This is a genomic window from Geoalkalibacter subterraneus (assembly GCF_000827125.1).
GTDB lineage: Bacteria > Desulfobacterota > Desulfuromonadia > Desulfuromonadales > Geoalkalibacteraceae > Geoalkalibacter_A > Geoalkalibacter_A subterraneus.
Genome location: NZ_CP010311.1, coordinates 915,900 through 973,570 on the forward strand (window position 1 = coordinate 915,900; position 57,671 = coordinate 973,570).

43 protein-coding genes and 4 pseudogenes (2 of these 47 cut by a window edge) are annotated in these 57,671 nt (G+C 57.8%); 15 read left to right on the top strand and 32 right to left on the bottom strand.

Annotation, left to right across the window (positions count from 1 at the left end):
• A protein-coding gene (locus GSUB_RS04155; RefSeq protein WP_040199330.1) for a GspE/PulE/PilB domain-containing protein crosses the window boundary here: on the bottom strand, positions 1-223 show its 5' portion. 836 nt of this gene lie to the left of the window's left edge; the window shows 223 of its 1,059 coding nt (coding positions 1-223); the start codon lies at positions 221-223; its stop codon lies beyond the left edge, outside the window.
• 53 nt (positions 224-276) lie between these two features.
• Entirely contained in the window at positions 277-1,635 is a 1,359-nt protein-coding gene (locus GSUB_RS04160) for a peptidoglycan DD-metalloendopeptidase family protein (RefSeq protein WP_052464521.1), read from the bottom strand.
• Positions 1,636-1,838: 203 nt separating this feature from the next.
• Here GSUB_RS04160 and GSUB_RS04165 point away from each other — a divergent pair, with 203 nt between their 5' ends.
• The gene (locus tag GSUB_RS04165; protein ID WP_040199331.1) at positions 1,839-2,975 is read left to right on the top strand and encodes a M20/M25/M40 family metallo-hydrolase; all 1,137 of its coding nucleotides are present in this window, start codon (positions 1,839-1,841) and stop codon (positions 2,973-2,975) included.
• The gene (locus GSUB_RS18485) at positions 2,972-4,147 is read left to right on the top strand and encodes an aminotransferase (protein ID WP_084212186.1); all 1,176 of its coding nucleotides are present in this window, start codon (positions 2,972-2,974) and stop codon (positions 4,145-4,147) included. Before GSUB_RS04165 ends, GSUB_RS18485 begins: the two co-directional genes overlap by 4 nt.
• 63 nt (positions 4,148-4,210) lie before the next feature.
• Here GSUB_RS18485 and hrpB read toward each other — a convergent pair.
• Both hrpB and GSUB_RS04175 read right to left on the bottom strand, forming a co-directional pair.
• Positions 4,211-6,700, bottom strand: a pseudogene (gene hrpB / locus GSUB_RS04170) (ATP-dependent helicase HrpB); the annotation flags it as partial.
• Positions 6,701-6,709: 9 nt separating this feature from the next.
• Positions 6,710-9,661 (bottom strand): insulinase family protein, encoded by a 2,952-nt coding sequence (locus tag GSUB_RS04175; protein WP_040199332.1) that lies wholly within the window; start codon positions 9,659-9,661, stop codon positions 6,710-6,712.
• 178 nt (positions 9,662-9,839) lie between these two features.
• On the opposite strand from GSUB_RS04175, the gene can reads away from it, so the two are divergent.
• A complete protein-coding gene (gene can, locus GSUB_RS04180) occupies positions 9,840-10,487 on the top strand; it encodes a carbonate dehydratase (protein ID WP_040199333.1) in 648 nt (215 codons plus the stop codon).
• Here can and GSUB_RS04185 read toward each other — a convergent pair.
• From GSUB_RS04185 to wrbA, 4 genes are read right to left on the bottom strand one after another with little or no spacing between them, the layout of a single operon-like run.
• Complete coding sequence (locus GSUB_RS04185) at positions 10,454-11,464, bottom strand: FAD binding domain-containing protein (protein ID WP_052464523.1); 1,011 nt, start codon at positions 11,462-11,464, stop codon at positions 10,454-10,456. The genes can and GSUB_RS04185 overlap by 34 nt on opposite strands.
• A 1-nt stretch (position 11,465) precedes the next feature.
• Positions 11,466-13,793: a xanthine dehydrogenase family protein molybdopterin-binding subunit gene (locus tag GSUB_RS04190; RefSeq protein WP_040199334.1), complete on the bottom strand. Its 2,328-nt coding sequence runs from the start codon at positions 13,791-13,793 to the stop codon at positions 11,466-11,468.
• A 41-nt stretch (positions 13,794-13,834) separates the two neighbouring features.
• A complete protein-coding gene (locus tag GSUB_RS04195) occupies positions 13,835-14,461 on the bottom strand; it encodes a (2Fe-2S)-binding protein (protein WP_040199335.1) in 627 nt (208 codons plus the stop codon).
• 24 nt (positions 14,462-14,485) lie between these two features.
• Complete coding sequence (gene wrbA / locus GSUB_RS04200; protein ID WP_040199336.1) at positions 14,486-15,103, bottom strand: NAD(P)H:quinone oxidoreductase; 618 nt, start codon at positions 15,101-15,103, stop codon at positions 14,486-14,488.
• A gap of 202 nt (positions 15,104-15,305) precedes the next feature.
• On the opposite strand from wrbA, the gene GSUB_RS04205 reads away from it, so the two are divergent.
• Positions 15,306-17,204: an ATP-binding cassette domain-containing protein gene (locus tag GSUB_RS04205; RefSeq protein WP_040202070.1), complete on the top strand. Its 1,899-nt coding sequence runs from the start codon at positions 15,306-15,308 to the stop codon at positions 17,202-17,204.
• 92 nt (positions 17,205-17,296) lie between these two features.
• On the opposite strand, the gene GSUB_RS04210 is transcribed toward GSUB_RS04205, so the two are convergent.
• The 4 genes from GSUB_RS04210 to GSUB_RS04225 form a co-directional block, all read right to left on the bottom strand.
• On the bottom strand, positions 17,297-18,253 hold the full coding sequence (locus GSUB_RS04210; protein WP_040199337.1) for an RsmB/NOP family class I SAM-dependent RNA methyltransferase: 957 nt from the start codon (positions 18,251-18,253) through the stop codon (positions 17,297-17,299).
• Positions 18,254-18,365: 112 nt separating this feature from the next.
• Entirely contained in the window at positions 18,366-19,370 is a 1,005-nt protein-coding gene (locus GSUB_RS04215; RefSeq protein WP_052464525.1) for a 4Fe-4S binding protein, read from the bottom strand.
• Positions 19,371-19,513: 143 nt separating this feature from the next.
• Complete coding sequence (locus GSUB_RS04220) at positions 19,514-19,981, bottom strand: acyl-CoA thioesterase (protein WP_235269905.1); 468 nt, start codon at positions 19,979-19,981, stop codon at positions 19,514-19,516.
• 125 nt (positions 19,982-20,106) lie between these two features.
• On the bottom strand, positions 20,107-20,505 hold the full coding sequence (locus GSUB_RS04225) for a hypothetical protein (protein ID WP_040199338.1): 399 nt from the start codon (positions 20,503-20,505) through the stop codon (positions 20,107-20,109).
• Positions 20,506-20,737: 232 nt separating this feature from the next.
• On the opposite strand from GSUB_RS04225, the gene GSUB_RS04230 reads away from it, so the two are divergent.
• Entirely contained in the window at positions 20,738-21,604 is an 867-nt protein-coding gene (locus GSUB_RS04230) for a hypothetical protein (protein WP_040199339.1), read from the top strand.
• On the opposite strand, the gene GSUB_RS04235 is transcribed toward GSUB_RS04230, so the two are convergent.
• The 11 genes and pseudogenes from GSUB_RS04235 to GSUB_RS04280 all read right to left on the bottom strand — a co-directional run bounded on the left by GSUB_RS04235 (position 21,601) and on the right by GSUB_RS04280 (position 35,304).
• Positions 21,601-22,122: a hypothetical protein gene (locus GSUB_RS04235; RefSeq protein WP_040199340.1), complete on the bottom strand. Its 522-nt coding sequence runs from the start codon at positions 22,120-22,122 to the stop codon at positions 21,601-21,603. The two genes, GSUB_RS04230 and GSUB_RS04235, sit on opposite strands and share 4 nt — an antisense overlap.
• A 253-nt stretch (positions 22,123-22,375) precedes the next feature.
• Positions 22,376-23,338, bottom strand: a complete 963-nt coding sequence (locus GSUB_RS04240; RefSeq protein ID WP_052464527.1) for a DNA integrity scanning protein DisA nucleotide-binding domain protein — start codon at positions 23,336-23,338, stop codon at positions 22,376-22,378.
• Positions 23,339-23,383: 45 nt separating this feature from the next.
• Positions 23,384-24,829, bottom strand: a complete 1,446-nt coding sequence (locus GSUB_RS04245) for an efflux transporter outer membrane subunit (RefSeq protein WP_040199342.1) — start codon at positions 24,827-24,829, stop codon at positions 23,384-23,386.
• A 36-nt stretch (positions 24,830-24,865) separates the two neighbouring features.
• Positions 24,866-28,012, bottom strand: coding sequence for an efflux RND transporter permease subunit (locus tag GSUB_RS04250; RefSeq protein ID WP_040199343.1), 3,147 nt, complete (start codon positions 28,010-28,012; stop codon positions 24,866-24,868).
• The gene (locus GSUB_RS04255) at positions 28,002-29,153 is read right to left on the bottom strand and encodes an efflux RND transporter periplasmic adaptor subunit (protein WP_052464529.1); all 1,152 of its coding nucleotides are present in this window, start codon (positions 29,151-29,153) and stop codon (positions 28,002-28,004) included. The genes GSUB_RS04250 and GSUB_RS04255 overlap by 11 nt, the downstream gene beginning before the upstream one ends.
• A 174-nt stretch (positions 29,154-29,327) precedes the next feature.
• A pseudogene (locus GSUB_RS20155) lies at positions 29,328-29,465 on the bottom strand (IS701 family transposase); the annotation flags it as partial.
• Positions 29,466-29,609: 144 nt separating this feature from the next.
• Positions 29,610-30,188 carry a TetR/AcrR family transcriptional regulator gene (locus GSUB_RS04260; RefSeq protein WP_040199345.1) on the bottom strand — a complete coding sequence of 193 codons (579 nt, stop codon included), beginning with the start codon at positions 30,186-30,188 and terminating at the stop codon, positions 29,610-29,612.
• A 169-nt stretch (positions 30,189-30,357) separates the two neighbouring features.
• A complete protein-coding gene (locus tag GSUB_RS04265) occupies positions 30,358-31,854 on the bottom strand; it encodes a DegQ family serine endoprotease (RefSeq protein WP_200890168.1) in 1,497 nt (498 codons plus the stop codon).
• A gap of 16 nt (positions 31,855-31,870) precedes the next feature.
• Positions 31,871-32,335 (bottom strand): response regulator, encoded by a 465-nt coding sequence (locus tag GSUB_RS04270; RefSeq protein ID WP_052464531.1) that lies wholly within the window; start codon positions 32,333-32,335, stop codon positions 31,871-31,873.
• 159 nt (positions 32,336-32,494) lie between these two features.
• Complete coding sequence (locus tag GSUB_RS04275) at positions 32,495-33,850, bottom strand: sigma-54-dependent transcriptional regulator (protein ID WP_040199346.1); 1,356 nt, start codon at positions 33,848-33,850, stop codon at positions 32,495-32,497.
• On the bottom strand, positions 33,847-35,304 hold the full coding sequence (locus GSUB_RS04280; RefSeq protein WP_040199349.1) for a sensor histidine kinase: 1,458 nt from the start codon (positions 35,302-35,304) through the stop codon (positions 33,847-33,849). Before GSUB_RS04280 ends, GSUB_RS04275 begins: the two co-directional genes overlap by 4 nt.
• A 247-nt stretch (positions 35,305-35,551) precedes the next feature.
• On the opposite strand from GSUB_RS04280, the gene GSUB_RS04285 reads away from it, so the two are divergent.
• The 7 genes and pseudogenes from GSUB_RS04285 to GSUB_RS04305 all read left to right on the top strand — a co-directional run bounded on the left by GSUB_RS04285 (position 35,552) and on the right by GSUB_RS04305 (position 41,168).
• Positions 35,552-36,553: a YhdH/YhfP family quinone oxidoreductase gene (locus GSUB_RS04285; protein ID WP_040199350.1), complete on the top strand. Its 1,002-nt coding sequence runs from the start codon at positions 35,552-35,554 to the stop codon at positions 36,551-36,553.
• A gap of 13 nt (positions 36,554-36,566) precedes the next feature.
• Entirely contained in the window at positions 36,567-37,346 is a 780-nt protein-coding gene (locus GSUB_RS04290; protein WP_040199351.1) for an enoyl-CoA hydratase-related protein, read from the top strand.
• A gap of 108 nt (positions 37,347-37,454) precedes the next feature.
• On the top strand, positions 37,455-37,601 hold the full coding sequence (locus tag GSUB_RS19355) for a hypothetical protein (RefSeq protein ID WP_158414038.1): 147 nt from the start codon (positions 37,455-37,457) through the stop codon (positions 37,599-37,601).
• 104 nt (positions 37,602-37,705) lie between these two features.
• Entirely contained in the window at positions 37,706-37,903 is a 198-nt protein-coding gene (locus tag GSUB_RS04295) for a hypothetical protein (protein WP_144401944.1), read from the top strand.
• Between the two features lie 265 nt (positions 37,904-38,168).
• Positions 38,169-40,046, top strand: a complete 1,878-nt coding sequence (locus tag GSUB_RS04300) for an aldehyde ferredoxin oxidoreductase C-terminal domain-containing protein (RefSeq protein ID WP_040199353.1) — start codon at positions 38,169-38,171, stop codon at positions 40,044-40,046.
• Positions 40,047-40,057: 11 nt separating this feature from the next.
• Positions 40,058-40,429, top strand: a pseudogene (locus GSUB_RS20020) (ion transporter); the annotation flags it as partial.
• 352 nt (positions 40,430-40,781) lie between these two features.
• Positions 40,782-41,168 carry a response regulator gene (locus GSUB_RS04305; RefSeq protein WP_040199354.1) on the top strand — a complete coding sequence of 129 codons (387 nt, stop codon included), beginning with the start codon at positions 40,782-40,784 and terminating at the stop codon, positions 41,166-41,168.
• Positions 41,169-41,189: 21 nt separating this feature from the next.
• Here GSUB_RS04305 and GSUB_RS04310 read toward each other — a convergent pair whose 3' ends face one another.
• Positions 41,190-41,774, bottom strand: a complete 585-nt coding sequence (locus tag GSUB_RS04310; protein WP_040199355.1) for a hypothetical protein — start codon at positions 41,772-41,774, stop codon at positions 41,190-41,192.
• A 296-nt stretch (positions 41,775-42,070) separates the two neighbouring features.
• Here GSUB_RS04310 and GSUB_RS04315 point away from each other — a divergent pair.
• The 3 genes and pseudogenes from GSUB_RS04315 to GSUB_RS04325 all read left to right on the top strand — a co-directional run.
• Positions 42,071-42,265: pseudogene (locus GSUB_RS04315) on the top strand (STAS/SEC14 domain-containing protein); the annotation flags it as partial.
• 65 nt (positions 42,266-42,330) lie between these two features.
• The gene (locus GSUB_RS04320) at positions 42,331-42,624 is read left to right on the top strand and encodes a hypothetical protein (RefSeq protein ID WP_040199357.1); all 294 of its coding nucleotides are present in this window, start codon (positions 42,331-42,333) and stop codon (positions 42,622-42,624) included.
• Positions 42,621-43,079, top strand: a complete 459-nt coding sequence (locus tag GSUB_RS04325) for a YaiI/YqxD family protein (protein ID WP_040199358.1) — start codon at positions 42,621-42,623, stop codon at positions 43,077-43,079. Before GSUB_RS04320 ends, GSUB_RS04325 begins: the two co-directional genes overlap by 4 nt.
• A 537-nt stretch (positions 43,080-43,616) precedes the next feature.
• On the opposite strand, the gene GSUB_RS04330 is transcribed toward GSUB_RS04325, so the two are convergent.
• The 8 genes in view from GSUB_RS04330 to GSUB_RS04365 are tightly spaced (at most 5 nt apart) and all read right to left on the bottom strand, a layout consistent with a single transcriptional unit that may run on beyond the window.
• Complete coding sequence (locus GSUB_RS04330; protein WP_040199359.1) at positions 43,617-44,378, bottom strand: hypothetical protein; 762 nt, start codon at positions 44,376-44,378, stop codon at positions 43,617-43,619.
• A complete protein-coding gene (pglZ, locus tag GSUB_RS04335; protein ID WP_040199360.1) occupies positions 44,378-46,477 on the bottom strand; it encodes a BREX-3 system phosphatase PglZ in 2,100 nt (699 codons plus the stop codon). Before pglZ ends, GSUB_RS04330 begins: the two co-directional genes overlap by 1 nt.
• Positions 46,474-49,362, bottom strand: a complete 2,889-nt coding sequence (locus GSUB_RS04340; protein WP_040199361.1) for a DEAD/DEAH box helicase — start codon at positions 49,360-49,362, stop codon at positions 46,474-46,476. The genes pglZ and GSUB_RS04340 overlap by 4 nt, the downstream gene beginning before the upstream one ends.
• A gap of 5 nt (positions 49,363-49,367) precedes the next feature.
• Positions 49,368-50,417 (bottom strand): hypothetical protein, encoded by a 1,050-nt coding sequence (locus GSUB_RS04345; RefSeq protein WP_040199362.1) that lies wholly within the window; start codon positions 50,415-50,417, stop codon positions 49,368-49,370.
• On the bottom strand, positions 50,410-52,332 hold the full coding sequence (locus GSUB_RS04350; RefSeq protein WP_040199363.1) for an AAA family ATPase: 1,923 nt from the start codon (positions 52,330-52,332) through the stop codon (positions 50,410-50,412). The genes GSUB_RS04345 and GSUB_RS04350 overlap by 8 nt, the downstream gene beginning before the upstream one ends.
• A gap of 3 nt (positions 52,333-52,335) precedes the next feature.
• Positions 52,336-55,191: a DNA methyltransferase gene (locus GSUB_RS04355; protein WP_040199364.1), complete on the bottom strand. Its 2,856-nt coding sequence runs from the start codon at positions 55,189-55,191 to the stop codon at positions 52,336-52,338.
• A complete protein-coding gene (locus GSUB_RS04360) occupies positions 55,191-56,969 on the bottom strand; it encodes an RNA/DNA-binding domain-containing protein (RefSeq protein ID WP_040199366.1) in 1,779 nt (592 codons plus the stop codon). Before GSUB_RS04360 ends, GSUB_RS04355 begins: the two co-directional genes overlap by 1 nt.
• A 2-nt stretch (positions 56,970-56,971) precedes the next feature.
• Positions 56,972-57,671: the 3' end of a DUF6079 family protein gene (locus GSUB_RS04365; RefSeq protein WP_040199369.1), read on the bottom strand. Its footprint extends 3,164 nt past the window's final position; only the last 700 of its 3,864 coding nucleotides appear in the window; its start codon lies beyond the right edge, outside the window; it ends in the stop codon at positions 56,972-56,974.

The following is a 57,671-nucleotide window of genomic DNA, read 5'->3' on the forward strand; positions in this document are numbered from 1 at the left end:
CCAGTTCCGCCGGGATATTGAGCAATTCTTCACTTCCGGTGAAGGGAACCCTGAGCTTTTCGCTGAGAACCCGGGCGATGTCTTCTTCTTCGGCCACTCCCATCTCGATCAGGTTGGTGCCGAGCCTGCCTCCGAATATGGTCTGGTATTTCAGCGCTTCGTCCAGTTGCTGAAGGGAAATCAGCCCTTCCTGAACGAGCATTGTGCCGAGTTTGATGGCCATCCGTGTTACGCCTCTGAAAAAAAATGTATTTTGTGCATTCCGCTGAAGATGGATCAGGGGTTCGACTCGATCTGCGCCTGACGGATATTCGCGTCACCATCCAGCTGTGCCAGCAGGGGGGCTGCATGCTGCTTGAATTCAGCCATATTTTGTGAAGAGACGGACGGGGCGGCAGGAGCTTTGATGCGGGCCGGGTTGATCGGTGCGCCGTTTTTACGCATGCGAAAACAGAGATGGGGGCCGGTGGCCAGTCCGGTGCTGCCGACGTAGCCGATCACCTGCCCCTGGCTCAGTCGCTTGCCTTGGGTCATGCCGCGCGCGAATTTGCTCATGTGCAGATAAAGGGAGGTGTAGCCGTTGACGTGGCGGATTTCCATGAAATTGCCGTTGGCCCGAGTGTAGCCAATGCGGATGATGGTGCCGTCTCCCACCGTCTTGATGGGGGTCCCCGTCGGCGCGGCGTAGTCGATGGCGGGGTGAGATTTCCAGGTTTTGGTGATCGGGTGGTAGCGCCGCATCGTGTAGCCGGATGAGATGCGGGTGAAAGACAGGGGAGCCTTGAGAAAAGCCTTGCGCAGGCTGCGCCCTTCAGAGTCATAGTAGGCGGCGGAGCGCTCTCCGTCCTTGAACAGGATGGCGTCGAATGTTTTGCCCTGGTTGATGAACTGTGCCGCAAGGATGCGGCCGTAACCGCTGGGTTCTCCCTCCCGGTAGCGCTTCTCCACCAGCGCCTTGAAGCTGTCGCCCTGGCGGATGTCGAGGATGAAGTCGACATCCCAGGCGAAAATGTCCGCCAGCCTCATGGCAAGCTCGGGGGCTTCTCCGGAATCGGCGATTGCGGAGAACAGGTTGGATTCGATCCGCCCCTGAACAATTTCCGTTTCAACGGTATAAGGGATGGGGATGCGCTCGATCTCAAACCCTTCTTCTCCCTTTTTGACCAGCAGCTGTTCTTCCCGGTCGATCTCATAGAGAAAACTCTCAAAGTCTCCATCTGCCAGGCAGATCTGATAGGGCTGGCCCGCACAGATTCCGGTCAGGGGGAAAACCTTTTGGCTCTGCTGCGACAGGCGGTGAATCTCCTGCGGAGAAAAGTGGTCTTTGAATAAAGCGGTGATGGTATCGCCGGGTGCGATGAAATCCTTGATGACCTCACGCGCGATTTCCGGCTCCGGACGATGATTCTCCAGAGAGGAGATCGCTGGAGGGCTATCGGCGTCGTCGGCAGCCTGTACCTCTACGGGGTCCGGTTGGAAATGGGCTTCCGTCACGCCGGCATCCTGTTGAAGCAGGAAAAAACCGGCGGTAAACGCTGCGGCCAGGCACATGAAAAGCAGAGGCAACCGGTCGCGAAAGCGGCTCCGCCGTTTGCTCCTGTTGGAGCTCTGGGGGGGATTGAAATCAAAATCCATACACTATCCTGAGACAATTGAAATGTGCCGGGAAAAGCCAGCCCTTGCCGATGCTATCAGCCTTGCGTGGGAATTGTCCAGAGTCAATCGCTGTGAAGTCGAGAAGAGCAATAGGCCTTTTCATCCTCGAACATCTGCGGTAAAAATGATGAATTCTGCAACCGTTTAAAGTTTCCGGTCTTTTCTGTCGACAAGGATAAACAATGGCCAACCGACAAAGAATCATTGATGAATTTACTCGCCTGGCGTCCATTGCCAGCCCGTCTTTTCATGAAGGGGAGATCGCGCGCTATCTGACCCGCCGCTTCCAGGAACTGGGTGGAGAGGTTTTCACGGATGACGCCGGCACCCGCATCGGGGCCGAAAGCGGCAACCTGATAGTGACCTTTCCCGCGGAGGGGCGCGACAGCGAGCCGCTGATGCTCTCGGTGCACATGGATATGGTCGAGCCGGCCGCAGGGGTAAAACCCGTCTTGAACAACGGGGTTTTCACCAGTGCGGGGCCGACGGTTCTCGGCGCCGACGACAAGGCGGGGATTGTCGAAATTATGGAGGCCATTGAACTGCTGCGCGAGCGCGGCATTCCCCGCGGGCCGTTGGAGGTGGTGGTGACCGTGTGCGAGGAGGCCGGGCTGCTCGGCGCCAAAAATCTCGATTATTCCCGCCTGCGAAGCCGACGTGGGCTGGCGCTGGATACCACCGGGATTGATCTGGCGATTCACCGCGCGCCCTGCGCTGACAAGCTGCGCTTTGAAATCACCGGCCGCGATTCCCATGCGGGGATTGCGCCGGAGCGCGGCGTGTCGGCCATCGAAACGGCGGCGCGTGCTGTCACCGCCATGCGTCTCGGCCGCATCGATGATGAAACCACCGCGAATATCGGCACCATCCGCGGCGGTCAGGCCATCAATATCGTGCCTCGCAACGTGGTGCTCGAAGGGGAGGTGCGCAGCCACGACCCGGCCAAACTCAAGAGCCAGGGTGAGCACATGATCGCCTGTTTCGGGCAGGCGGCGGGCGAGATGAGCCGTGAAATCGACGGGGTCATGGTGCGTCCGGAGATCCGCTGCGAGGTCATCTCCGACTATCCGGTCATGCACGTGCCGCTGGAGAGCGACATGGTAGCGCTGGTGAGGGCTGCGGGGGAAGCGATCGGTCATCCGCTGACGGTGCGTGCGGCGGGCGGTGGCAGCGACGCCAATATCTTCAACAGTCACGGCATCGAGACCTTGATTGTCGGCACCGGCATGACCCATGTGCACACTGAGCAGGAGTCGGTGCGGGTCACGGATATGGAGCGCGTGGCCGAATTCCTGGTGGAGGTGATGAAGCGGGCATGAAATACCGGATCAACCCCCTGGTCGAAGCAGTGAACTTCCCCCCCATCTCCGAGGTCTGGGAGTGGGTTGCGGCCAAGCGCTGTCCCCGGGACATCCCCTTGATCGATCTTTGCCAGGCGGTGCCGTCCCATCCGCCGGATGCGGGGCTCGTCGCTCATCTGAAAAATCTGATGGATGATCCTGCGACCTATCGCTATACCCCGGACGAGGGCCTTGCGGAGGTGCGCGAAGGTTTAAGCGCCTATTACCAGCGCCGCTACGGGGCGCAGATGATACCGGAGTACCTGTGCCTGACGATCGGTGCCAGCCAGGCCTTCTGGCTGACGATGGTGACCCTGTGCCGCCCCGGCGACGAGGTGGTGGTCGTGGTGCCTTATTACTTCGACCACGTGATGGCCCTCGACATGCTCGGCATCCGCAGCGTCTTTGTGCCCTTCGACGATCAGAACGGCGGCATCCCGGACCCCCGCGCCCTGGCCTCGCGCATCAACGAGCGGACCCGGGCGCTGCTGATGGTGACGCCCAGCAATCCCACCGGTGTGGTGATGCCGCCGGAGGTGCTGGAGGAAATTCATGAGCTGGCGCGTAAAAACGACGTCGCTCTCGTCCTGGATGAAACCTACCAGGCGTTTATCCCCGGCGGCGGCCGTCCCCACAACCTGTTCTGCGATCCCGACTGGAGCGATCATTTCATTCACATCGCCTCCTACGGCAAAACCTTCGCCCTGACCGGCATGCGTGCCGGCGTGCTGGCCGCCTCCCCCGATTTTATGCGGCAGGCCCTCAAGGCGCAGGATACCATGGCGGTGTGCGCGCCGCGCCTGACGCAGCAGGCCATTTTGTACGGAGTGACCCGCCTCGACGGCTGGGTCGCGGCAAAAAGGGACGAGATGCAGCGCCGTCACGACCTGTTCGTGGAGGAGTTCACCAAGGGCGGCAATCCCTTCAGGCTGGTTGCCAGCGGTTCCTTTTTCGCCTGGGTACGCCATCCCTTCACCGGGCACAGCGGGCGGCAGGTGGCGCGCCTGCTGCTGGAGGAAGCGGGGGTGCTGACCCTCGGCGGCGAGGTGTTCGGCCCCGCCCTGTCCGGCTACCTGCGCATTGCGCTGGGGAATATCACCGAGGATCGAATTGCCGAGGCGGTGGGGCGGTTGCGTGAGTTTCCGGTTTAAAGGCTGTGATGGGTGGAGTGTGATGGGGGATGGAGGGCAGCGTTTTTTATTGCGGGGGCGGGTGGCGCGAGTGGCAACTGCGCTCCAGGGGTCGTCGGGCCATGGGTGCTTCGGGTAGCGGCCGGACAGTTCTTTTTTGACCTCGGGGTAGATGTTGTTCCAGAAACTGCGCAGATCCTGGGTCACCGCCAGGGGGCGGCGCGCGGGCGAGAGCAGATGAATTGTCACCGGAACGCGCCCCTCAAATACAGCCGGGGTGTCAGCCAGACCGAAAAGTTCCTGCAATTTAACCGCCAGCACCGGTCCCTCGGGTCCGTAATCGACCCGCACGCGCGAACCGCTCGGCACCTCCAGGTGCATCGGCGCCAATGTGTCCAGCCGCTGGCGGGTACGCCAGTCCAGCAGCGCGTGCAGCGCCGGTAGCGGATCGAAGCGGGCCAGGTCGTCCAGGGTGCGGCAACCGGTCAGGTAGGGTCCCAGCCAATTTCCCAGGTCCGCTGTCAGCTTTTCATCTGAGACATCCAGCCATTCACCGGATTCGTCCTGTTCGGCGACAAATCGCAGCCGCGCCAGAAACTGGCGGCTGTCGCGTGACCACCCCAACCCCTCAAGCCCGCGGCGGCGCAATCCCTGCAACAACGCCGGAATCCGCTCTGACTCTTCTGCCCTTACAGGCTTTTGTGCCAGCACCAGCGCGTCAAAAGCCAGGATTTCGCGCGCGGTCACTCGCTGCTCGCGCTCATCCCAGTCCACTTCACGGCGTCGGATCAGGCGCGATTGAAAATCCTGCTCGATCCATTCCCGCTCCAGACGGCTGGCCCGGCGGATCTCCCCTTCGCGCCGGTCGCCGCCGAACACCTCGACCGCCACCAGAAAGGGAAAAGCCCTGACCGCACTGTCTTTGCCCAAGTGCACGCCGCGGCCGTTGGCGAGCAGATAGCGGCGTGATCCGGGTTCACGCTGCGCTGCGATGCGATCGGGAAACGCGGCTGCCAGCAGCCGGCCGACCTGCTCCACCGAAGGCGAGCGATGCGGCTCCGGCTTCTCCCCCAACCGCCGCAGCCAATATTCTGCCGCCTGCACTACCCGGCGGCGGGAGTGTGTATCGTTGTTGCCGTTGCCGCCTCCGTCCAGCCAGGCCAGGTCTTCCAGCAGATCGCTGTCGAGCGTTCCCCGTCCCGATTCGCGGCGAGGCACAGCAACCTGTTCGCTCAGAATCGCCGCCAGGCGGCAGGCCAGACGCGGGTATTGGCGCTTTTGCCCCTGCAGTATCATAGCTGCCAGCCGCGGGTGCGCACCCAATTCCGCCATGGCGCGCCCCTGAGGCGTAATGCGATAGTGGTCATCCAGGGCGCCAAGCTGGGCCAGCAGTTTGCGCGCCGCCGTCAGGGCACCGGCGGGCGGAGGGTCGAGCCAGCTTAGTGCATCGCTGTCATCTATCCCCCACAGGGCCAGGTCCAGCGCCAGATCGCACAGATCCACACGGCGAATCTCCGGAACATTATGCGCCCGCAGGCTCCCCTGGGTCGCGTCCGTCCACAGTCGGTAGCAGATCCCGGGGCCGAGGCGGGCGGCGCGTCCCGCCCGCTGGGTGGCTGAAGCTGCGGAAATGCGCTCCGTTTCAAGCCGCGACGTGGCGCTGGCGGCATCGAAGGCGACACGCCGCGCCAGGCCGGAATCGACCACCACCTGCACCCCCTCGATGGTGAGGCTGGTCTCGGCGATGTTGGTTGCAAGAACCACTTTGCGTCGGGGCTGGGGCAGAATGACACGCTCCTGGGCGGCAAACGGGAGGTTTCCATACAACGGGCAGAGTAGGACAGGTGAGTCTTGGAGACGGGATTCCAGCAGGTTGGCGCAGCGACGGATCTCCGCCGCTCCCGGAAGAAAGACCAGCACGTCGCCTTCGTGGCGGCGCAGAACGGTTTCCACGCAATGCGCTGTTTCCTCCACCACCGGCCTGCCCGGGTCGCGGTCCAGATAGCGGATGTCGAGAGGGTGGCTGCGCCCCGTGGTCGTGAGCAGCGGCGCGTCACCCAGCAGGCGGCTGACCGGTTCGGCATCCAGGGTGGCGGACATCACCAGCAGGCGCAGGTCGTCGCGCAGCCCCTGCTGCACATCACGACACAGGGCCAGGGCGAGGTCCGAATGAAGATTACGCTCGTGGAATTCATCGAAGATCACCAGCCCGACCCCTTCGAGCAGGGGATCGCTCTGCAGCCGCCGCGCCAGAATACCTTCGGTTACCACCTCGATGCGGGTGCGGGGCGACACCCTGCGGTCAAAACGGATGGCATAGCCGATCGTTTCTCCGACCCTTTCGCCCCGTTGCTGCGCCATGAACCGCGCTGCATTGGACGCGGCCAGGCGGCGCGGTTCCAGCATCAGGATGCGCTTTCCGGCAAGCCAGGCTTCTTCGAGTAGAGCGGGCGGCACCCGGGTGGTCTTGCCCGTTCCAGGCGGCGCCTGCAGCACGGCACAACGGCCCAGCGACAGCGCCTCCTTCAGTTGCGGAAGAATCCCCTCGACAGACAGAGGCTCCTCACTCCTCACTCCCAAAGCCTACACCTTGCGGATCTCAAGCCCCTGCGGCCCAAGTTTCTCATTGGCTTTTTTCAGATGTTCTTCGCTGGAGATCACCGACACCACGCTTTGATCGCGACCTTCTACCAGGTAGCGCTGGGCAACGCGTCTGACAGTGCCGCGATCAGTGGCCAGGACTTTTTCGCGCAGTTCGCGCCGCATCTGCGGGGTCAATCCCTGGGTGGCGTTGGCGAACTCACGGTAGCCTTTGCCTCCCGGGGACAGCGGCTTGTCCAGTTCGGCAAAGACAGCGAGAATGGCTTCTTTGACCTCCTGATCGCTGAATTCTCCGGCCGCCGCCCACTGTGCCGCCTGATCATAGACGCTGAGGGTGCGTGCCAGATGGGGATCGCGGTAGGAAAGCATGGAGAGCAGGCCCGCTTCCGGGTTGCACGAGGCCATGCCGCCGTATGCTCCGCCCTTCTCGCGGATTTCACGATGCAGAAATCCAGATCTCAACAGCTTGCCCAACACCATCAACCCGGCGCTGTCGGCGTGGGTATAGGGTACGGTCGGAAAGACCCGCGTCACATAGGAGACCGGCATGCCTGCCGCCCATCCGAGTCGTGCCGTTTGTGCGGTGAAGGGGGGCGGCGGGGTGAGCTCCTGCCCTTTTTCCGGCAGCCGCTCGAGAAAGGATTTCAGGGCGGGGCGCCCCTGGTCGAAAAAACGCTGCTCGGCCACCATTCCGCAGCACATCCCCTCCCGGCGCAGCAGGCGTCGCGCCAGGTCCTTCATCGTTTCGGCGAACGCCTCCAGCTCCGCGCCGCGCAGTTCCGCAGTCTTTTTGGCCAGCGCCACCAGCTCCAGTCCCGACCAGGCCTCGCGCAGGCGTCCAGCCGGCCTGAGCCTAGCGGCCGCGGCGCGGGCGGCGTAGCTGTGTCCTGAAGCGGGGATGGAGTTTTCCAGCGAGGTGCGGATCTGCCCCAGAACCGTGGCGAGGCGGTCAAGGTCGCTGAAGTCTGGAGCGCTGAGCAGGTCGCCCAGCAGGTCGAAGAGCTTGTCCAGGTTGCGGGCCAGCGCCTTGCCTTTGACCTGAATCAGGGTCTTGATTTGTTCCGTATCCTGCGGGTTTTCCAAAACTTCGGGGGCTGCGGAGATGCCGCCGGTGCCCGCTTCGATGCGCTCGGCAATACGCTCATAGCTGTCCCCCGCGGCGCCGATATGCGTCAGCAGGGCGCAGAACAGCGGGACATAGGCCTGCAGTTCATCGGGCAGGCCTCCCGCGTCGAAATGGGCGATCGTATAAACGATGCCGTTGGTGGGCTGATCGAACCAGCGCACCGGAGTGCCCGCTTCTTCGCTGGTGGTATATTGCGCGGCCTTTTCTTCCGCTGGAATGTCGGAGAGATCCAGCGTCGGCAGGCACGAGAGATCCTCCTTCGCCTCTTGTGCCTGCTGCAGGGCGCGGGCGCGCTCGACAATGCGCTGTTCTTCTTCCGGCGACATGGCAGCCCGGATTTTCTCCAGCCGCTCTTTCTCCGCCTGCTGTTCCCGCTCTTTCTGCTCCGGGTCGGGGCAAAGAGTCAGAGTCACGCGATGGGGATTTTTTAGCAGCCACTTTCGGATCAGGCCTTCGAAGAAAGACCCGCGGTCGATTTCCTGGCGCAGCCGCTTCAGGTTCGCAGAAATGCTCAGCGGCGAAACCGGGTCTTCACAGTGCATCCACGGACCCATCATGCGCATGCATAGCACCAGGGGGTAGGGGTAGCTGTCGCCGGTGACTTCGCGATGGCTGAATTCGTAACGGTGGATGGCGCCGTCGATGCGCTCCCGGGAAAAGCCTTCGCGTGCCACCTCCTCGAGGGTCTGCAGCACCAGTTTCTCGATCGCCTCGGCCTGCTCGGGATCGGTTCCCTGCAGTCCTGCGGCGAAAACCGTGGTGCGGTAATCGTCGTGATAGCCGCATCCCGGTGCCAGGTTGGTGCCGAGCCTGGAGTCGAGCAGTGCCTTGTAGAGGGGTGCCGCCGGATTGCCCAGCAGCAGGATCGAGAGGATGTCGAGAGCCATGCGCTCGAAGGTCTCGGAGATATCCGCCGTCAGCCAGCCCAGTTGCACCATGGAACGGCGCGCGGTTTCCTCCCCTGCGTCGATGGGGAAGGTTTCTGTCACCTTTCGCGGCTGATCATAGCGCTGTTCCGGGGGCACTGCCGAATCGACCTGACGGCGGGAGAACTCCTTGAGCGCTTTTCCCTCAATTCGCTCCAGGTGCTTCTCCAGCGGCAGGTTGCCATAACTCAGCATCCAGCTGTTGCTGGGATGATAGTAGGCGGCATGAAAGGCTTTGAGGTCGGCGTGGGTCAGGTCGGGAATCTGCGACGGTTCTCCCCCGGAATTGTGATGATAGGTCACAGTAGGGAAGAGGGCGCGGTTGAGGCGCCGCCCCAGCAGCGACGAGGGGTCGGACATGGCACCCTTCATCTCGTTGTAGACCACCCCTTTGAATTCCAGGGGCGAGGATGGGTCGAGCGGATCGGCGAACTCGAGGCGGTGCCCTTCCTGGCTGAAGTTCATCTCCGTCAACAGCGGAAAAAAAGCCGCATCGAGATAGATATCCATCAGGTTGTAGAAATCCTTCTCGTTCATGCTGGAAAAAGGATACAGTGTCCAGTCGCTGGAGGTCAGCGCGTTCATGAAAGTGTTGAGGCTGCGCTTGAGCATGGAGAAGAACGGATCGCGCACCGGGTAACGGCGCGATCCGCACAACACGGTATGCTCAAGAATATGGGCGATTCCGGTGGAGTCCGCGGGCGTGGTGCGGAAGCCGACCGCGAACAGGTTGTTGCTGTCTTCGTTGGCCAGATGCACCATGCGGGCACCGGTGGCCTCATGGCGCAGCTGCACCATGTCGATATTGATCTCTTTGAGGGGAGTGACGGCGGTGACCTCGAAGCCATGGAGGTGCTGGCCGACGCTGGGAATCTCAGGCATGCAAAAATCCTTTCATGCAAAGCTGAAGATGCATTATGATTTCAAGCCATTCGTTTTATGACCACGAGGAATTGGAGCGGTCCGAATTTATATCATGGGCGCGGTGAAATAAAAAGGTGATCGATTCGCTATACTCTTGACTGCGGCTGAACAGAACAATTCAGAAAATGGAGAACTTATGAAATCCCTGGAAGTTCTTTTCAATAACAACCGCCGCTGGGCGGCAAGCAAGGTCGAGGAAGATCCGGAATTTTTCAAGCGGCTGCAGAATCAGCAGGCTCCCAGATATCTATGGATCGGCTGTGCCGACAGCCGTGTTCCTGCCAACGAGATCTGCGGCCTCGATCCGGGGGAGCTGTTTGTCCACCGCAATGTCGCAAATGTCGTGGTGCACAGCGACGTCAACTGCCTCTCCGTCATCCAGTATGCGGTGGAAGTGCTCAAGGTTGAGCATATCATCGTATGCGGCCATTACGGCTGTGGCGGCGTCAACGCCGCTCTCGGCAGCGGCCAGCATGGATTGATCGACAACTGGCTGCGGCATATCAAAGACGTCTACTACCTGCACCGCAAGAAGCTCGAGAGCATCACCGACGAAAAAGAGCGCATGGACCGCCTGTGCGAAATCAACGTCGCCCAGCAGGTGGCCAACGTCTGCCATACCACCATCGTGCAGAACGCCTGGCATCGCGGTCAAAAGCTGCATGTTCACGGCTGGCTCTACCACTTGGAAGACGGCCTGCTCAACAGCCTCGACCTGTGCATCGACGGCCCGGGTCAGATCCCCATCATCTATCGTATGGACAGTGGTGAAGAGCTGGGGTAATCCATCGCGGTTAATTTCAGCAATTCCTCTTCGATCAATCCCTTGAACAATTCAATTTTGTACCCGTTGTGCTTCAGCGGTTTGGCTTTTGCCATGGCCGCTGCGGCGGCGTTGGCAGCCGTGTCTGCGTTGAGGGGGCGGCCTGTCAGTTCGTCTTCCGCCTCTTGGACCCGCCAGGGAACGGGGGCCGCGCCGCTCAGGGCAATACGGGCCTGGTGGACGCGGTCGCCTTCAAACGTCAGCGCCAGGGCGCAGCCGGCGACGGCGAAATCCCAGGATTGGCGGGCCCGCACCTTGCGGTAGCTGCTGCGCTGCCCCTGCGCAGGAGCGGGGAGCAGGACGGCGGTGAGGATTTCCTGGTCGTCAAGGACTGTTTCCTTGAGAAAATCATCCTCCGGCAGGACATGAAAGTCCTCTACCGCCACGGTACGCTTGCCGCCAGGCCCCTGGATTTCAACCTGGGCGTCGAGGGCGACCAGGGCACAGGCGGTGTCTGAAGGATGGACGATGTAGCAGCCGCTGCCGCCAAGGACGCAATGAAACTGGCTCTGCCCTTTGTAGGCGTAGCAGGTCGGTCCCCCCTTGCGCAGGCAGTCAAATTCTCCGCGGTAATACCAGCAGCGCGGCTTCTGGCACAGGTTGCCGCCCAAAGTGCCCTGCTGACGCAGCTGAGGGCTGGCCACCGCGGCAGCCGCCTGGGAAAGTGCGGGGAACTGCTGCTGGATATCCTCATGCGCAGCCAATTCAGCAATGGGCAGCAGTGCCCCAAGGCGATAGCCGCCGTCGGAGCGGCGGGACAGGGCGCGCAAGTCGTCAAGGGCGGACAGGCTGACCACTTTAGAAGCAGCAAAAATCTGGTCGTGCAGGCAGCCGAGCAGATCGGTGCCCCCGGCGTGAAGGCGCACGCTTTCAGTCTCAAGGTGCTTGAAGGCTTCCTTCAACGTTTGCGGGCGCACATAGGAAAATTGCGGTATCATCTCATCCCTCCTTGCGATTCTCAGTGAGAACCTGCATCAGTTGAGGCGGGTTGATCGGGCTGTGGGTGACCCATTTCCCCGTGGCATGATAGACGGCATTGGCGATAGCTGCAGCAGTGGGGATGGTCACCGGCTCCCCCAACCCCTTGGCTCCGGTGCTGTTGGCCTCGGGGTCGGGCATATCTATGGGCAGCGACGTCATGCGCAGCGGCACATCAAGAGCGGTCGGCAGTTTATAATCATGCCAGTTTTTGTTGAGCACCTTGCCGCTCTGACCGTAGTCGAACTGGCGCACCTCGGTCATGCCGAGTCCGATCCCCATAGTGATGCCGCCGAAGACCTGGTTGTCGTAGGTCAGGCGGTCCATGACCCGGCCGCTGTCGTTGGCGCTGAGAAAACGCAGCACTTTGGCTTCGCCGGTGCGAGTGTTCACCTCAACTTCACAAAACTGGGCAGCGAAGGGATTGACGACCTTCCCGTCAGGATTGGGGCCGCGATAGCCGACGCCGACCACTACGCCGCGTTTTTTCAGGGTGGGGATTGAAGTGATGGCCACTTTCTTCGAGGAGTCGGATTTTGAGACAACGCTCGCTCCCTCGAAGCGTAGATCATCCACCTCGACTTCGAGGTGATCGGCAGCCATCTTCAGCAGTTGGCGTTTGACCTCCACCGCTGCCGCGCGCACCGTCGGCGATTCCGTCGGTACCGTCTTGCTGCCGCCGCTCGGGGTGGCATACTGGGTAGTGCCGGTGTCGGCGTGTTCAATCTGGATCACCTCGGGACGAACGCCGAGTTCTTCCGCCACCACCATCGCCATCACTGTTTTAGTGCCGGTGCCGATGTCGGAGGCGCCCATGTTGAGATTGACGCTGCCGTCGGAAAAAAGTTTAACGATGACGGTCGACGGCGGTCCGCCTCCACCTGCCACCCAGACGCAGGCCCCCATGCCGACGCCACGTTTTATATGACTCTTGCCGTTGTTCTCCTGCGCCTGGCGGCGCGCCTGCTGCCAGCCGAATTTTTCCGCCCCCTGGCGGAGGCACTGTTCAAGGCCGGTGGTGGTGTAGGGGGGCTGCCCTTTGCGGGCCTGGCTGACAGTGGGGATATTCTTCAGCCGCAGCTCTACCGGATCCATGCCGATCTCTTCGGCCAGTTCATCCAGCAGCTGCTCCAGGGCCCATGAACATTGCGGATGGCCCGGCGCACGGAAAGGACGGGCGGGACCGGCGTTGATGTAGATGTCGGTTGTTTCGCAGCGCACGTTGGGGCACAGGTAGAGGTCGCGCACCAGCCAGTCGAGCAGCGAGGTGCCGCCGGCGGGGAAGGCGCCGCCGGTGCCGGTGCCGGTAAACTCCAGGGCGGTGAGGGTGCCGTCCTTTTTGACGCCCCCTTTGAGCTTCATATTGGCGGGGGGACGGTTGCCGACGGCGAGGAAGGTTTCCTCCCGCGTCAGGAAGAGGCGCACCGGGCGTGCCGCCTTTTTGGCCAGCAGGGCGGCGATGATGGAGTATTTCCCGGTTTTGAGCTTGCTGCCGAATCCGCCGCCAAGATAGTGGCCGATGACACGCACCTTGGACAGGGGCAACTTGAGTGTTTCGGCGATCTGCGCCTGTACCGCGTAAACGCCCTGGCTGGATTCCCATACGGTGAGGCTGTCGCCGTCCCAGTTGGCGACACAGCCGTGCAGCTCCAGGGGCGTGTGGAGTTCCGCCTCGGTGCGATATTCGCGCTCCCGTACCACGTCGGCTTCAGAAAAGCCCGTGGCCACGTCGCCGCGGCTGTATTCATCCTTTTTGAGTTGGTTTCCCTGCTCATGTACCCGCGGCGCATCTTTCTCCAGGGCCATGCGCTCATCCACCACGAAGGGCAGTTCTTCGTACTCTACCTTGATGGCGTGCGCAGCATCTCGGGCCTGCTGTGGCGTGTCGGCCGCCACTGCGGCGACCGTATCGCCTTCAAAGCGGCAGACGGGGTCGAACAACCCTGTTTCAATGCCGTCGGCCCAACTCCACTTGAGGTCGGAGGGCGTGGTGCGGTTGCAGACGACAGCCCTGACGCCGGGCATCTTTTCCGCGGTGCTGGTGTCTACCCCCTTGACCCGGGCGTGCGGATAGGGACAGCGCACGACAGCCCCGTGGATCATGCGCGGCAGGGACAGGTCGGACGGGTAGACCGCGGTGCCGCTGACCCGTTCATAGCCGTCGACCCGGGGCAGCGGTTTGCCGACGATGTTGGTCTTTTCCCAGGGCGCTGGTTCGGCGTTCGGTGCCGGCGTCTCCGGTACGGGAATATCCTGAGTATAATAAAGGCCTTGTTGGTCGTCGCTCATGGCTGGCTCCCTTTATCTTGGTTCGGGGTGCTGAACAAGAATCAGGCTTTTCTCTTCTGTGCTGCTGTCTCGACCGCGTCGAAAATATGAACATAGGCGCCGCAGCGACACAGGTTGCCGCTGAGTGCTTCAGCGATCTGCTCTCGCGTCGGGTTGGCGTTGGCGCGCAGAAGCCCTTCCGCAGACATGATCTGTCCCGGGGTGCAGTAGCCGCACTGATAGGCATCGTGATCGAGAAAGGCCTGCTGGGTGGTGCCCAGTTCCTCGCCCTTCATCAGCCCTTCCAGGGTGGTGATGCGCTGATTTTCGGCTTCCACCGCCAGCGTCATGCAGGCATAGCGGGGCCGGTCGTCGATCAGCACCGTGCAGGCGCCGCACTCGCCGCGTTCGCAGCCGACCTTGGTGGCTGTCATCCCCATTCGGTCGCGCAGGACGTAGAGCAGCGTCCAGCGTGGCTCCACCAGCAACCGGTGCTTGCGGCCATTGATGTCCAGGGTGATGCGAACCATGTCGTCCGAGGTGATCTCCTGTGCGCCCGCCGTGGCAGGTGCGTTCACTCTCCCCGAAACAGCCACGGAGGCTGCACCGATTCCAACCGTGGTGAGGAAGCCGCGTCGGTTAATGCCGGTACGATGGGGGCATGAATCCTTTTTGTCCTTATCGCACATGCTGCCCTCCTTCTGTTTTGCGACTCAGCTTTTAAGCTTGGCGGCGATTTCGGCCACCCGAAGTCCCTGCACCTGGGCGATAGCCAGCTCGTTTTCGCTCGGCTGACGCGAGCCGTCGCCATCCGCCAGGGTACTGGCTCCGTAGGGGGTTCCGCCGGTGATTTCATCCATGTTGAGCAGGCGCTGTTCCGTGTAGGGTACGCCGACGATCACCATGCCATGATGCAGGAGCGTGGTGTGGAAACTGGTGATGGTGGTCTCCTGGCCGCCATGCTGAGAGGCGGTGGAGGTGAACACGCTGCCGACCTTGTCCACCAGCGCTCCTTTAAGCCACAGCCCACTGGTCTGATCCAGAAAATTTCGCATCTGGGCACACATATTTCCGAAGCGGGTCGGCGTGCCGAAAATCAGGGCATCCGCCTCTTCCAGTTGATCTAGGGTTGCGGTGGGGATATGGGCGAAAGCTTCCTTTGCCTTGAGGGCGCCGGAACTTTCAAGGACATCCTTCGGGACGAGTTCCGGAACCTGATAGAGGTTGGCTTCGGCGCCCTGATAACCACGCACTCCTTTGGCCACCGCCTCTGCCATCTGGTAAACATGTCCGTACATGCTGTAAAAGATAATGTTGATCTTAACGCTCATAATCATCTCCTTTGGCTCTGCTTTATTTTGTTTCTTTTGGAAAACATAGCGTAGATGTCGTCAATGTCCACCGCCCAACAGAATTCGTCGGATGGGGATCTGCAGGGCAGATTCCTTTTGGATGGATGCATTTCTTGCGGTAAGCTATTGTTTTTCCTTTTACCGGCGGCACCCGCCGCCTGATGACGAAACAGGTTTGTGCATGTCTCTTCTGACCGTAAAAAATATTTCCCTTGCTTTCGGCGGTCCGCTGCTGTTGGACGGTGCCGAGCTGACCATCCGTGACGGCGAGCGACTCTGCCTGCTGGGACGCAACGGCGCCGGCAAAACCACTTTGATGCGCGTTCTCAATGGCGACCTGCCGCCCGACGGCGGCGACATCATGCGCCGCCAGGGTTTGCGCACCGCCCTGGTCACGCAGGATGTCCCTGCGGATCTGGAGGGGACGGTATTTCCCATCATTGCTTCCGGTCTGGGGGAGCAGGCGGCACTGCTGGAAGAATTTCACCAGGTAAGCCGATCGCTGCAGTCCTCCACCGATCCGGCACTCATGGAGCGGCTGGCGCAACTTCAGAAGCGGATCGAGGAAACAGGCGGCTGGCAGATGCAGCAGCTGGTGGAGCAGGTCATCCGCCACCTGAAGCTTGAAGGCGATGCTGCGTTTGCGCATCTGTCGGGCGGGGTTAAGCGCCGCGTCATGCTGGGGCGTGCGCTGGTCAGCGATCCGGATCTGCTGCTGCTCGACGAGCCCACCAACCATCTCGACCTGGAGACCATCGCCTGGCTGGAGGATTTCCTGGTACGGCGCGACAAAGCGCTGATGTTCGTGACCCATGACCGTTCATTCCTGCGCCGCGTGGCGACCCGCATCGTTGAACTCGATCGCGGGCGCCTTTCCAGCTGGCAGTGCGATTACGACACTTACGTGCAGCGCCGGGAGGAGCAGCTGGAGGCGGAGGAGAAGCAGGCGGCCGAATTCGACAAGAAGCTGGTCCAGGAAGAGAAATGGATCCGCCAGGGGATCAAGGCGCGGCGCACCCGCAACATGGGGCGCGTGCGGGCGTTGCGGCAGATGCGCGAGGAGCGCCGCGCGCGCCGCGAACGTTCCGGCACCGCCGATCTGGCGGTACAGCAGGGTGAACGCAGCGGCCGGCGGGTGATCGAGGCCGAGCACATCTCCTACGCCTGGACGGGGCAGCCGATTATCCGCGATTTTTCCACGACAATCCTGCGGGGCGACAAAATAGGCATCATCGGTCCCAACGGTTCAGGCAAAACCACCCTGCTGCAGTTGCTGCTCGGGCGGCTCAAGCCCGACGAAGGGAGAGTCAAGCTCGGCACCAACCTGGAAATCGCCTACTTCGATCAGCACCGCGGCCAGCTTGATGAAGACAGGAGCGTGCAGGACAATATCGCCGAAGGCAACGACTGGGTGGAGATCAACGGCCAGCGCAAGCACGTGATCGGTTACCTGCGCGATTTTCTCTTCCCGCCGGAACGTGCCCGTTCGCCGGTTCGCACCCTCTCCGGCGGCGAGCGCAACCGCCTGCTGCTGGCGAAGCTGTTCACGCGGCCGGCCAACCTGCTGGTGCTGGACGAACCGACCAACGATCTCGACCTGGAGACGCTGGAGTTGCTGGAAGGTCTGCTGGTGGATTTCCCCGGCACCGTGCTGCTCGTCAGCCATGACCGCGCCTTTCTCGACAACGTGGTGACCAGCACCCTGGTGCTTGAAGGCGAGGGGAGGGTCGGTGAATATGTCGGCGGCTACGAGGACTGGCAGCGGCAGCGGGCAGAACAGATTGAAGACGAGGAGAAGAAACCGCAGGCTGCCGCCGAGAAAGTTCAGCCGCAGCGCCCCGGGCGCGACCGCCCCCGCAAGCTCGGCTTCAAGGAAAAACGCGAGCTTGAAGCCCTGCCGGCACGCATCGAAGAATTGGAGGCCGAGCAGGCGACCATTCACGAGCAGATGGCAAATCCGGATTTCTACCGCGACCACGGCGACGAGGTTGCGCAGCTGCAACAGAGACTGGAGCAGATTGCCCGGGAATTAGAGCAGGGTTACGCGCGCTGGGAGGAGCTGGAGGCTCTGGAAGGGTAAGGAAGCAATTGGATTGCGTGGGGTAGCCTCCCCCCTCTCAGCCTCCCCCCGCTGGGGGGAGGAGCTATGACCAAGAAGAGTGGGATGAGGATCTAGGACGCGGCCTTGCGGATGAGGGCCAGGAAAAATCCGTCCATCATTTCATCGGGAAGAATCCGCACCGCTTTGCACAGATCGGGATGCAGTGTTTTGCTCTTCCAGCGGGTCAGGCCGGGCTGGGTATTTTCGATGGGCAGGGTGATCTCTTTCAATTTTGCTTCATCTCCGACGCGGCGTAGCAGCCGGTCGAGGATCAGTTCGTTCTCCTCCGGCGAAAACGAGCAGGTGCAGTACAGCAGTACAGCTCCCGGCTTGAGGGAGGCCCAGGCAGAAGCGACCAGCCCTTTCTGCTTGCGGGACATCTCCTTGACTTTGCGGGGGCTCCAGTGTGCCCAGCTGTCCGGGTCGAGCCGTGAAAAGCGGGCCTCGGACGAGCATGGCGCGTCAAGAAGGATGCGGTCGAACATCTGCGGGCACTTGCGTCCGACCGCCCGGCCGTCCATCAGAAACGTGCGGGCAATTTCCACCCCCTGCTGATCCAGGTTGGCCTTGAGCTTGAAAAAGCGCGGCTTTACCGCCTCCACCACCGACAGCCTTCCCTCATTTTTCATCAGAGCCGCGATCTGGGTCGACTTGCCTCCCGGTGCCGCCGCCAGATCGAGAACCGTCTCCCCCGGCTGAGGATCAAGCACCCAAGGCGCCAGCATGCTCGAGAGATTCTGGATATAGAAAAGCCCCCGCTGGAAAGCCTTCGTTTCCGTCAGCGCCCGCTTGTCCTCGACGGGCAGGCTGTAAGCCCCGGACAACCAGGGAACGGGGTGGGGGAAGATGTTGTCGGATTCCAGTTCGCGCAGGAGCTGCTCCGCGGTGGTTCGCAGAGTGTTGACACGGAAGACGACCGGCTTTTCAAGGCTGAAAGAAGCGAGCGCTGCATCCTTGTGCGCCGGGGGAAGAACTTCGTTCAACAGGTTGAGAAATTCAACGGGAAGTTCCGGAAAGTGGCAGGTCATAATCGAGTCAATTCCAAGAGGATGGTGGGGCGCGGCTTCCTTTACGCAAAAAAGGCCGGAACGCTCGTTTTTGCGTTCCGGCCTGTGGATATAGCATGATTCCGTCTTGCGCTCAAGGCCCCATCATGCGCGTCATGGGAATCAGTCGCATGTAATCCTGATATTCCAGCGAGGTTTGCCAGTGGCCAGTAAGCATGCCGAAGCCGACGCCGCCGAAAAACAGCGTCAGCACCAGCACCGCGAAACTCCATGAGGGGAGGTAGCGGCGATAGAAGGGTGGCTTCATCGACAGCGCTTCGGTCGGGCAGTTTGAAACACAGCTCAGGCAGCCGGTGCACTCGGCATTGATGACGGTGCTTTTCTTCTCGACGTCAATGCGTGACGGACATGCGCGCGTACACTTGCTGCAGCCGATGCAGGCTTTTGGGGAGCGTCTGACCGCCATGGGGCTGCACAGACTGATGAGGCCCAGCAGAGCGCCGTAGGGGCAGAGATAGCGGCACCAGAAGTTGCGGTACAGCAGAGAAAGGCCTGTCAGAACAGCGAGCACCACTATGGCCGTGAGCGACATGTTGGTAAAGAAGTGCAGCATCTTCACGTCGCTTATGGCCCAGTAGGGGGCTTGCAGAAAGCCGCCGATGGCCTGCGCCGGCATGTCGACCAGGATGATCTTGACGAAAAAGGCCAGCAGGGCGTACTTGAGGCCCCGCAGCACGATGTCGAGCGGGCGCCAGATATGGAAGTTGCGTCCGAATATGCGCTCACCCAGTTTCCAGCACCCTTCCGATAGCGTTCCCACCGGGCACAACCAGGAGCAGAACGACTTGCGCGCCACAAACGCCATGGCGACAAAGGTCAGGAAAAGGACCAGCGCCGCCGGGTGCACATGATCGACGATGCCGTTTGTCACCCAGTGCTTGAGGCTGACCAGCGCGCCGATGGGAAGAAAACCCTCGACCCCTGGCGGACGCGACATGTAGGCAGTTGTCCCTCCCGATTCGAAATGGCGGACGAAAAACCAGAAACGCACGCCCAGATAGATGATCCAGGCGAAAAAGGCCCATTGGACCAGAATGCGAAAGGCGCGGGCATCACGCGGGAGCAGGGTTTGAAGCATAGAAAAATCTCCGGGAATAGCCGAGTCAGGAATATGTGGAAAATGCAGAACGTGCCGAGTGTCGCACCTGGGCCGCCGGGTTTCTTTGACGTAAATCAAAAAAATCCCGGCGTGGTGATTTCTGCGTGAATCGACAGTCTCGATCAGGGTTCTTCGTCGGGGGAAACCAGTGTGAATGCGCTGCTGACCTCCGGAGGGATGCTGCATGGACGTCCGCCAGCTGCATCGACATAAACCCACTCAGTCTGGGCGCGCGCGATCTCCTTGCCGTCGCCAGCGCGAACGAAAAGAAATTTCCGCAGGGAGCGGGAGCGCTTGAGGTTTGCCACCCAGGTGCGCACTTCGATGGTGTCGCCGGCAAAGGCCGGGGCCAGATAGGTGATCTGGTGCGAGCGCACCACCCAGCTGGCCTCCAGGCGGCGATAGGCCGCGGCATCGAGCCCCTGCGCGCTGGAGTGCATGACTGCTGCATCCTGCATCCACTGCACGTAGGAGACGTTGTTCACATGGCTGTTGGCGTCGATGGCGCTTCGCGGAACTTCGATGTCATGCTGAAAGATTGAAGGCATGATGCGGATTGCCTTTTTAAAGGGATCGTAGCTGTTCAGCATGGAGTCGCAACTCCCATGACAAGGGCCACTTTTCGCCCTGTGAAAAATTCTAAATTGCATATACAAGCGTTGTCAAGGGGTCGCAACTTCGCAAAGTGAACAGATACAATCGATCATTGAATGGATCAGGGGGTTGCCACGCGTTGTTTGATCATCTGCCAGGCGCCGTTTATTTTCTGGATATCAACCTGGAGATCCGCAATGCGCGCCTGGTAGTGAGAGTTGTCCAGCCATTTTCCGCTGTCGGTGAACATGGCGACCATCTGGCGGTTTCCAAAACCGGCTACGGGGCCGAGGTTGACGGGGGGCTCATTCGGTTGATGCACATAGGCGGTCAGTGTGAAGGAATTGCTGGCGCCGAACCCCACATCGCTGACCTTGAATTCGATAAAGTCTCCGTACTCATTTTCTTCGCCGGACAGGGTATAATCCTGTGTAAAGTAGTACCAGGCGATGGGCAGGGCGATCAGGGAAAGGATCGCGGTCAGTATAAATATCCGTCTGGTGCGAATGGCTGCGTTCATTGATTTCCGTCCTGCGCAAATGTTTTTCTATCGGGGAAGAAAAAAGGAATTGAGCGAAGTCTGTGTTTCGCGGGTTTCATGACATACCATATTTCAGCCGGCGCGCCTAGCCCATAGTGTGTTTGGTCCCCGCCGATTTGATATAATCGTGATCAGGAGAATTTTTTCTTCAGCTTGGAGCGCGAACATTTATCCTTTATAGCAAGGTGGTTTGGAGCGTATAATTCACAGCATGAACAGTGCGCGCCTTTTTTTCATTTTTTCCTGGTTGCTGATGGCCGGGTGGTTCTTCTCCGGGACGCTTTATGCCGAAGACGGCCTGCGTTTCGGACCGCTGCGGGGCGATGAAGCGTCCGGCAGCAGCGAGCCAACTCAAACAGCCCCTCCTCCAGAGAACCTGGATGCGCCGTCTGCATCTCCCCCTGAGATTCCGCCCATCTCCCCCGATTTTCCGGCACGCCGGCGAATGAGCGAGCCTCAAAGTCAAACACCCACCGGGAACGGGCGCAGAACAATGCCTCCCTCACGCACCGTTTCTCCTCCAGGGTCCGGCTCGTCGTCCGGTTCTGCTCCTGCACAGGTCGCAAAACATGCCGGGGCGCTGGAGCTTGTCCGGGGAGGCCCCGTGCGGAGTTCCCTGCGGGAGGTCGCCGCGCGGTTGTGCCGTCATGTTTCGTCTTCTCCGCAACGCCCGCACCTGGTGGTTGCCGACGGCAAGCGGCGGGTCCAGTTTATTTTTGAAAAAATCCCGGGGGGGGTAAAGCCGGATATCGTGCTGTCCGATCTGCGTCTCGAGCGATTTGCCCGCAATGCGCAGGGGCAATGGGTCCTGTCAGCGGTGGTGCACGAGGGGGCGCTGGAGGCGCGTATTTTCCTTTATACCGCCGGACAGATACAGAGCTTCCCGGTGTGGTCGACGCCGCATCGCAATGTCGACTTCGATGGTGATGGGACGGTTGGTGAGGCGGATTGGGCGGCGTTGCACAAGAACGCGGCCTCTCTCTACGACCTTAACGGCGACGGCCGCATCACCGCGGAAGATGAAACCATTTTCGTCCTCAACTATCTTCTCGAAAATCCCTGCCACCAAATTGATTAATCAATTTTTGACCAATCACCTCCCCGGGCTTTGATCAGAGAGACGCTGGCCTGCAAACGCTGGCCCAGAATGCGGGTCGCTATCCGCTGTGAGGTCAGCGCCGTGCGTTCGCTGTCGACCACTTCGAGGTAACTGACCAGCCCGGCCCGGTAGCGCTTGTTGGAGAGCTGCGCCACATCAGGGCGCTTTCCCAGCAGATGCGAGGGCAGGCCGGGGGAGGGGGCCGGCGGAGAAATATCCAGGGGAGAGGCCGGCAGTTTAAAATTACTGACCGCATCCCCTGTCAGAATAGCCAGGGCATGCTCGATCTGAGTCCTGTCCCGGTTCAGGCCTGCAACATCAGCCTCCGCGGCATCCTTCTTTTCCGCTCTTGCGGAGGGTGCTGTCAAGAAGGGAAGGGTGAGCGCCAAGGCCATGGCAAATGTCAGCAGGCCGATAAAATCGACCCGGAAGTGATGAGCGGAGCGGTGTGAATTCAACCTGCCGGTTTTACGTCTGAAAAATTTCTGTAGCGTCATTACTGGACCTGATTAGCATCAATCTTCCGCTGGCCTTCGTTCAGGTTTTCGAGCCAAGTAAGATCAGCGGGTTTCGCATCACCTCAATGACCACTCGCACAGGAGTTTACCCCCTGGCGGAAGATCAGTGCTAATCAAAACTCTATATCGCTCCGACCTCGCCTCCATTCAAGTCTGAAGCCGGATGGAACACAATTAAATATACTGTCCCCGGAATTGGGAATTCTGTCGAATTTGCCGACCTGGGAAACACCTAATCGGGTTTCTCCTGCTCTTCCGGCCTGCGCAGCCCCGGAAACGCATTGGCTTCCTGAAGGTGCGAGGAACCAATGGGCCGCGGTCGTTCCAACTCGATCAGGATATTTCCTCCGCGAAAGACGGTGACCGTGCCGGTGGACTCGCTCACCGTAATAGCGACTGCCTCGGTGGTCGCGGTGATCCCCGCGGCGGAGCGATGCCGGGTGCCGAGACCGCGTGGCAGGGATTCGCCTCCGGTTTCGGGCTTGAGATAAACTCCCGCAGCCTCGATATGCCCGTCGGCCTGGATCACGAAAGCCCCGTCGATGACGGCGAATTCCTTGACGGTTTCCTCCAACGAGGGATCAAGGATGTTGCGCTCCTCTTCGGTGTACCCCCGAAACGGATTGAGAACCATCTGCCGGGATAATTGCATGACCTTTTCCACGTCGCCAATTACAAAGGTCGTCCCTACCGGCTTGCCCTCGCGCCCTTCGTAGCCAAGGGTCGTGGCGATATCGAGCACCCGCTCGAAAACTTCGGGGGTGATGTTGCTGGCCACATCCGCCGCTCCCGTGGCGGCGAACATTTCAAACTCGTCGCCGACATCCATGATCACCAGGGTATCGAGCATCCCGCTTCCGGCGATTCCAGAAAGACAGACCAAACGGTCGCCTTTTTTGAAATACCCCTTCGAAAAACCCACCAGCACGGCGATCTTGATCTGCCCAAGCCGGGTCAGCCGGATCCCCGGAACCCGGATCACCTCGCCCCCCTCCAGGTCGGGTTCTTGCCCGGTTCCGCCGCGGGTGGCGAGGATCACCGGAACCTGACCGGAGTCCCTTAGAAAATCCTCCAGTTCCTTCAATCCGGAGAAGACGTCGGCATAGAGAATGATGGCTCGCGCATCGATACTTTTCGCCATGGCGCTGGCGTGGTGGAGGAATTCACCTGTGATGCTCATCTTCTTCTTTTTCATTCTCGTCCTCCAAGGGTTCTTGCGCAGCGGATTTTTAAGGTCTTTCTAACCCCACTCTTTCAACCCAACTCCCTGCCATCCCCCGCCGAGAGCCTTGTATAAGCGCGCGAGATCGGCAGCGACTTGCCCTTTGCTCTGAAACAGCTCATCTTCAAGCTGAAGGAGGACGCGCTGGGCATCAAGGACGTTGAAGAAATCCACCAGTCCTGCGTTGAAGCGATCACGTGCAAGCCATTCGGTACGCCGGGCCGCTTCCACAGCTTTGGCAAGATACTCCTGGCGGATTTGCTCCTTGGCGTAAGAGGTAAGGGCATCCTCAATCTCCTGCTGGGCGCGCAGGATGGTGGCATTGTACGCCAACAGCGCCTCGTTGTACTTTTCCTCCTGCAAATCGATGTTCAGGCGCAGGGCATTCCCGCGGAAGATATTCCACGAGATGCCCGGGCCGATGCCCCAGAACTGACTCGATGAGTCAAAGAAATCACTCCCGGAGTTGAGCGCTTCGAGTCCTATAGTGCCGAGAAGACGCAGCTTGGGATAGAGCTCTGCAGTAGCAACCCCGATGCGTGCGCTCTGGGCGGCGAGCATTCGCTCCGCACGTCGGATATCGGGGCGGCGGCGCAGCGCTTCGGCTGGAATCCCCACTGCGACCTTAACTGGTGCTTCGGGGATGTTGCTCGTGGAGGCCAACTCTTCACGCAATGCGCCCGGTGATTGCCCGAGAAGCACGGCGAGATTGTTCTCTGCCATGCGGATGGCTGCTTCGAGACGTGAGACCTGCGCCCGGGTCTGCTCCAGGTTGCGCAGCGATTGTTGCAGATTGAGCTCGTCGATGAGCCCCGCCTGGAAGCGCGAATTGTTGAGATCGTAGGTTTTTTTCTGGGTGGCAATGTTATCCAGAGCTACTTTGAGGCGCTGCTGGTAGGTACGCATCTCGATGTAGTTCAGCGCCACTTCGGCAGTGAGGCTGGTCAGTACCCCGTGCATGTCCGCACTGCTCGCTTCGAGCTCTGCCTGAGCACTCTCCACCGAGCGCCGAATCCCTCCGAACAGATCGAGTTCCCAAGAGGAATCAAGTCCGGCCATGTACCAGTCATTTTCCTCTCCGTTCACAGAGCCGCCGAGGTTTTCGCTGCTGCGCTGGCGCTGTATCTGCCCTTCGGCCCGGAGTGTGGGGAAGTAGTCCGCCCGGCTCAGACCGCGATTGATACGGGCCTGCTGCAGGCGGGAGAATGCGGTTTTGAGCTCCAGATTATCCTTGATGGCGCGCTGTTGCAATCTCTCCAGCAACGGATCTTCGAACACCTTCCACCACGCCGCCAGGCCACTTTCCTCAATAGCGGATGCTTCCAGCCCCTTCTCCATCGAAGCGTACCACTCTTCCTGGGCTGCGGGCTCAATGCGGGAGTAATCTGGGCCCACAGCGCAGGCGCTTAAGGTCAAGGCGACAAAGACAAGCACCGCCGCACCCTTAATGGGGCGTAGTGTCATATCTCGTGTATATATCTCCATAATATCCCTACCTTTTTATTTAGCAGACTGGTTGGCAAGCCGCGCACGGCGGCGCTGTTTCCAGGCTGAAGATTTGTCTCGCAGACTCTGGAAAAGGTAGTATAGCACCGGAATAATAAACAGGGCCACGGTTGACGCCGCTATCATGCCGGAAAAGACCACCACCCCGATATGGCTGCGGCTTGTCGCTCCGGCGCCCGTGGCCCAGACCAGTGGAGCAACCCCGAGGATAAAGGTTAGGGCGGTCATCAGCACCGCTCGAAAGCGCAACTTCGCGCCTTCAACCGCGGCATCGCGGGTTCGGACCCCTTCCTCCCTGCGGTCACGCGCAAACTCGACAATCAGAATCGCGTTTTTCGCCGAGAGCCCTACGAGAAGCACCATGCCGATCTGGGAGTAGATGGACAAGGGCAGCCCGGTGATCAGCAACCCGACCAGGGCGCCGCAGGTTGCCACGGTAACCGAGAGGATAATACTCAGAGGCAGATTCCAGCTTTCATACTGCGCCACCAGGAACAGATATGCAAATATCACCGCCAGGGCGAACAGATAGCCCACGGTGCCGCTTGCGGCCTGTTCCTGCAGCGACATGGTGGACCACTCAAAGGAATATCCCGGGGGCAGATGCTCAGCGGCAAGTTCTTTCATCGCCTCCATGGCCTGACCGGAAGAGTATCCCGGCGCGGCCTGACCGTTGATGGTGAGACTGGTGAACTGGTTGTAGCGGTTGACACTCTTTGCCCCCAGAATGGTGGAAATATCCAGGAGGTTTTCCACCGGAATCTCCTTGCCGGCAATACTGGTCACGTACAGGTCTTTGACATCCTCCTGATTTTTGCGGAAGTTCTCTTTGGCTCTCACCTTGACCTGATAGGTGCGCCCATAGAGGTTGAAGTCATTGACGTACTGAGAGCCCAGATGCTGGTTGAGGGTCGAGAACAGGGTAGCCGCCGAGACACCGAGTTCCTCCATGCGGGTACGTTTCAGGTCCAGCCACAGCTGGGGGGTGTCCGCACTGTAAGTGGTGTATACCATGGATAGCACTGGATGCTGGTTGGCCGCTATCACGAGCCCCCTGGCTACCGAAGCAAGTTCCTGCGGCGGCTGATCCTCCAGGGCCTGAAGGCGGAAGTCAAACCCGCCTGTCACCCCTAGCCCCTGAATGGGCGGGGGCACGAAGGCGCGAATACTCGCTGTCGAGATGCTGTTGAGCTCCTGGCTCGCCTTCTGCACCAGGGCATCAATATGCAGATCCGGGCGGGTCCGTTCATCCCAGGGGTCAAGGTCGGCGATGACAAAACCCACGTTTTCCGCACGTCCGCTTAAGAGACTGTAGCCATCCACTGCGAGGACACGCTCCACCCCTTCCATCTCCAGAAGACGGCTTGTCGCTTCGGTGGTGACCTCTATCGTGCGTTCGAGGGTTGCCCCTTCGGGCAGCTGCACATCGATGAGAAAGCCCCCTTCATCCTCCTGGGGCAGAAAACTGGTGGGGATTCTTTCTGACAGATACCACGCGCCCCCCCCGATGATGAGTAACAAAATCACCCCTATTGCCGCTTTGCGGATCAGCCACGCTACAGTGGCGCTATATATGTTGCGTGAGAGATCGAGATACTTGTTAAACCACAGCAGGGGTCCGCGTCTGTGCGGGCGCGCCTTCTTGAGGATAACCCCGCACATCGCCGGGCTCAGGGTCAACGCGCACAGTGATGAGATCAACACCGAGACGCACAGGGTTACACCGAACTGTTTGTAGAGCTGACCAGTGATTCCAGGCATGAACGCGGTGGGGACAAAGATCGCCAATAGCACCAGGGTGGTGGCGATAATCGGTCCGGTAACCTGCGACATCGCCTTGATGGTCGCGGCTTTAGGCTCCAGCCCTTCTTCTTCCATGATGCGATACACATTTTCCACCACCACAATGGCGTCATCCACCACCACACCGATGGCGAGAATAAGGGCAAATAGAGAAATGGTATTGATATTGAAACCCAGAGCGGAGAGAGCGGCAAAGGTGCCGACAATGGATACCGGAATCGCCGCCGCCGGAACCAGGGTGGCGCGGATATTCTGCAGAAAGACAAAGATAACCAGCACCACCAGACCGAAGGTGAGCAGGAGGGTAAAGGTGATCTCCTTGATCGCCTCTTTAACGTAGTTGGTGGTATCGTAGGGAATTGTGTAGGCCACATCATTGGGCATATCCGGCTCTTGCTCCTTCAACACCGCGCGTACCTGCTCCATGGTCTCGATAGCGTTGGCATCGGAGGAGCGGTACAGTGCCATATGAATCGCCTCGGAATTATCCAGATTCCCGCCGGCGTTGTAGGTCTTGCTTCCGAGCTCTACCTCGGCAATATCCTTAACCCGCACCACACCACCCTGCGGGTTGGTTCGGATAATGATCTCCTTGAACTCGTCCACTGAATCCAGGCGACCTTTGGCGTTCAGGGTGTACTGCACCTGCTGTCCCTCCACGCTCGGTGCCGTGCCTACCGAACCCAGAGTGGCCTGGATGTTCTGCCGGCGGATGGCTTCAATCACCTCCGCCGGGCTCATCGCCAGGGCGGTCAACTTGTCCGGGTTCATCCAGATGCGCATACTGTATTCGTATTCACCGAACACAAACACATCACTCACCCCGTTCACACGTTGCAGGGTGTCTTTGATGGTGCGGCCGATGTAGTTACTCAGAAACAGGCGGTCGTGAGAACCTCCCGGAGATATGAAGCTCACCACCCCGAGCATATCCGAGGAGCGGCGCCGAACTTCGATCCCCTGGGCCACCACTTCAGGCGGCAGTTGCGACTCCGCCAGTTGGAGACGGTTCTGCACGTTGACCTGGTCAATGTCCGGATCCGAGTCCACGTCAAAGGTGACTTCGAGAGAATAACTCCCATCGTCGGTACTGGTTGAACTCATGTAGAGCATGTCCTCAACCCCGTTCATCTCCTGCTCAATGGGGGCGGCAATGGTATCCTTGACCACCTGGGCGCTTGCCCCCGGATATACAGCGCTCACGCGGATTACCGGCGGGGTTATGGATGGGTACTCGGCTACCGGCAGGGATGTCATAGCAATCGCACCCGCGAGGGTGATAACGATGGCTATAACTACTGCCAGGCGCGGACGCTCAATAAATATCTTAGAAAACATACGAGTTATCCTTATCTTCCTTGAGCTGCACGTCCACCTCGGCTCCCGGAGTCACTTTCTGAATCCCCTCGAAAACCACCTGCTCACCAAGTTCGAGACCGGATGTGACAAAGATCTGCTTGCCGATGCTCACCCCGACGCTGATCCGACGTTTTTCAATTTTGGAGTCTTTATCCACCACGAACACAAAGGCTCCGTCTCTGTCACGCTGCAGCGCCGCCTGGGGAATAGTCAACTCCATGCGCGGTTCTTCCGGCCGAAGGGCAACATCCACATACTCTCCGGGAACCAGATGCCCTTCCGGATTGGGGAACTGTGCCCAGATCGCGATAGTGCCGGTGGAGGGATCCATTTTGTTGTCCATGAACTCCACCCGTCCGGTGTGGGGATATTCGCTGCCGCTGGTGGTGAAAATGCGGATTTTCAACCCGGGAGCTTCCCCTTTGTTGGCAGCGTCCTGTGCCGCCTGGCGGATAATCTCTCCCTGGCGCTCATTTATCGAGAAGAGCACCCGCATCGGATCAATACTCACCACTTCCGCCAGGAGGGAGCCGGAAGAGGAGCTGATAAGATCGCCGCGCTTGAAATAGCTCTTGCCGATGCGACCAGTCAGAGGAGATTTTATCGTGGTATAGCCCAGGTCAATTTCTGCAATCTGTTGACGTGCCTGCGCCTCGAGGACACGCGCCTGGGCGAGATCATAGGCTGCGGTTGCATCGTCCATATCGGTCTGAGGGATGCTGCCCGCTTCGGCGGAGCGCATACGATTAAGCTTGGTGCGCGCCTTAAACAGATCCGCTTCTGCTGCAGCTAAACTGGCTTTTGCCGCCGCCACCTGTGCTTTATACGGCGCCTGTTCAATTACATACAACACCTGGCCTTTTTTGACCGTCGAACCTTCTGAGAAATTAACCTGCTCCAGATAGCCACTTACCCTGGCTTTAAGGTCGATGGATTCCACCGCCTCCACGTGGCCGATATATTTCTCCGGGATGTTCGCATCCCGTTCAGTCACCTTCATTGTGCCCACCACGGGTTTAGGTCCATTGCCTCGCTGAGGCGCGGCATGGGTTGTACCGGACGAGATAAGCAAAAGGGCTATCGTGGTGCCGATAAGCTTAAATGAGGCAAGAAATTTCATGGTAACGAGTTCCTCCTTGTGCCCCTGCAATGGCGGGGGATATGCGTTGGCTTATCAAATACAGCTGAAATTTAGAGTTACACCAATCCCTGCACGTAGTTAAACATGCGTCAGGAAACGTTCTTTGACTTTCGAAAATTGCTGAAGCTAAGCTGCTTTTTTGCGACCGCATCATTTGTAATAGCTGCTCCAATGCCGTTTCGGGTTAATCGCCAGCCAGGCATGGGTGACACAACCGTTGTGAGTGAGCATCGCGCCAACGAGCAGTTCCAGCCATGTCGGCACTGCACGTTTAGGCAGAGCTTGGGCCACACATCATGGTCGCTATGTCAACCGTTTTTCGCCACTTTTTTACGGCTTCAGCAAATTTTCAAAGATCACGAAACTCTAAACTTCAGTACTGAATCCTGTTCAGAAAAAAGGAAGAATTCCCGTCGAAAAAGGCATTGGCACCTTTTATTCCGGGTTGCTCTTGAGGGCGTCCCATGCGGCTTGAACGGTAAGTTTGCGGCTTTCTTCATCAAGAGGAAGTCCTCGATGGCTGTGGCTTTTTGCCAGGGCAACCAGTGGGCCGAAAGCAATGGCTTCCAGGACATCTAGCGGTGCATCTTTGAATATCTGGAGATGACGCGCCTCGGCCAGCAGGGTGCGGATCGGCTCTTCCTCCTCTGTCGATGGAGTGCGCTCGGCAAGCCCGCGAGACGAATAATAGTGGAGTTCCATGAATTTGAATTCGCGCGGGTTGGCGAGCAGAAAATCCAACATCCGTGAAAAAAGAAATTTAAACCGCTCTGAAATAGGGCGCTCGGCGTCGTATCCGGCGGCGATATGATGGCGGGCGCGCTCTTGAAGGTCCTGATGCAGCTGATCGATCAGGTCATCCTTGTCTTTGAAATAGCGGTAGATTGTACCGACTCCGACTCCCGCTCTTTCTGCAATGGCAACGGTCGGTGCGCCATGCAGACCGCGGTCGGCAAACAATTCCACCGCGGCCTCAAGGATCGCCGTGCGCTTTTCAGTGTGTTGGGAGGACATAATTCCATCTTCCGGAGTGAATGTTCAGTCCGGAGGATAAAAGGTCGGGAGTGCAGATGTCAATGATTTGTTTGAGGGGGGATAAAAAAAAGGGGCGGGCCTGGAATGGCCCGCCAATAGCAGGAGGTTTATGTGAGCGTGCGTGCAGATATCAGGAATTATTTCCCTTTTAGTTGCGTCGCAGGGCGACATAACGGATGGCGTCGCCTTGACGCAACAGCAGCAGCACGGTGTCTTTGTTTCCTTTTTTCATGGCGTCGTGGAACTCGGCCGGCGTTGTGACCTTCTGCTGATTCACCTCCTGGATCAGGGTGCCGGGGCGAATCCTGGCTCTGGCCGCAATGGAGCCGGGGGCCACCTGCGTCACGATCACGCCTTCAGCGTCGGTGTAGCCGAAACGCTGGGCCAGTTCTTCGGTCAGCGGTTGCACGGTCAGTCCCAGTTCATCGACTTCAGACGGGTCGCTCTGAGCGGTAGCCCGTTCATCGGGCAGGGTGCCAAGGGTAATCTTGATGGTTTTGCGTTTGCCGTCGCGCAGGATGGTCATTTCTTGTTCAGAACCCGGAGGGCTCAGGGCGACCCGGTTGCGGAAGGGGCCGACGCTGTCCACCGGTTCACCTGAGAATTCGATAACGATATCCCCCTGGCGCAGTCCGGCTTTATCCGCAGGGCTGTCTTTGGTGACCTGGGAGATCAGCACGCCTTTACTTGTATCGAGTCCGAAGTTTTCGGCCAGATCAGGAGTAAGGTTCTGAATCATGACCCCCATATACCCGCGGCTGACGCTTCCGTTGTCAATGAGCTGGTCTCGAATAAGCTTGATCATGTTGACCGGAATAGCGAAGCCGATTCCCATGTAGCCGCCGCTGCGGCTGAAGATGGCGGTATTCATGCCGACTACCTCACCCTGCAGGTTGACCAGTGGTCCACCGGAATTGCCGGGGTTGATGGCGGCGTCGGTCTGAATGAAGTTTTCGTAATCGGTAATGCCGACACTGCTGCGACCCTTGGCGCTGACGATTCCTGCGGTAATCGTGTTGGAGAGCCCGAAGGGGTTGCCCACCGCCAGAACCCAGTCACCGACTTCAAGTGCGTCTGAATTCCCAAGGGGAATAAAGGGCAGTTTCTTGTCGCTTTCGATCTTGATGACAGCCACATCGGAAGCCGGATCAGATCCAATCACTTCGGCAGTGAAATTGCGCCCGTCGGTCAAAGTGACATTGACCTTATCAGCATTTTCAACCACATGATTGTTGGTCAGGATCAGGCCGTCGTCGCTGAAGATGAAGCCTGACCCCTGAGAACGAACCCGTGGGGATGGATTTCTGCCGTGGGGATCACGCCCAGGAATTTCGGGCATAGGAATGCCGAAAAAACGACGGAAAAAGTCGTCCCCAAAAGGGCTCTGCCCTCCGAAAGGAAAAGGTGTCTGGCTGCCCTGCACAATTTTTTCGACCTGAATGTTGACCACGGCGGGAGAAACCTTTTTAGCGACCGACCGAAAGGCCTCACCGGTGCTGCGCAGACTTTCGAGACCCGATTCCTGGGCCGATGCCGGTCCGGGTGCCAGTAACAGGGTCATCAGCATGAGGGGGAGAAGCATCGCAAGTCCCTGCAGCATGCGCTGAGCGTTGAACGGGATAGAGTGGGTTGCACGATTTTTCATTGCCTCATCCTCCATTTTATTTTGTAGGTTTCTCTAAAGTATAATCGGTTTTTGCCGTATGGGGCAAAATGACCCGTCGAACCTGGGACATCAGATCCTGAAGATCGAAAGGCTTGTCGAGCAGGACCACTGCACCGAGGCGCCGGGCCAGTTTATGGGTCTGCTCATCACCAAAAGCGGTGATCAGCATCAACGGTGGAAGATTCCTGCGGGTTTTCAGATATTCCAGCACTTCCATGCCGGTGATGCCGGGCATGTGGATGTCGGAAATCACCAGATCCCAGTCGATCGCCTCTGAGGTGCAGCCTTCTTCGAGGCGCTGAAGAAGGCTGGCCCCATCAGGCATTGATTCCACTGCATATCCTTCACGCCAGAGAGCAAACGAGAGCATCTCCCGCATTTCGCCGTCGTCCTCGGCCAATAAAATTCGTGGTCGACTCGTGCTTTCTGTATAAATGGGACGGCCCGGGGCGCTCACCATGCGCTCTCCTCCTTGCGTTGAATAACGACTTTACTCAGGAGAAAGCATCGCCCGTGCCAAGATGGAATTTGTTTTAAATCGGTAGGTTATGCGGTGTTTCAGCCGAGGCAATACGCCCCATCGGGGCAGAATGCCCCAATGCTGCACTTTATGCTCTGATCATTCCTCTTTGGAGCGCAGTTTCCTGTAGAGTGTCTTGCGGTCGAGTCCCAGGATCCGAGCCGCCAGCGTGCGGTTGCCTTCAACCGCCTCGAGAACCCGCTCGATATGGCGGCGCTCCACCTCCGCCAGCGAGGGGAGTTCGCCGGGGCCTGCCAGGTCGGTTGCCATGGGGCCGGGCTGACTTTCGCGGAGCCGGTCCGGAAGGTCTTCAATCGCCAGGGTATTGAATCGCGTCAGAGCGACTGCCCGTTCCATGGCGTTGCGCAGTTCCCGAACGTTTCCGGGCCAGGAGTAGGAGAGAAGTTTCTCCGCCACAGGCTGGGATAGGCCCGTGACCTGCTTGTCGAAGCGCTTGGCGCATTGGGATGCGAAATGCTCGGCCAGCAGCAGAATATCGGTACCCCGCGCGCGCAGCGGCGGCATCTCGATGGGGACGACATTGAGCCGATAATAGAGATCCTCACGGAAGCGGCCATCAGCGACGTCTTGTTCAAGATCACGGTTGGTGGCTGTAACAAAGCGCGCGTCTACCGCCACCTCCTGTGCTGCGCCCACCGGTCGCACCTTGCGTTGCTCCAGGGCACGCAGCAGCTTGGGCTGCAGATTGAGGGGCACTTCACCGATCTCGTCGAGGAACAGGGTTCCGCCGCGGGCCTGCTGAAAAAGCCCCGACCGCGCCTCTCCTGCGCCGGTAAAGGCACCCTTGACGTGGCCGAACAACTCGCTTTCCAGTAGATTTTCCGGCAGCGCCGCGCAATTGACGGCCACAAAGGGCCCGTCTCGTCGGGGGCCGCGATTATGCAGGGCTCGGGCGGCAAGCTCTTTGCCCGTGCCGCTCTCGCCGGTGATCAGGACGGTGATGTCGAGTTCCGCCAGGCGTTTGAGTTGATCGTAGAGTTCCTGCATGACGCGACTCTGCCCCAACAGATCATCGAAGGGCTGGGCGCGCCGCACCGATTCGCGCAGCACGCGCACCTGCTGCTGCAGACGGCGCTGCTTAATCGCCCGTTCGAGAGCAAAAACCAGAAGATCGAGATCCACCGGTTTAGTTACGAAATCATAGGCGCCGGCCCGTAGTGCCCCCACGGCAGTTTCCAGGCTGCCGAAAGCGGTAATGACAACCACCGGAATGTCTTCACGCGCTTCGATAACGCGGCGGCACAACTCAAGACCGTCCATTCCGGGCAGGTTGAGGTCAGTCAGCAGCACGTCGAAATCCTGCTGATGGATCTGCTCCAGGGCCGCTTCGGCGCGCAGGTGCCACTCCACCTGAAATTCCCGCCGGACCAGAGATTCTTCCAGCATGCCGCACATCTCGCGGTCATCATCGACGATGAGAATGCGTCCCTTCATTGCGTGGCCTCCAAGGGCAGGTAAAGTGTAAAGCAGGCCCCTTCTCCGGGTGGGCTTGCGACCTCGATCCGGCCGCCGTGCTCCTCCACGATGCCGTACACAATCGAGAGACCCAGCCCTGTGCCCTCTCCGACATCCTTGGTGGTGAAAAACGGCTCGAACAATTGATCGAGATGTTCCGGCGGGATGCCGGGACCGTTGTCCTGCACGACAATCTTTGCGGTGTCATCCTGCATGCCGTTGGCATCCCCTGCTTTCAAGTAACTCAATTCCACATCAACTCTTCCTCCCCGGGGGGTAGCTTGGATGCCGTTGAGGATCAGGTTGGTGACCACCTGCTGCATTTTGGCCGGATCGACTGCCACCTGCGGCAATTCTGGGTCTGCGTGCATTTGCACGGTGACATCCTTCTTGCCCGCGCTGGACGCCAGCAGGTTCAGCACGCCGCGCACCAGATGCTCCAGCGAGGTCGGTTCCCGTCGGGTGGAGCCGCGTCGGGCAAAATCAAGGAGCTGCCGCATCAGTGTGGTCATGCGGCTGGCCTGTTCAGAGATGATGGTGGCATTGCGTGCTGCATCCTCCGGGGAGAGGTCGCCGGAAGCGATCAACTGGGCACGACCCGATACCACGTTAAGCGGTGTCCCAAGCTCATGGGCCATGCCGGCCGCCAGGCGCCCCACAGTGGCAAGACGCTCCGCATGTCGCAGCTGTTCGAGGGCGGCGACCCGGGCCTCGCTCTCTTCCTGGATCTGGCGGTGGGAGAGGGCAAGCTGATCGCACATCTGATTGAGGGCTTCGGCCAGGGTGCTTAATTCGCCTTTTCCCTTCAGCTTGAGAGGAGTCCCGAAGTCGCCGCTGCCGATGCGGCGGGTTTTGTCCATCAGTTTCTGCAGAGGTCGCCCTACCAGGTGGAACCCCGCGATCAGAATCAGCACGCCGCTGGCGGCAAGAGACCCCGCCAAAAGCGCTGCCGCCCGCCACAATGCTGAATTGGCATGCTCGCGCAGCTCGGTCATCGGTTCGGCAATTTCGAGCAGTGCCTTGATTTCATCGTTAACGACAATGGGGCGGTAGGTCACCAGAAGGCCCTCATCGCCAACCTGCGGCGCCTCCACGACCACTTCCGCGCCGGGGCGCAATGCGCGTGGTCCCAGGTTGCCCACCAGGGGAGCACGGGGGTCGCCGGGGGGGGCATTGGGCAGAACCAGCCGGATGCGCATCGGCTGGCTTTCACGGGCGGCCTCGCGCAGGAAATTGAAGGCCTCGGTGCCGCCGCGTTCCTGCCACAGCGAAGCCGTGACCCCCTGCACAATGCGGCCGTATTGACGGGCATCGCGGATCATGTCGCCGCGAAATGTTTCCAGGTCGCGGCGCAGAGACAGGTAGGCATCGATGCTGATGACCAGGATGATGCCGATCCAGATGAACAGGGCGATTTTTGCAGCCAGCTTCATGCCGTGATCCTTGAGATTATTTGCAGAAAAAGATTCGGCGCTGATTGTAACCTCTTATTTCCAGGGCGCCAAGGTTCGATTGAGAATGGAGAGTCTGTGGGGAGAATGAATACGGAAATTTTTTCATAAATTCACACACAAAGTACTGTAACAATGTTTTATTTTTGATAGCATGTTTGTTGCGTCATCTGGAACCTGCGCTGCACGGCGTGTAAATTTAAAATTCCAACCACGGGAGGATGCCATAATGCCGGATCAGACCTTCAAAGCCATGATCGTTGAAGAAACGGAACCTAAAAAATTCAGCCGCCGCATCGGTGAACGCAGCGTCAGCGACCTGCCCGAGGGCGATCTGCTGGTGCGGGTGCGCTATTCCTCGCTTAATTACAAAGATGCCCTGTCCGCCATCGGCAACAAGGGCGTGTCACGCAATTTCCCCCACACCCCGGGGATCGATGCAGCCGGCGAGGTGGTGGAGTGCAACTGCGGACGCTTCAAAGCCGGAGACCAGGTGCTGGTGACGGGTTATGACCTGGGGATGAACACGGCCGGAGGATTCGGACAGTACCTCCGCATCCCCTGTGAATGGGCCCTGCCGCTTCCTGAGGGGCTGAGCATGCGCGAAAGCATGGTCCTGGGTACCGCCGGCCTGACGGCAGGCCTTTCGATATTGAAGATGCAACAGTCCGGGGTGCATGCTGACTCCGGCGAAGTGCTGGTGACCGGCGCTACCGGCGGGGTGGGAAGCATTGCGGTCAGCATTCTCGCCCGTCTGGGGTACCGGGTGGTGGCCGCCTCGGGCAAAACCGCCGCGATTGAAGAACTGAAGAAACTTGGTGCAGCCGAAGTCATCACACGTGAGCAGGTGACCGAAGGTGCCGAGCGACCTATGATGAAAGAGCGCTGGGCCGGAGGGGTCGATGTGGTCGGCGGCGAAATGCTGGGCGCTGCCCTTAAAGCGACGCGGTACGGTGGCACCATGACCTGCTGCGGCCTGGTCGGCTCGCCTGATCTGCCCATCAATGTCTTTCCTTTTATTCTGCGTGGCGTGAGTCTGCTCGGCATCGATTCGGTCCAGTGCCCGCAGGAGCTGCGGCTGAACGTCTGGAACAGGCTCGCTGCAGAATGGCGCCCCGCGCATCTCGACCAGTCGGTTGATGAGTGTTCTCTTGACGGGCTCGATGAGCGAATCGACGCGATGCTTAAAGGGGAGCACCAGGGACGCACAATCGTCAACCTGGATCAATAAACGGGAGGAAAAGATGGAAGATCAACTGCTGCTGAACATCAGCGATTCGATTGCAACCCTGACCGTCAATCGCCCCAAGGTGATGAATGCGCTTTCCATCGATGTTCTTAAGGCCTTGAAAAAAAACGTTATTGAGCTCGATGCCGATGACCGCGTGCGTGTGATCATTATTACCGGCGCCGGCGAGAAAGCCTTTATCGCGGGCGGGGATATCTCCGCTATGCGGGATTTCGGCCCCCTGCAGGGGCGCGACTCGGCGCTGCTGGCGCAGGGCGTGCTCAATGAGATTGAGCGTTGCAGTAAGCCGGTGATTGCGGCGGTCAATGGCTATGCTCTGGGCGGCGGCTGCGAGCTGTCCATGGCCTGCGACCTGCGCGTTGCCAGTGAAAACGCACGCTTCGGGCAGCCCGAAGTCAATATCGGCATCATTCCCGGTTGGGGCGGTAGCCAGCGTCTGCCGCGCCTGATCGGCAAGGGGCGCGCCCTTGAAATGATCCTCACCGGCGAGATGATCGATGCCCAGGAGGCCTGGCGCATCGGGCTGGTCAACAAGGTTTTTCCCCAGAGCGAGTTGATGGAGCAGACCCGGGCGCTGGCAGCCAAAATCGCCAAACGCAGTCTGGTCGTCACCCGTTTGAGCAAGGAAGTGGTGCATCATGGAATGGAGCTTGATCTTGCCCGTGCCCAGGAGCTGGAAGCCGACCTGTTCGGGCTGTGTTTCTCCACCCACGACCAGAAAGAGGGGATGGGGGCATTTCTCGAAAAGCGCTCCCCGCAGTTCAAGGATGCCTGAACCGTTGGTGATATTTTTCTGCCGGACACTGCATGATCCATATCATCTGGTATAGTGTACGGCAGGATTTTGGAAATGACCTGATGCCAACGTAAGGAGGATCGAAAAATGAAACGCATGATGTGTCTGCTTGTTGTTGTTCTTTTTGCCGCGGGCCTGGTTGGGTGCGCAACACCGTCGTCCCAGAAAGAGAATGTCAAGGTCAAGTGCCCTGCCTGCGGTTATGAATTCGACACCCCCGTTTCCCACGAATAACGGTACGTCATAGCGCCGTGTTCTTCTTCGCCCCCTGTCCGGCTCGTCCGCAGGGGGCGTTTTCGTTGGAGCGGGCGAGCTGAGAAATGCACAGGGAGGAGATCATGGCTGTTTACTGCAGGGGCTCCAGAGGGGCAGAGGTCTGTTTCGGCACTGGCACGGTAGGCGACCCACAGATCATCCCCATCGGTTCCTTTCTGCTTCGCCACGACGATGTTGCGGCGGGGTTGATCGAATACCGCCGCCAGCAGACGGTTCTGAGTGGTGGCCAGGTAGTATTGATCTGCTCTCCTGCGGGTTAGTGCAATGGCCTACTTCGCGGTAAGGGGTTCGTGGATTATGTCAGCATATCAATTCGAAGGGCAGAGGCTTTGACCTGGGTCAAATTCTGGATGAAATGGTGCGCCAAGGCGAAACTGATTGACATCAGGTGGCTATCGGTTAATTTTGCGGTTAATAGATGTAGAAAAAATTTAACGCAGAGGCGCGAGAGGAAAAGAGAGGCGCAGAGTTGAAAATCTCTTTTTCGCTGTAGGTTTCAAACTTCGAGAGCGGGGTGTGGTCTTTATGAATATGTTTCAGCGCGTGCTGATGGTGGATGCCTCCAACGGCTTTTACAGGATGAAAAGATATGGTTTTGACCGCTACTTCGGGCCGGTGGATCTCGGTATTCACCTGACCCGTTATTATCGCAGCCTTAATTTCGGCGTCGGCATCTTTGCCGGTTCTATCCTCCCCGGCTCCAATCGGCTGGTCGTCACCGGGTTTTCACCCTGTTGGCAGGGCAATTACATCAGCTCCATGGGGGGGGCGGGGCTGGTGTTCAACAACCTGGGCATCAACATGGTCAGCCTGGTGGGTAGGGCGCCGGTGCCGTCTGTGCTGTACCTCAACCGCAATCATGGCGAAGAGATCGAAGTCGAGGTGGTTCCCGTCGACGTTGCGCGCATCTGGGCCGCAGGTCGCACCGGAACCTACGCCCTGATGGACGAGGCCTACCGGATGTTCGGCAGCCGCTACGAGAAGGACCCGCGCATTCTCGCTACCGGCCCCGCTGCCATGCACACCGATATGGGCGGCATTGTTTCGGTGCCCATCAAGAAGGGGGAACTCAGCTACGTCGACACCTGGGCCGGCCGTGGCGGTCTTGGCAGCGCCATGGCGCAGTCCCACGGCATCGTCGCCGTTATTTACGGCGGGACGCTGGTGGAAGAGGATTTTCGCGACAAAAATGTGGCCGACGAATGGTTTCAGAACAAGTACGACCTGCGCCTGATGCAGAAGGATCTGGAGGTTACCAGCAAGTATCGCTATGAAGAAAAACTGCGCACCGGCGGCACCTTCGGCGTCAACTACGCCAACATGGAAGGACGCATTCTGGCGTTCAACTATCGCACCATGGATTGGAGTCATGAGCAGCGACAGGCTCTGCATCAGAATTTCGTGATCGATCATTACCTCAAGCAGTTCAATGAGGAAACCGTCGAGAACAAGCAGCAAGCCACCTGCGGTGAACCCTGCGTCGCGGTGTGCAAGAAGATGAACGGCCGCTACAAAAAAGACTACGAGCCCTACCAGACCATGGGCCCGCTGTGCGGCATCTTCGATCAGCGGGCGGCGGAAAAGCTCAATCATTACTGTGACGCCATGGGGTTCGACGCCATCTCCGGCGGCGGTGTGCTGGCCTGGCTGATGGATCTGCTCGACGAAGGGGTGCTGAGTCGTGAAGACCTCGGCGTCAACCGTCTGCCGCGCTGGCAGCTGGATGACTTCGATGTGGTGGCCGATTCCATGCACAACGCCGAGTTGGGGTGTGAACTGATCGACGCCATCCTTGAGCGGCGCGGCATGATCGATTTCAGGGAAGGGGTGCGCAAGTGGAGCCGCATTCATTCCCGCGCGAAAGGCACCGCGCTGCATGATCGCCTGGTGCATGTCGCCTTCGGCCGGCGCGGCTGGATGGTCCCCAATCAGTACTGGGTCTCCGGGGTGCTGGCGCCCATGGCGATCATGGGCAAATACTACATGATTTACAGCGACGATTTTATTCCGCCGCGCACGCTGGGGCGCATGTGCGCCGACCGGCTGAAAAAAGAGCTGATTGTCGACAATCTCGGCACCTGTCGCTTCCACCGCGGCTGGGCGGAGGAGATGCTGCCCGACGTGATGGGTTCCCTCTACGATTGCAAAGAGCGCTATCTGCGCAGCATCGAGATCCTCGCCACCCGCATCAACAGCGGCAACACTCCCGTCTTCTGGGATTCGCAGCGCAACATCGACTTCATTCACAGCTTCCTGAGGCGCAAAAAGGAGGTGGATAAAATTGCCGATCCACGCCTGGATGAGTGGCTGGAGAAGTTCAACCAGGATCCTCTCGAAGCCGCCCGCGAGTTCTGGTATCAGACGCTGATGGGGATTGACGAGAGTCTGCGGGAATTTTTCTGAGGCGCAAACCCATGAGCAGCGATCCCAATTCTTCCGGGAAAAATCAAAGTCATTGGCGCCACCGCCTGCACGAGATTATCTTCGAGGCGGATACGCCCCTTAGCAAAGCCTTCGACGTCGGTCTGATTCTCAGTATTCTGCTCAGCGTTGCGGCAGCAATACGGCGAGCTGCTGGTGGTGGTCGAATGGTTTTTCACCATTACCTTCACTCTTGAGTACGTTCTGCGCCTGGTGAGCGTGCCGCCGCCCCCCTGCGCTATGCCCGCAGCTTCTTCGGCGTGGTTGACCTGCTGGCCATTCTACCTCCTTACCTCAGCCTGCTGCTGCCGGGGACGCACTATCTGCTGGTGATTCGAATTCTGCGCATCCTGCGGGTCGGAAGGGCATGAACCCGACGCCAGGTTCTGCAAGGATTGCGGGGCCGAGCTTTAATTCCAATCCAGGATGAATACACAGACGCGATGAGGCGCTCAGAGGATAGAAATATTTATGTTGATCCAATTTCCTGCCCCTCTTTTTTCCGCAGATTTTTAGAATTATATGGATTCGCCAGTCATCGGGCCTCAAATGGTGTTCACCGAGAAAGAGAGGGAACCCATGGCTGATGAACGGCTAATGCAGTTTGGATCTGAAATTGTTGAGGCAGTTTCGCAGCCGATGCCATGCCCCAACCGGTCTGGACTGCCGATGCGCAAGGCCGGGTGAACTACTACAACAACCGGGCAAAGAAATGAGATGTCTTCGCCTGGCAAGCAGGGTGCCGCCCGCGTTCTGCTGGCGGAGGATGAGCCCATGGTCAGGGATCTGATCGTTATGATTCTGCAGCAGCGTGGATTTCGAATCGATGCGGTGGAAACCGGCTGCGCTGCGGTCGAGCGATGGCGTCAGGAAAATTTCGACGTTGTTTTCATGGACATGCACATGCCGGAGATGGATGGCGTTGAAGCAACCCGCGAAATACGCGCCCTGGAACAGGAATATGGCAAACCGCCGGTACGCATTGTTGGTTTGACCGCCGACGCGCGCCAGGAGCTTCGGGACCGCTGCCTGGAGGCGGGGATGGATTCCTTCTTGACCAAGCCTTTGGATATGAAAAAACTTTTTGCAGCGATTGAGGACTGAGCTCAGCCGGAAAGGTGTGTCTCACGGCGCATTCGGCAGAGTGAGCAGCAGTTTCCATGGGATCCGGTAAGTCACCCAGGTCACTGGGTTCCCGCTGGAGAAATCAGATTCAGACGCACTATCACGCCAGACCTCCGCGCTTTCCGCAACGGAGAACAGGGCGGCTGTCGCCTGAATCTCAAGTCCCTTGGTGCGAACATGCTCGCATAATCCCAACTGTTTGTAGTGATCGACCCACACGACCAGCACGGCATCGACTTCCATGGGTGTCTGGGCCAGAACCGTGGCGGGTTTCTCCGTGGCAAGAGGGTCCGGCAAACTGCTGTGGGGCTGTGGCGGGCGGTCGATGCGTTTGACCAGGTAGCCTTTTTGTTCAAGAAACCGTCCCAGGTGAAAGCGCAATTGATTGGGGATATCCCGTTCGCAATAGGTCATGGGACGCTCATAAGTGCCGCCGCGGAAGATCACAGGCTGCAGGGCGACCGTTTTAATGCCGCGTGTGGCAAAGGAGGGGGCGTTGACAGGGGGCATTTCAGGTGTCGTTGCGCAGGACACCACCAGCCCGGGCAGCAGCAGAAAAAACAGATATCGGATAAAACCCCTCATAAGCGTCCTCCCATCCAGAGAAAAGAGATACCGTAAGTATCCTGATCTTTTCTTTCTCAAGTATTATATCGCAAGACGCATAAAGGACAGACGCTTGAGCCCTTTCATGGTTTGTGGGGATCTCTCGCCTTCTCCAGGTCTTCCAGGTCGATTTTGATTGCATCGGTGCTGATGGCGATTTCGTCGATTCACTGCCACAATGTAATTCATTGTCTGGTAGACTCAAAATGTTCACGACAGGGGTCAGGGTGTGCATTGCTTTTTTAACGCATTAATACCCGAAAAGGAGGCTTCCTATGTTCATCGTCACCCGCAAGGACGATAACCGTCTCGACATCGAATTTACCGGCAAGCTCGATAGCGACGCGATGCGGGCTGCTCCTGATGACCTTGTCGCCAAGGGTGAAGGGATCGAGCATGGGCGCATGTTCTATCGGATCGGTGATTTCGATATGCCTACTCTGGGTGCCATCGGGATTGAACTCTCGCGGCACAGGCCGAAGCCTGGCTTGAAGAATAAAAGAGCAGCATTTACACAGAAGGTGCGCGAGAAATTATGGAAGATGAAAAAATCAGGGTGAGGACCGAAAACGACAGGATGCTTGACGTTCATGTGGATAACAAGCGGGCGGATGGCATCTGGATCATTCTTGGTGAGGGCGTCAACAGCCTGAAGTGCAAGTTGACCCCTACGGATAACGGGCTGGCGTATGCCGGCAGCATCATGGGACGAGAGATTATCTACGAGCGCAGCGTCAAGCAGGTGCGCGAGGATCTTGCGAACCAGAGACAGCCGCAGGACAGGCTGCCGAGTTGCCCAGGGGGAAGCCGCAACCGGGGGCGGCGATGAAGATCTGGATTGATGCCGACGCCTGTCCGCGCGTGATCAAGGAAATCGTTTTCCGGGCATCCAAGAGGGTGCAGGTTCCGGTGTGCCTGGTGGCCAACACCGACCTGTCAAGATCGCATACGGCGCTGATCTCATCTGTTCGAGTGGCTGGTGACGATGATGCCGCCGACGATTATATCGTCGAACACGCAGCGGCCACCGATCTCGTGATCACAGCGGATATCCCCCTTGCAGCACGAATTGTCGCACAAAACGGGATTGCCATCGATCCGCGGGGGGAGATTTATTCAGAGGACAATATCGGCGAGCGCCTCTCCACACGCGATCTGCTGCATCAACTGCGTGAAACCGGGTTGGTCCAGGGTGGCCCGGGGCGTATGGGCGCGACGGATCGTCAGAAGTTTGCATCCGCTTTCGACCGGCTTTTGACGCAGCGGATTATTTCCAAACGCTGAAAAAGACAGGCCGGATTTCCTCGAGGAAATCCGGCCTGTTTTTTTTTTATATCAATGGGGCGGTCTCTGTTTAACAGATCTCCTAAGATGCCTAAAAGATTTAGGTATGTAGGAGGGCTTTCTGTGACGTACCCCCAATCGTACCCCAAATCTTAAATGCCGAAATGGAAAACCGATCACTTCATCTCACTCCTTGGAACCCCCCGGTTCACTTCCTTGGTTCAATTCAACCCCAAACGGTTGAACTTTGCAGCGAGCAACCGCCACAAAGCCGCTCAATACCTGCGTTTGTGACATGGTTCAATAATTGGTTCAATAGATTCAACGCCAGGTTTTCAACCAACAACAGCGGACAAATTTTAAATAGCTGGTATGCTTATTGAGTTGCTTTTTTTCTATATTCTTGAATTGATCAACCATCCCGGCGGGGGCCTCATGACTTTTCTGATAGATCCCATCTCGTAGTCCATTGTCGACTTAAAACAGTTGTAGTTAAAAGCCAGTCTTCTGCACCAGGTACGAATGAAGTGATGCCGATCAGTAGCATGTTGATTTAAGCTTTAGCAATTCATCGTCCAGTCCGTACCGAACCACCTCGATGCGCTCGCATCGCTGTGAGACAAAATCACCGCTCATCACAGGAATTTGGAATGGAAAGAACGCCGGGTTGTTTTGGAGCATCCCCAATGTGCCCTTGGCATCCGGGTTGGCCTGTAAAGCAGATTCAAAAATCAGAATGGCCGCGTTAGCATCGGTGATGTTTATGGATGTGGCTTTTTCATAACACCCCTTGGATTCGGAATCTTTCAGAACTCCCCATGCAACAAAGGACCGTATCACATAACGTGTATAGCGGCTAACGGTCTGCCGATCGCCATATTGCTCTTTTAAACGGCCGGTGATCTGTATCTGGGTCACCTGGTCTTGAAGTGCCAGCAAGCGACCAGTCTGTCTGGCGACATTCAACCAGAACGGATAGACGGCCGAAACCATCCCCCAATGAACCGGCAGACTCATGGACGGATTATCACGAAGAATCGCCAGTGAAGCATCCCGAAAAGGAAGCAGTTCTGAATCAGGAGAGACCCAGATCTTCATCAGATTGTTGACGACAAAGGTCCGGGTCTGATCACTTCGTTCGCCTTCGGAGCCGTTGCCTTTTCGATCCGCGAGGAACTCATGCAGCTCCTGGCGGATGGTTTTGGCGTCGAGTCCCGCCAGCAGCAGATTGGCTGCTTTCTGCATCCACTCGAAACGAATCGCCTGCTTGATGCCAATGGCTTCGTGTCTTTTGCCCATCACCGTGTCCTCCTTTCAAACTTCACAAGGGGCACGATGACTTCTTCGATGGCTACACCGCCGTGACCTACGATGGCATCTCCCGGGTTCACGAATGCGTCGCGGCCACCGGCCACCAGGGGAAAATAATCTGCGGGCAATCCGACCGGCTGCCACTCGTGGGCAAACGGGAAGGCCCCAGCCACCTGAGCTCGGAGTTCCGGCGTGGGATAGACACGAACACGCTCGCCGCGAGTTTCGGCAATCACACCTTCAGACGGTCGGCCTTTGCCTTCGCATTGGATGTTGCCGTGATCGGCCGTCAGCCAGACCTCATAGCCGTAATCCAGCAGTTGGCCGACCATCGCGGAAAGAAATCCTGCATGGCACCACTGCTTGATCTGGTTGTGCATCCCGGCCGAACCGAGTTGCATGCCGTGCATGATTTTGTCCACTTTATCCACGACCAGCCCCACCACCTTGGTCTTCCCGGGGTGGATTGCGGAGTCGAGGACGCCCGCAGCATCGCCGTCGCCAAGGCCGCGCTGGTAGGCGACATCGAGCCGGGACAGGCCATGGCCTTCCCAGAACTGTTTCCAGAGTTTCTCTTCGCTGTTGGTCGAGTTGATGGATGACGGGAAATAGAGCGGCGGCTTGCCCGAGAAGATCGATTGCCGCGATACCGAGGTCAGCGTCGGAACCCAGGCGAAGGTCGCGGATTCGCGCATGACCAGATTGGCATCCTGTTTTTGCAGAAGCTGGCGGATGGTCACCCACTGATCCAGGGCCAGACCATCAACCACGATCAACGCGGCACGGCTATTGCCGGAGTCCTCGATATCCCGGGCCAGGCGGCGCGGCACATGGTGCAGCATGGCCGGATTCGTCGGCGGCAAGTTGATCAAGCTGGAATAGTGGTCGGCCAACCAACCCAAAAAAAGATTGTTGATTTTCGATTGCAGATTTTTGAATTGAAGGAGGTTGTCACTCGCCCCTCGTCCCTCACCCCTCGCGACTGAACTTGACAGTTCGGCCCATTTCAATGCAAAGGCGGTCCAGTCCGAGTAACGCGCTTCCGCAGTGGGCAGTTCCTTCTCGACAAGGCCAAACAAGCGAGAGATCCGTAGCTCGTCATCGTCCACGCCGGACGTGGCGATGCCGCTTCGAACCCAGGACCCGGCATCCACTTCAATGCCTTTGGCCTCGACAGGGGTGAGTTTCCCCTCCAGGAACAGGTTGTCGATGTAGACCTTGATGTCCTGATGGTCGAACGGCAGGCGATCAGGGCCGGGATACTTGAGGCCGTATTGATGCTCGCCATCCATGGCTCGCACCGCAAGGGCATCGCTACGCGATGTCCCAATGGGCTGTCCTGCCCATTGGTCCGGCGAATCCTCCCGTACCTGATGAGCGCTGCCGAGCCTGGAAAGAAATAGCGGCCAGCGTTCCTGCAAAAAGGCGAAGAACGCCTCATCGTCCGGAACGATTTCAGAGAGCGGCCAGGCTTTGAAATCAGGGGTGAGGGACGAGGGGCGAGGGGCGATTTGGAGCGATTGAATCAGGCGGTCTGCCAAAATTTGAGGCAGTTTAATTTTCCCATAGTGCAGGCGCAGCAATGCGCGAAGCAGCTCCACCTCGCCCCCAATTAGTTCCGCCGCAATGCCGAACACATGACGGAGAATGAAATCCTTGGTGGCGTTGTCGCCCATGCGATCCGGCGGCGACTTTCGCTGGGCCTCAAAAAGCGAATCCAGCAAGCTCCGGTCGAGCTTTTCAATGACCGGGTAGCTCAGATTGGGAAAGAGATCCCCCAGGTTGAACGACAGCTTCCGGCCCGCCTGGAGCAGGTCGTATGGCAGCGACTCCAGCTCAGCATCCTGCAAGCGGAGGACCACCACCAGATCGGTGTGCTCACCCCTGTCCCAGATCGAACGGTACTTGGATTCATAGGCGTATCTGAATTCGACCGGATCACTAAACTCGATCAGGTCAAACCCGCGCCCGCGAAGCTCCAATGCCAGCTTCTCCTCGGTCAGCAGACAATCCGGGTCCGCGACCAGGGTCAGCTTGCTGACGTTGGGCACAAAGTCGTTCAGGATGGCGTCTCGCCAACTACTCATTGAGCGCCTCCCTTGATAATCCGCAGCATCAGCAGCGGCCGGATTTCCGGTACGATCTGCCTTGCTGATTGCAGTTCGTGCCGCCACTCGGATTCGTCCGCATCGCAACGGGACAACCTGAATTGCCGTACCTCCGGCAATCCAACCCGTTCGATGGCCTTGCGGCGCGAGGCAAAGGAGACGATTCCGCGTTCCTCCTCGCGAGCCACAGAGGCGAGATGCGCCTGCTGTAATGCGTCGAACAGCTCCTGTCCGGCCTGTTCGGCAGCAAACTGCAAGCTCTCATGGGCGGTAATGGATTCATCCTGGCCGAGGGTGGTCTGCACTTGGGCTTCCGCTGTCTGCAGCGCATCCCAGATATGCCGGGCCGTGGGCAGAAACAGTTTGCCTTCCTCGCTCAGGAACACACTGACATATCCCCGCCGCACCATGGGAATGCGCAGGAGTTGTGTCTTCTGGTGCATCCCGGCCTGAAGGCGGATCTCAAAGAGTCCCCAGAGTCCGGAGATGCTGGCTGGCAACCCGCTCACGCTTACGCATGGCAATGGCTGGCCAGCCGCGATCTGCGGCAGGTTCAGGGCAAGCCCACGGACACGACTGTTTTCAAGGTTGAGCAAGGTTGCGTCGGTCAGGCGATCCGCTTCCCGGGCGTTGAACACGGCCTTGCGATGTTCCTGGCCGTCCGGCCAATTCAGATCCCACCAGGAGCGCTTGCGGCTGGCCGCGCCGCCGTGAGAGTTGAGATAGCCGACCGTCATCCGTTCCACCCAGTGAGGCAGCGGATGGGAACGCAGACGCTCAGCCGCCTGCACATCCGGCTCTTCGGAGATGCCATAGATGGCGGAGGCCTCGCGCACCTGCTGAATTTCATCGCGAAGCCGGGCCACCGTGTGATCGACGGAGGTTTCGATCCCGTCAGGATTGATGATGGCCGAGGCGAACACATCCTCGAACAGCTCACCGGCCTGGGCGGAATCGAGTACGTCGCCGGTCTTGTCGATGCCGAACTCGTCGAAGATCACCGAGAGCTTCTGCTCCAGCACTTCGCGGACCCGGAACTCGACTGAATCCTCAAATACGAAATTGATCGCCTGTACGGTTTTGGGCTGGCCGATACGGTCCACGCGACCGATACGCTGCTCCAGCCGCATCGGGTTCCAAGGGATGTCGTAGTTGATGATGACGTGGGCGAACTGCAGGTTCAGACCCTCACCACCCGCATCGGTGGAGACCAATACGCGGTGCGATTTGCGGAAGGCATCCTGGGCTGCCCCACGTTCCTCCATGGCCATGGAGCCGTTCAGGGTGACCACCGAGATTCCCCGGGCTTCCAGAAACTCCTTCAGCATCTGCTGGGTCGGCACGAACTCGGTGAAGATCAGCACCTTCAGATCCGGTTCGTTTTCCTCGGCTTGCAGCTTGTAGATCCACTCGATCAGAGCCTCGGCCTTGGCATCCGGTCCAGCCTGTTCACAACGGACCGCCGCGTCGAGCAAAACTTCAACCTCGGATTTTTCGTTTCGCAAGGCTTCAAGCTGTAACGCTAGTTCAAGCTGTTCCTGTCCATCAAGATCTTCCCAATCCTCGGTTGAAAGGGACGAGTGGTCAGGGGCGAGGGACGAGTCAAAATCTGACAGTCTCGCCCCTAATCCCTCGCCACTCGCCCCTAAAAAAGCGAGTCGCCGTTCCAGCGTGGTGCGGATCGCCCGGGTGCTGGAGACCACCAGGCGCTGCATCAGGATCATCAGGAAGCCGATGTGGCGCTTCTTCTCGCGCAGGGCCTGGTTGTAGCCCTCGCGCACATAGTCGGTCACTGCCTCGTAGAGGAGTTGCTGCAGGTGATGACGGCTCTCCCAGGCCACCGGGGCCATCTGCGTGCGCCGGGGTTTGAAGAGCGGCTTGCCGTCGGCATCGATGGCCTTGCGCTTCTCGGTACGAATGACATACGGTGCCACCCGCTCACGGGAAACACTGTCCATATCCGGAAAGGCGTCATCATCCAGCAGGTTCATCAGGCGATGAAAGGCATCGGTCTTCCCCTGGTGGGGAGTCGCCGAAAGGAGCAGCACATAGGGCGCAGCCTCCGCCAGCCCCTTGCCGAGCTTGTAGCGGGCGACCTGATCGGTGCTGCCGCCCAGGCGGTGCGCTTCGTCCACCACCACCAGATCCCAACCAGCGGTGATCAGATCTTCGAACCGGCTGCGGTTGTATTCGGCAACGCGCTCAGCAGTCCAGCCACGCCGCTTGTCCATGGGCTTGACCGAATCCAGGGAAACGATGACCTGATCGAACATCGACCAGGCTGATTTCCGCTGGTCCGCACCTGTAGCCAGGCGCTGCAAGGTGCCGATGTCGTCGCCCAGCACGAGCTGGAACTGCTCGTTGAAGTGGGTCTGCATTTCGGCCACCCACTGGGTAGCGATGCCTTTGGGAGAGACGACCAGGATTCGCCGAACCAGCCCGCGCAGCTTGAGCTCGCGCATGACCAGCCCGGCCTCGATGGTCTTGCCTAGACCCACCTCGTCGGCCAGCAGATAGCGCACGCGGTCGCCGGAGATGGCCCGGGACAAGGCGTGGATCTGGTGCGGCAGCGGGATGACGTTGGACTCCATGGGAGCCAGCAATACATGGCCGTCCGTGGCGCTGGTGGAGCCTTCGAGCACCTCGGCCACCTTGGCTGCAGCCGCCACATAGGCAATGCGTCCAGCCTCGATCTCCGGCTGCAGGTCGGCATTCAGCGGTCGCAAAGCGGAGCGGGACACACGCACCACCGCGTCCTGGTTCGGCAACCAGACACGGCAAACCGTCTGCCCCCACAAGGTCTGTTCTTCGATGACCTTGCAGGCGCTGTTATGAACGGTGCTGTATTGCCAAACATCCTGCATCGGCATCATCCCGGAATTGAAAAATCGTTGTGATAAACCACGGACGCCAACTCGACTGTCCCGTCGGCGCACTCCCAGTAATGAAGATGGAATTCCCTATCGATATCTCGACGTTGCGCCTTATCAGAGCCACGCATTCTTTGCGGGTCATTTCCGCCTGGCCCTGTCCGAAGAGCGTGTACGGCGGGAAGATTGTGTCCTTTGATAGTCTCAATGATTGATCGGAGAATCTTGGGCGGCACGGAGTCCCCTTGGTCGGCGCAAACCTGCTGGCACAACTCCCGGAATCTGGACCCAATGGCTGGAACAACCACGCCGCTCCAGTCAGGGGAATCACCTTGCGCAATCGCATTTTTGAACAGAGCGATTCGGACGGCGAGATCAATTCCAAGGTCGTCAGACGCGCCAACCAGAATGGCGGATTCATCGAGACAATCGATCAGCCCTCGAAAATCGTCACAGACCAACACATCGCCTTCAAAGAACTCGGGCGGGCATGGCAAGACAGGGATATCGTCTCTGGAATGTTCGAGCTCGTGAATATGGGCTCTTACCTGAATTACCTGTTTGGGCGCTTCTCTTAGTATGAGCGAATGGCCACCAAGAGGTTGGGAGCAGTGCTTGCGTAGGACGGCGATCAACGTGATGCATCGGGCAAGATCGGACTGGAGGCCGTCATGAGTTGTCAGCCGAATAACATCCGGATCTGTTTCCAGATGTTCTGACAAGACATCTTTGACCCGATAGTAGGTTTCAAAGGATGGAGTGATCGCCAGAAGCTGGTTGGCAATTCTCGCAACCGTATTGACGTCGTATTCTACTATGCCGTGGGCATTAAACAGTTCTCTGAGTTGATCCCTCAGTGGATACAATCCATCGGCAAAAAGGGACTCTGAAGCCCGCTCGCTCATGTAAATGGCTACCCAGGGCTCATCAAGCAACTTGCTCCAGTCCAGTAGCGTGTCCACGTATTGGAAAGCATCATCCTTGGCGCAATCAACATGGGGCACAGCGAGCACGCCTGCGTCAATTGTTACGCTGGGCAGGCTATGCATCTTTATTCCTCCGGCTTGCTTTGCGCTTCATCGCCGCAGCTCTAAGGATTTCCTCGGCCTGCTGTTGGGACTGATCAAAGAACCCTTCCGGCCAGTCTGAGATGGCTCCGTACTCGTTTATCACCACCTCTCGGAAAGCTGAACCCTGTGACGGCTTTTCCACGAAGTAAATCTTGGTCTGACTGTTCAGCTCCTTCTCGGGTGTTGCCGCTGCAATTCGGAAGCGAAGGCGGTCGATGAAATACTCGCTGTGGGTTTCAACAATGCATTGCTTATTGCACAGCGCCATCGAAAGGAAAAAGTCGCCGAGCAGGGTCTGTACCTTCGGATGAAGGTGCAACTCCGGCTGTTCAAAAACGAGTGTAGAGTCCGTGTCGGCGAGAAGGCACATGACGAGGATCGGCAGGACCTGGCTGACGCCTACACCCACATGCGTGAGGTCATGCGTGCTATCCGAATTGGAAAGCCCCACCTTCAGCTCGTGCCCCAATTTGCCCTGGTCTCGGCTTTTGACTGAGCTGGCGACTCCCAGATATTGGAGCCAATCGATAACCGCCGCTTCGAGTGTCCGGGTAACTGTTTTGCGGTCAATTACCGGGTCTTTGAAATTTGCCGACGGGATGTAGCGGATCTTCTTGCTCTTGTGCAGTTCAAGAATGGAAGCTGTGTGTTCTCCGCGTAAGCCTACGTCATGTGGGTCCGCTGCTGGCGCGAGCGGATACAGCGGTTTTGGAGCATCCCTTAATGGGCCGAGGTATTTCAAAGACGAGGCGAAGAAATTATCCAGATACCAGGTAGCTTCCGTTATCAAGCGAGGTGGCCTGGCTTGGACAAAGGCATGGGTCTCGGGCTTCTCTGCCGTTGATACCTTCATGGCTTGGTGGATGCGGTCAAAAAGATCCTCGCGCTCACGCAGGACCTGCTGAACCTTCAGGTGCTCGTCGCGTGGGAGGCTGCGTAACCTTTCATACCAAGACCTGAATGAAAGTGTATCGGCCTCGGAACCGAATAGTGATTCTTGCCGATACTTGTCCTTAAAAGTCTGATCAAATTCGATTGTGCCTTCGAGGACTTCGCGCAACACCGCAATGATCTCTTCAGAAAGAAGAATTTCCCTTCCCATGGTGCGCCGTACGCCAATGGCACGACGGCCATCATCCTGAAGAGCCATGACGATGGCGTTTGCGTCCTCTTCGATGGTATCGATAGCGTAAACAATTCTCTCGGGAAGGAAGTGTCGAAGCATGCAGCCGATTGGCTTGGCCGAGCGAAAGTCATCCTTCACCTCAGCCATGGAATCATCGTCCAGTTCAACAGCGTAAGCCAAACTGGCGCGTAGCTGATCGTCAAGTTCACTGGCGGTGTCAGCACCTTCAATTTCGGAGATGGCCTTAGTGGAATGATGGATCGATATATCGGCTTTCTGATCCACGTTGTCCTCGTCTCTAGATATGCAGGACAACTGCGTGGCAAAAAGCCGAGGTTGGATTTGGAACAAATCACGCTGGGAGCTTGAAGCATCAGCATCAAAGGAAATCTCACAAGCGATTTCCTGAAGCTGATTGGAGCGCGGTCCATAGTAAACAGCACCACGGGGTGCGAACTGAGACCGCCTGCCTATTGCAGCATCCTGATCCGGAAGTGGCCGACAGGTACATTTGATGGTGATCTGATCCGAGGCACCACCGTTGGATTTTAGGTCGTCAAACTGGCCCAAGCTCGTGAGAGCACCATTCAATACGACAGATCTTGATCCCACTTTATGGGCCAAAGTCTGTGCTACGAGAAGGACGGATTGGATGAATGTGCTCTTCCCGCTGCTGTTTGCGCCAGCGAAGATCGTAAGTGGGCCGAGGTCCAGCTCGGTCTCCTCACGAATCGATTTAAAGTTGAAGACCTTCCATTTGGTGATCATGGGCTATTCCCCTCCCATCCGTGTTACTGCCTGGTCGTACCACATGAGCAGTTTGGGATCTTCTTCCAGGACGTTGTTGGGGATCTTGTCGGCCACGGCGACGATGACGGAGTAATCACGCTCTTGCCAGGCTTTCTTGAATCCGGCGCGGACAGCTTCCAGGCGGAAGACCTTGAGCTTCTTCTTGACCTCTTTGTATTCCTCGAATTCCTTGAGCAGTGCCTTCTCGCGCAGCTTCTCCAGGTCGCCCGCCTTGTTGGGATCGGGCACGTACCAGCGGTCGCGGGCTTTGGTCACCAGCGCCGGGTCATCCTTGGGTAGGTTGCGCAGTTCCTTCCAGTTGGTGGAGAGGTAGGCGTGGATCTGCTCGGGCACAGGGCCTTTACCGTCGTAACGTAGAAAGTTTTGCTCAAGCAGAGTTGAAAGCTCTAGGGATGATTCGTTTTTATTCCAGGCGCGTTGGGTTTCCTGAATGAATTGATGATAGAGATCTTGATAACTTTGTGGTTTTTCCCTAAGCAATGCCCTTAACCATTGAATAGAACTTGCTTCATCAGAAACGAAGAGCGAGGCCTGTACAATTCGGCCGATAGACATTTTCTTTCTGTCGTGCTCTGCAGATTGCTCTGGCAAAAAATACATGCCGTCACGCTCGATGAAACGCTGCGCTAATCCAATTTGAAATTCGTTACTAGATATTGGAACGGGATAACCTTTTCGTACAAAATAGGCGATCATTTGGTCGAACAAGATTCTTGGGTCTCTTTCTGGTATGAATTGAAGAGCGTTCCCCTGAACCTTTACTGTCGGCAAGTAGCTAAGATGGGTTCGTACGAAATCCCATACTCCTTCCTCTGTCTGCACTTCATGTTCGAACCTCTGCTCGAACCCCCCGTTTGGCTTGTATGCTGAAATAACCAGGTCTTGTTTTACTGCTGTTGGACTGGTAACCGACTGAAAACTTCGTTGTTTTTTATCAAGTGCGGCCACGTTACCAATTACAAACCCAACCTCCTGCAGGGTGGTCTGAATGGTGTTCCAAACGGACGCCTGGGAGTTTGAAAACTCCACAGTTATCCAGCGCCCTGGCTTCAGCACCCGATAATATTCTAAAAAGCAGTCTCGCATTAAACTCTGATAGTCAGTGAGAGCTTTCTGCCTGACTTTATCAACAATCGCTTCAGGTTTTGTGTTTGTAAATACGCGATACCAAGATTCAACAAAGAAGTTGAGGTCAGAGTAATAGATATTTTCGCCGAATGGTGGATCTGTGAAGATGTAGTCTTGGCTGTTTGGCGGCAATATGGATGCACTAGTAGAAGCTGTTTGAACTGGGTTGTAGTTATTGCTTCGGAAATTTGATAGCGCAGCGACGATTCTTTTCAACTTATTGGAATATGCCGGAAATACAGATGGTTCGCTGACCATAGACGGGACATAAAAAACCCCAGTAAGAGGATTGTATGGGAACGAAACTTCAGGCCGGTAACGATTGCGGATAGAAAGATTGACCAGATGGCTGTCGAGCCAGAACTGCAGAAGTGACTTAACGTTGGAGCGTTGTAGCGAATTTACCTTTCGCCAAAACAATCCAAGAACATAAGCAGGTCTTGAAAGGAAGAAGTGGTGAGTGTGTGTAACGCCAGATCCTTGCATCCTGCCAACACGCATCATCTGCATGTCTGGGATTTCTGTGGAAGGAACCTCTTCAGGTAAAGGGAGATCCTCTATTTTTCTGGATAGCTCAATATCGTTAGAATCTGGTAGCTTTTCGTATCTTTTCTTTCCGACGGAATAATTGACGAGAACTGGCACTCGCTTAGGCCTCTTGACTATTTGCTGAAGCCTAACATCGAATATGCTCTCGTAAACAATATCAAGCCGTCCCTTTTTCAGTTCAGAGCTACAATGAGGGCATGAAAAATTTTCGCGAACCTTCTTGGTGTCCTTGTCATGAGCAACATCATAGAAGACGAATTCATGCCCGCATTCACTACATAGATTTACTTCACTCCACACAACATAGTTGATAACACCTGTGCTCTTTCCATCGGTATGAGTTGTTTTGTACATCCACTCGCATTCATTTTCGACCTCTGCCAATATCCTATTGGCTTCTTTTTGAAAACGCTGGATATCAATATTTGTATTGTAGTTTGAGGCAATAAATGTAGCGGCTGGTGATAAGTCGTTCAAGATTGCATGGCGCACACCGATTCTTGAAAAAGGCTTCCAAACATTCTTTCCATTTTCATCAATTTCTTCCCTTAGGATTTGTCCGTCGGATTTGACCTGATAACCGAGAGACATGACCACTTCGCGGTCACCACACATTTGTGCGGCCACTCCTGTCATTCCAGTTCCGGCAAAACCATCGAACACTATATCCCCCGGTTGAGTGTAATGCAGGAGATAACGCATGATGGCTTTGTAAGGAACTTTAGTATGATAAGAATGTGCATTGTATATCGGATCTTGCTTCCCTTCGCTCACATCCGCTGCAAATGGCTCACGATGATAGTGTTTGTCTTTCGGTTGCTCAGGCTTCTGAGCCTCCCATTCTGCGATAAAGTCGGCGATCCACGGGTTCGGGCAGGCGGTGTAATACGGCGGATCGCTCAGGTTTAGGATGTCCTCATCGCTGCCGATGGGAAAGCCTTCGATCTTGCGGAACTCCGGGTCCTGCAGCTTTTTGCGCAGCTCCTCGGTAAAGTGGGCGCGGCGGGCCTCATCGTTCTCGAACGTCATGCCGAGACAAGTCTCCGGGGCGACGTTGGCAACCCAATCCTCTTCAAACAGCTTCCCTGAGCCCTCTTTGGCCGGAACGTATTTCGACTTGAACATGCTTTCCTGCTTCATTAGGTTTTCTCCAAAAGGTCTCGACCTTTGTCTGTCGTTCGATATTGCTGCATTCGACTGCGCGGTTTATCCGGAATCGTACGGACAAGTAGCTCTTCTTCGAGAAGGTAATCCAAGTAGTTTCGCTGAAAGGTTTCTCGGTGCTTGATGCCGACAACCTCTTGGATCTCTGCGCTTTTTTTGGGATCAATGCATGCATTTAACACATCAACCACCCAACTCTCAACTTGTCCGGCGACTTGTCCGGCGACTTGTCCGGCGACTTGTCCGGTTGGCTCCCGGCGCTGTTGATCTCTGCCTGTACGATCCAGTTGCATTCGAATTGGCTCAGCCAATGCGTAAGACTCATCATCCAACGCAGTCAGCAATTGCTGCTGGCTCAAGTAGGCTAGAGCCTGGTGGGCTGTCCTCAGGTTCCCCCCTGTCACCGTACCGGCATCAATCACGGAAACTTGATGCTTCTCTGCCGCCAATGCCAGTACGTCAGCTTGATCCGGAGAAAGGGTAACGCCGAGGTTGGCCTGAAATCGCTTCATGGTTTCGGTGATCAGTGGCTCTTGGCTCAGAATCAGTTCAAAGGATTTGCCTGCCTTATCGTTATGAATCTGGGGAGGCCTGCGACCTAACTCATGCCAATTGCGAAAGATCGCACGAATGCCTGTGCCGGCCTGGTCACTGAGCCCAATACGGCGAAATGCATTGACAATCAGTGGATTGCGGATCTCTTTTTCGTTGGATTCGAGTAGCTGAGCAGGGGTGGCGAAAGCATCCCCCGGGTTCCAGAACTGGATTCGGTCGGTAAACCACTTCAGTGACGCTTTTCGGTTATGGTCGCCATAGTCCTGGTGGATGAGCAGGTTGATCGCTGCTTCGCGAAAGGCAATGTAGTCAGGCGGGTCATCCGACCTGCGCATCGTGGCCGGGTCAACTTTAAAGGGATGCTCGGCAATACGCGAATATTTGGCGACCAGACCTCGCCAGGCTTTAAACAGGTTTTCTTCAAAAACCATCCGATCATGCCAGCGTTCGTCTGCTGACCACTGCTCAAAACGGGTATCGATCCGCTGGTAGTCGAGAACTGGACGTGGCAAGAGACTGCGAACAGAGCGATCTTGACCAAATAGCAAGACAGCTGCACGGGTCAGAATCGGCTGGCCGTTTTTGTGAACAATAAAATTCCACTCCTGCAAAAACTCTATCGGGTCATCTATCTGGCGTTGCTCTGGATTTCGCCGAAAAAACTGAGCTTGGTACCATCCAAGAGTTTCGGCGTCGATATTGTTATCAACATCAAGTCCAGGCAGACCTTCACCGTCCCAGGCGTTTTGTGCCGCATCACGGAAATAGCGTTGTAATTCAGCGTTGGTCATCCGTTCATCACGGGCGGCTCGGCGGATGTAGCTGTCGCGGGGGTTCCCGTTCAGGTAAATCGGTTTTTGGTGCCGATCGCTTTCCGGGATAAAAAAAGCCAGGATGCGCTTATCATCAATTTCGTGAACGTGGGGCTCTGCATAAAGGATCTGATTGAATTTCTGCCCACTTCTCAAGGTTGTCAAAAAGGCACTATGGACCTGATCAAAGGCGTCTCGATCAACACCGCTAATCTTGAGCCCACCTTTTTCTTCCGATACACCGAACAACAACCATCCGCCAGCAGTATTGGCGAAAGCACACACTGTTGAGTAGGCATCTTTAGGAACATCCCGGCGCGCTTTTTTGCACTCGAAGTCGGTCCATTCATAACCCTTGAGGCGGGCAATTAACTCGTCTCTCGTCATGGTCACTCCAGAACGATCCGCACCTTGGCCGGATCCTTGCCCTTGGTGAGTTGATCGATGTACTCCTCAAAGCGTTTCTTCATCTCCGCCGGGGTTGCCGGGCCGTCGGTGACTTGCAGGGCCTGTTGTAGCTCCTGCGCCTTGACGGTGACCTTGACCAGGCCGGAGAGCACTTCCTTCAGGGCGTGAACGAAGTTGCTGTCCAGCGGCATCGGTAGTTCCTTTGACTTGATGAAGGCTTCCAGCGGTTCACGGTCATCGATCTTCAGCAGATCCATGTTGGCCTGGGTGATCGGGTCCTCCAGGTTGGAAAGCAACGCCTTGGTCCAGTTTTCCAGCATACGGTCAAGTTCGTCATCCAGCGTGTTGAGCATGGCGGAGGCATTGCTCGTCCCTAACCCCTCGCCCCTCGTCCCTGTTTCGTCTGGCCGGAACCCGCAATGCGGGCAAATGGGCGAGGCGTCGAGGTTTTGCTCGGTCAGGGCGAAGCAGCTTTTCAGTCCGGCCAGGCGGTTCTGGTAATCGGTGAGCTGCTGCCGGGGCATCAGGTCGATACCGGCCAATTTGAGCAGGGTTTGCAGCCGCTGGTCGTTGAGCAGTCCCGCCTTGCGCTTGTCGTCGTTCACGCCCAGCCGGGCCTTGGTGTGAAGGCCGATGTAGGCGACGGTGTAATCCTTCTTCAGCTTTTGCAGCTTGGCCCCG

Excerpts from the sequence above, each read along its gene's own strand:
- GSUB_RS04160 (WP_052464521.1), bottom strand. The coding sequence starts at position 1,635 with ATGGATTTTGATTTCAATCCCCCCCAGAGCTCCAACAGGAGCAAACGG.
- GSUB_RS04165 (WP_040199331.1), top strand. The coding sequence starts at position 1,839 with ATGGCCAACCGACAAAGAATCATTGATGAATTTACTCGCCTGGCGTCC.
- GSUB_RS18485 (WP_084212186.1), top strand. The coding sequence starts at position 2,972 with ATGAAATACCGGATCAACCCCCTGGTCGAAGCAGTGAACTTCCCCCCC.
- GSUB_RS04175 (WP_040199332.1), bottom strand. The coding sequence starts at position 9,661 with ATGCCTGAGATTCCCAGCGTCGGCCAGCACCTCCATGGCTTCGAGGTC.
- can (WP_040199333.1), top strand. The coding sequence starts at position 9,840 with ATGAAATCCCTGGAAGTTCTTTTCAATAACAACCGCCGCTGGGCGGCA.
- GSUB_RS04185 (WP_052464523.1), bottom strand. The coding sequence starts at position 11,464 with ATGATACCGCAATTTTCCTATGTGCGCCCGCAAACGTTGAAGGAAGCC.
- GSUB_RS04190 (WP_040199334.1), bottom strand. The coding sequence starts at position 13,793 with ATGAGCGACGACCAACAAGGCCTTTATTATACTCAGGATATTCCCGTA.
- GSUB_RS04195 (WP_040199335.1), bottom strand. The coding sequence starts at position 14,461 with ATGTGCGATAAGGACAAAAAGGATTCATGCCCCCATCGTACCGGCATT.
- wrbA (WP_040199336.1), bottom strand. The coding sequence starts at position 15,103 with ATGAGCGTTAAGATCAACATTATCTTTTACAGCATGTACGGACATGTT.
- GSUB_RS04205 (WP_040202070.1), top strand. The coding sequence starts at position 15,306 with ATGTCTCTTCTGACCGTAAAAAATATTTCCCTTGCTTTCGGCGGTCCG.
- GSUB_RS04210 (WP_040199337.1), bottom strand. The coding sequence starts at position 18,253 with ATGACCTGCCACTTTCCGGAACTTCCCGTTGAATTTCTCAACCTGTTG.
- GSUB_RS04215 (WP_052464525.1), bottom strand. The coding sequence starts at position 19,370 with ATGCTTCAAACCCTGCTCCCGCGTGATGCCCGCGCCTTTCGCATTCTG.
- GSUB_RS04220 (WP_235269905.1), bottom strand. The coding sequence starts at position 19,981 with ATGCTGAACAGCTACGATCCCTTTAAAAAGGCAATCCGCATCATGCCT.
- GSUB_RS04225 (WP_040199338.1), bottom strand. The coding sequence starts at position 20,505 with ATGAACGCAGCCATTCGCACCAGACGGATATTTATACTGACCGCGATC.
- GSUB_RS04230 (WP_040199339.1), top strand. The coding sequence starts at position 20,738 with ATGAACAGTGCGCGCCTTTTTTTCATTTTTTCCTGGTTGCTGATGGCC.
- GSUB_RS04235 (WP_040199340.1), bottom strand. The coding sequence starts at position 22,122 with ATGACGCTACAGAAATTTTTCAGACGTAAAACCGGCAGGTTGAATTCA.
- GSUB_RS04240 (WP_052464527.1), bottom strand. The coding sequence starts at position 23,338 with ATGAAAAAGAAGAAGATGAGCATCACAGGTGAATTCCTCCACCACGCC.
- GSUB_RS04245 (WP_040199342.1), bottom strand. The coding sequence starts at position 24,829 with ATGACACTACGCCCCATTAAGGGTGCGGCGGTGCTTGTCTTTGTCGCC.
- GSUB_RS04250 (WP_040199343.1), bottom strand. The coding sequence starts at position 28,012 with ATGTTTTCTAAGATATTTATTGAGCGTCCGCGCCTGGCAGTAGTTATA.
- GSUB_RS04255 (WP_052464529.1), bottom strand. The coding sequence starts at position 29,153 with ATGAAATTTCTTGCCTCATTTAAGCTTATCGGCACCACGATAGCCCTT.
- GSUB_RS04260 (WP_040199345.1), bottom strand. The coding sequence starts at position 30,188 with ATGTCCTCCCAACACACTGAAAAGCGCACGGCGATCCTTGAGGCCGCG.
- GSUB_RS04265 (WP_200890168.1), bottom strand. The coding sequence starts at position 31,854 with ATGAAAAATCGTGCAACCCACTCTATCCCGTTCAACGCTCAGCGCATG.
- GSUB_RS04270 (WP_052464531.1), bottom strand. The coding sequence starts at position 32,335 with ATGGTGAGCGCCCCGGGCCGTCCCATTTATACAGAAAGCACGAGTCGA.
- GSUB_RS04275 (WP_040199346.1), bottom strand. The coding sequence starts at position 33,850 with ATGAAGGGACGCATTCTCATCGTCGATGATGACCGCGAGATGTGCGGC.
- GSUB_RS04280 (WP_040199349.1), bottom strand. The coding sequence starts at position 35,304 with ATGAAGCTGGCTGCAAAAATCGCCCTGTTCATCTGGATCGGCATCATC.
- GSUB_RS04285 (WP_040199350.1), top strand. The coding sequence starts at position 35,552 with ATGCCGGATCAGACCTTCAAAGCCATGATCGTTGAAGAAACGGAACCT.
- GSUB_RS04290 (WP_040199351.1), top strand. The coding sequence starts at position 36,567 with ATGGAAGATCAACTGCTGCTGAACATCAGCGATTCGATTGCAACCCTG.
- GSUB_RS19355 (WP_158414038.1), top strand. The coding sequence starts at position 37,455 with ATGAAACGCATGATGTGTCTGCTTGTTGTTGTTCTTTTTGCCGCGGGC.
- GSUB_RS04295 (WP_144401944.1), top strand. The coding sequence starts at position 37,706 with ATGGCTGTTTACTGCAGGGGCTCCAGAGGGGCAGAGGTCTGTTTCGGC.
- GSUB_RS04300 (WP_040199353.1), top strand. The coding sequence starts at position 38,169 with ATGAATATGTTTCAGCGCGTGCTGATGGTGGATGCCTCCAACGGCTTT.
- GSUB_RS04305 (WP_040199354.1), top strand. The coding sequence starts at position 40,782 with ATGTCTTCGCCTGGCAAGCAGGGTGCCGCCCGCGTTCTGCTGGCGGAG.
- GSUB_RS04310 (WP_040199355.1), bottom strand. The coding sequence starts at position 41,774 with ATGAGGGGTTTTATCCGATATCTGTTTTTTCTGCTGCTGCCCGGGCTG.
- GSUB_RS04320 (WP_040199357.1), top strand. The coding sequence starts at position 42,331 with ATGGAAGATGAAAAAATCAGGGTGAGGACCGAAAACGACAGGATGCTT.
- GSUB_RS04325 (WP_040199358.1), top strand. The coding sequence starts at position 42,621 with ATGAAGATCTGGATTGATGCCGACGCCTGTCCGCGCGTGATCAAGGAA.
- GSUB_RS04330 (WP_040199359.1), bottom strand. The coding sequence starts at position 44,378 with ATGGGCAAAAGACACGAAGCCATTGGCATCAAGCAGGCGATTCGTTTC.
- pglZ (WP_040199360.1), bottom strand. The coding sequence starts at position 46,477 with ATGAGTAGTTGGCGAGACGCCATCCTGAACGACTTTGTGCCCAACGTC.
- GSUB_RS04340 (WP_040199361.1), bottom strand. The coding sequence starts at position 49,362 with ATGCAGGATGTTTGGCAATACAGCACCGTTCATAACAGCGCCTGCAAG.
- GSUB_RS04345 (WP_040199362.1), bottom strand. The coding sequence starts at position 50,417 with ATGCATAGCCTGCCCAGCGTAACAATTGACGCAGGCGTGCTCGCTGTG.
- GSUB_RS04350 (WP_040199363.1), bottom strand. The coding sequence starts at position 52,332 with ATGATCACCAAATGGAAGGTCTTCAACTTTAAATCGATTCGTGAGGAG.
- GSUB_RS04355 (WP_040199364.1), bottom strand. The coding sequence starts at position 55,191 with ATGAAGCAGGAAAGCATGTTCAAGTCGAAATACGTTCCGGCCAAAGAG.
- GSUB_RS04360 (WP_040199366.1), bottom strand. The coding sequence starts at position 56,969 with ATGACGAGAGACGAGTTAATTGCCCGCCTCAAGGGTTATGAATGGACC.